Origin of the sequence: Luteibacter yeojuensis, assembly GCF_000964085.1 — a bacterium.
Taxonomy (GTDB): Bacteria; Pseudomonadota; Gammaproteobacteria; order Xanthomonadales; family Rhodanobacteraceae; genus Luteibacter; species Luteibacter yeojuensis_A.
In genome coordinates, this window is record NZ_JZRB01000034.1 from 1 (window position 1) to 56,353 (window position 56,353).

Annotated in this window: 54 protein-coding genes, 1 pseudogene and 1 riboswitch (1 of these 56 cut by a window edge); of the genes and pseudogenes, 28 read left to right on the forward strand and 27 right to left on the reverse strand. The window is 62.9% G+C overall.

From position 1 onward, the window contains the following. Positions 1 to 145: 145 nt before the first annotated feature. The gene (locus tag VI08_RS15240; RefSeq protein ID WP_045830469.1) at positions 146 to 865 is read left to right on the forward strand and encodes a hypothetical protein; all 720 of its coding nucleotides are present in this window, start codon (positions 146 to 148) and stop codon (positions 863 to 865) included. 55 nt (positions 866 to 920) lie between these two features. Here the strand turns inward: VI08_RS15240 and VI08_RS15245 are convergent, their stop codons facing one another. Both VI08_RS15245 and VI08_RS15250 read right to left on the reverse strand, forming a co-directional pair. Further along, positions 921 to 1,661 carry an SDR family NAD(P)-dependent oxidoreductase gene (locus tag VI08_RS15245; RefSeq protein ID WP_045830470.1) on the reverse strand — a complete coding sequence of 247 codons (741 nt, stop codon included), beginning with the start codon at positions 1,659 to 1,661 and terminating at the stop codon, positions 921 to 923. Then, a complete protein-coding gene (locus VI08_RS15250) occupies positions 1,648 to 2,586 on the reverse strand; it encodes an NAD-dependent epimerase/dehydratase family protein (RefSeq protein WP_045830471.1) in 939 nt (312 codons plus the stop codon). The genes VI08_RS15245 and VI08_RS15250 overlap by 14 nt, the downstream gene beginning before the upstream one ends. A gap of 64 nt (positions 2,587 to 2,650) precedes the next feature. Between VI08_RS15250 and VI08_RS15255 the strand changes: the two genes are divergently transcribed. Continuing rightward, on the forward strand, positions 2,651 to 3,583 hold the full coding sequence (locus VI08_RS15255) for a LysR family transcriptional regulator (RefSeq protein ID WP_198148968.1): 933 nt from the start codon (positions 2,651 to 2,653) through the stop codon (positions 3,581 to 3,583). Positions 3,584 to 3,836: 253 nt separating this feature from the next. Here the strand turns inward: VI08_RS15255 and VI08_RS15260 are convergent. Beyond that, positions 3,837 to 4,718, reverse strand: a pseudogene (locus tag VI08_RS15260) (glutathione-independent formaldehyde dehydrogenase); the annotation flags it as partial. A 181-nt stretch (positions 4,719 to 4,899) separates the two neighbouring features. Between VI08_RS15260 and VI08_RS15265 the strand changes: the two are divergent. The 4 genes from VI08_RS15265 to VI08_RS15280 all read left to right on the forward strand — a co-directional run bounded on the left by VI08_RS15265 (position 4,900) and on the right by VI08_RS15280 (position 9,281). After that, the gene (locus tag VI08_RS15265) at positions 4,900 to 5,802 is read left to right on the forward strand and encodes an SDR family oxidoreductase (RefSeq protein WP_045830473.1); all 903 of its coding nucleotides are present in this window, start codon (positions 4,900 to 4,902) and stop codon (positions 5,800 to 5,802) included. Between the two features lie 58 nt (positions 5,803 to 5,860). Then, complete coding sequence (locus VI08_RS15270) at positions 5,861 to 7,549, forward strand: hybrid sensor histidine kinase/response regulator (RefSeq protein WP_045830474.1); 1,689 nt, start codon at positions 5,861 to 5,863, stop codon at positions 7,547 to 7,549. 71 nt (positions 7,550 to 7,620) lie between these two features. Then, on the forward strand, positions 7,621 to 7,827 hold the full coding sequence (locus VI08_RS15275; RefSeq protein WP_157006824.1) for a DUF3606 domain-containing protein: 207 nt from the start codon (positions 7,621 to 7,623) through the stop codon (positions 7,825 to 7,827). Between the two features lie 113 nt (positions 7,828 to 7,940). Continuing rightward, entirely contained in the window at positions 7,941 to 9,281 is a 1,341-nt protein-coding gene (locus VI08_RS15280; protein WP_052697994.1) for a serine hydrolase domain-containing protein, read from the forward strand. Between the two features lie 9 nt (positions 9,282 to 9,290). Here the strand turns inward: VI08_RS15280 and VI08_RS15285 are convergent, their stop codons facing one another. Both VI08_RS15285 and VI08_RS15290 read right to left on the reverse strand, forming a co-directional pair. Further along, on the reverse strand, positions 9,291 to 10,064 hold the full coding sequence (locus VI08_RS15285; protein ID WP_157006827.1) for a hypothetical protein: 774 nt from the start codon (positions 10,062 to 10,064) through the stop codon (positions 9,291 to 9,293). A gap of 3 nt (positions 10,065 to 10,067) precedes the next feature. Beyond that, positions 10,068 to 10,856 carry a hypothetical protein gene (locus VI08_RS15290; protein ID WP_045830477.1) on the reverse strand — a complete coding sequence of 263 codons (789 nt, stop codon included), beginning with the start codon at positions 10,854 to 10,856 and terminating at the stop codon, positions 10,068 to 10,070. A 247-nt stretch (positions 10,857 to 11,103) separates the two neighbouring features. Between VI08_RS15290 and VI08_RS15295 the strand changes: the two genes are divergently transcribed. The 16 genes from VI08_RS15295 (at position 11,104) to VI08_RS21845 (ending at position 24,761) form a co-directional block, all read left to right on the forward strand. Beyond that, the gene (locus tag VI08_RS15295; RefSeq protein WP_052697995.1) at positions 11,104 to 11,508 is read left to right on the forward strand and encodes a Mor transcription activator family protein; all 405 of its coding nucleotides are present in this window, start codon (positions 11,104 to 11,106) and stop codon (positions 11,506 to 11,508) included. Positions 11,509 to 12,222: 714 nt separating this feature from the next. Further along, the gene (locus VI08_RS15305) at positions 12,223 to 13,365 is read left to right on the forward strand and encodes a phage tail sheath subtilisin-like domain-containing protein (RefSeq protein WP_198148970.1); all 1,143 of its coding nucleotides are present in this window, start codon (positions 12,223 to 12,225) and stop codon (positions 13,363 to 13,365) included. 10 nt (positions 13,366 to 13,375) lie between these two features. Next, positions 13,376 to 13,747: a hypothetical protein gene (locus VI08_RS15310; protein WP_045830479.1), complete on the forward strand. Its 372-nt coding sequence runs from the start codon at positions 13,376 to 13,378 to the stop codon at positions 13,745 to 13,747. Between the two features lie 2 nt (positions 13,748 to 13,749). Then, a complete protein-coding gene (locus VI08_RS15315; RefSeq protein WP_052697997.1) occupies positions 13,750 to 14,124 on the forward strand; it encodes a hypothetical protein in 375 nt (124 codons plus the stop codon). Between the two features lie 366 nt (positions 14,125 to 14,490). Next, the gene (locus VI08_RS21835) at positions 14,491 to 14,919 is read left to right on the forward strand and encodes a hypothetical protein (protein ID WP_157006830.1); all 429 of its coding nucleotides are present in this window, start codon (positions 14,491 to 14,493) and stop codon (positions 14,917 to 14,919) included. Positions 14,920 to 15,288: 369 nt separating this feature from the next. Next, entirely contained in the window at positions 15,289 to 15,582 is a 294-nt protein-coding gene (locus VI08_RS21840) for a hypothetical protein (protein ID WP_157006834.1), read from the forward strand. Between the two features lie 104 nt (positions 15,583 to 15,686). Continuing rightward, the gene (locus VI08_RS15320) at positions 15,687 to 17,579 is read left to right on the forward strand and encodes a phage tail tape measure protein (protein ID WP_045830481.1); all 1,893 of its coding nucleotides are present in this window, start codon (positions 15,687 to 15,689) and stop codon (positions 17,577 to 17,579) included. Then, entirely contained in the window at positions 17,579 to 18,928 is a 1,350-nt protein-coding gene (locus VI08_RS15325; RefSeq protein ID WP_045830482.1) for a DNA circularization N-terminal domain-containing protein, read from the forward strand. The genes VI08_RS15320 and VI08_RS15325 overlap by 1 nt, the downstream gene beginning before the upstream one ends. Continuing rightward, complete coding sequence (locus VI08_RS15330) at positions 18,912 to 19,973, forward strand: phage baseplate assembly protein (protein ID WP_045830483.1); 1,062 nt, start codon at positions 18,912 to 18,914, stop codon at positions 19,971 to 19,973. The genes VI08_RS15325 and VI08_RS15330 overlap by 17 nt, the downstream gene beginning before the upstream one ends. A 9-nt stretch (positions 19,974 to 19,982) precedes the next feature. Continuing rightward, on the forward strand, positions 19,983 to 20,522 hold the full coding sequence (locus tag VI08_RS15335; protein ID WP_045830484.1) for a phage baseplate assembly protein domain-containing protein: 540 nt from the start codon (positions 19,983 to 19,985) through the stop codon (positions 20,520 to 20,522). Continuing rightward, positions 20,522 to 20,872 carry a phage GP46 family protein gene (locus VI08_RS21430; protein ID WP_084621549.1) on the forward strand — a complete coding sequence of 117 codons (351 nt, stop codon included), beginning with the start codon at positions 20,522 to 20,524 and terminating at the stop codon, positions 20,870 to 20,872. The genes VI08_RS15335 and VI08_RS21430 overlap by 1 nt, the downstream gene beginning before the upstream one ends. Positions 20,873 to 20,874: 2 nt before the next feature. Beyond that, positions 20,875 to 21,945: a baseplate J/gp47 family protein gene (locus VI08_RS21435; protein WP_084621550.1), complete on the forward strand. Its 1,071-nt coding sequence runs from the start codon at positions 20,875 to 20,877 to the stop codon at positions 21,943 to 21,945. Further along, positions 21,942 to 22,457: a putative phage tail protein gene (locus VI08_RS15340; RefSeq protein WP_052697998.1), complete on the forward strand. Its 516-nt coding sequence runs from the start codon at positions 21,942 to 21,944 to the stop codon at positions 22,455 to 22,457. The genes VI08_RS21435 and VI08_RS15340 overlap by 4 nt, the downstream gene beginning before the upstream one ends. 7 nt (positions 22,458 to 22,464) lie before the next feature. Beyond that, positions 22,465 to 23,466 (forward strand): phage tail protein, encoded by a 1,002-nt coding sequence (locus tag VI08_RS21440; protein WP_084621551.1) that lies wholly within the window; start codon positions 22,465 to 22,467, stop codon positions 23,464 to 23,466. A 28-nt stretch (positions 23,467 to 23,494) separates the two neighbouring features. Further along, positions 23,495 to 24,070 carry a hypothetical protein gene (locus tag VI08_RS15345; protein WP_045830485.1) on the forward strand — a complete coding sequence of 192 codons (576 nt, stop codon included), beginning with the start codon at positions 23,495 to 23,497 and terminating at the stop codon, positions 24,068 to 24,070. A gap of 202 nt (positions 24,071 to 24,272) precedes the next feature. Beyond that, entirely contained in the window at positions 24,273 to 24,761 is a 489-nt protein-coding gene (locus VI08_RS21845) for a hypothetical protein (protein ID WP_157006837.1), read from the forward strand. A 514-nt stretch (positions 24,762 to 25,275) separates the two neighbouring features. Here VI08_RS21845 and VI08_RS15350 read toward each other — a convergent pair. The 11 genes from VI08_RS15350 to msuE form a co-directional block, all read right to left on the reverse strand. Beyond that, positions 25,276 to 26,172, reverse strand: a complete 897-nt coding sequence (locus tag VI08_RS15350) for a LysR family transcriptional regulator (RefSeq protein ID WP_045830486.1) — start codon at positions 26,170 to 26,172, stop codon at positions 25,276 to 25,278. After that, on the reverse strand, positions 26,166 to 26,378 hold the full coding sequence (locus VI08_RS15355; RefSeq protein WP_045830487.1) for a hypothetical protein: 213 nt from the start codon (positions 26,376 to 26,378) through the stop codon (positions 26,166 to 26,168). Before VI08_RS15355 ends, VI08_RS15350 begins: the two co-directional genes overlap by 7 nt. Next, positions 26,375 to 27,043 carry an epoxyqueuosine reductase QueH gene (locus VI08_RS15360; protein WP_045830488.1) on the reverse strand — a complete coding sequence of 223 codons (669 nt, stop codon included), beginning with the start codon at positions 27,041 to 27,043 and terminating at the stop codon, positions 26,375 to 26,377. The genes VI08_RS15355 and VI08_RS15360 overlap by 4 nt, the downstream gene beginning before the upstream one ends. Beyond that, the gene (gene mmsB / locus VI08_RS15365; RefSeq protein ID WP_045830489.1) at positions 27,040 to 27,930 is read right to left on the reverse strand and encodes a 3-hydroxyisobutyrate dehydrogenase; all 891 of its coding nucleotides are present in this window, start codon (positions 27,928 to 27,930) and stop codon (positions 27,040 to 27,042) included. Before mmsB ends, VI08_RS15360 begins: the two co-directional genes overlap by 4 nt. Further along, the gene (locus tag VI08_RS15370; protein ID WP_045830490.1) at positions 27,927 to 29,099 is read right to left on the reverse strand and encodes an enoyl-CoA hydratase/isomerase family protein; all 1,173 of its coding nucleotides are present in this window, start codon (positions 29,097 to 29,099) and stop codon (positions 27,927 to 27,929) included. Before VI08_RS15370 ends, mmsB begins: the two co-directional genes overlap by 4 nt. Further along, entirely contained in the window at positions 29,084 to 29,878 is a 795-nt protein-coding gene (locus VI08_RS15375; protein WP_045830491.1) for an enoyl-CoA hydratase, read from the reverse strand. The genes VI08_RS15370 and VI08_RS15375 overlap by 16 nt, the downstream gene beginning before the upstream one ends. Then, positions 29,875 to 31,050 carry an acyl-CoA dehydrogenase family protein gene (locus VI08_RS15380; RefSeq protein WP_428992160.1) on the reverse strand — a complete coding sequence of 392 codons (1,176 nt, stop codon included), beginning with the start codon at positions 31,048 to 31,050 and terminating at the stop codon, positions 29,875 to 29,877. Before VI08_RS15380 ends, VI08_RS15375 begins: the two co-directional genes overlap by 4 nt. A gap of 11 nt (positions 31,051 to 31,061) precedes the next feature. Beyond that, on the reverse strand, positions 31,062 to 32,585 hold the full coding sequence (locus VI08_RS15385) for a CoA-acylating methylmalonate-semialdehyde dehydrogenase (protein WP_045830493.1): 1,524 nt from the start codon (positions 32,583 to 32,585) through the stop codon (positions 31,062 to 31,064). A 125-nt stretch (positions 32,586 to 32,710) separates the two neighbouring features. Next, a riboswitch (cobalamin riboswitch) is annotated at positions 32,711 to 32,927 on the reverse strand. A gap of 52 nt (positions 32,928 to 32,979) precedes the next feature. Beyond that, a complete protein-coding gene (locus tag VI08_RS15390; RefSeq protein ID WP_045830494.1) occupies positions 32,980 to 34,008 on the reverse strand; it encodes a methionine synthase in 1,029 nt (342 codons plus the stop codon). A 27-nt stretch (positions 34,009 to 34,035) separates the two neighbouring features. After that, entirely contained in the window at positions 34,036 to 35,019 is a 984-nt protein-coding gene (locus tag VI08_RS15395) for a DUF1852 domain-containing protein (RefSeq protein WP_045830495.1), read from the reverse strand. 79 nt (positions 35,020 to 35,098) lie between these two features. After that, positions 35,099 to 35,680: an FMN reductase gene (msuE, locus tag VI08_RS15400; protein ID WP_045830496.1), complete on the reverse strand. Its 582-nt coding sequence runs from the start codon at positions 35,678 to 35,680 to the stop codon at positions 35,099 to 35,101. Positions 35,681 to 35,760: 80 nt separating this feature from the next. On the opposite strand from msuE, the gene VI08_RS15405 reads away from it, so the two are divergent. Continuing rightward, complete coding sequence (locus VI08_RS15405) at positions 35,761 to 36,669, forward strand: methylenetetrahydrofolate reductase (RefSeq protein ID WP_232309566.1); 909 nt, start codon at positions 35,761 to 35,763, stop codon at positions 36,667 to 36,669. Here VI08_RS15405 and VI08_RS15410 read toward each other — a convergent pair. Together VI08_RS15410 and VI08_RS15415 are read right to left on the reverse strand one after the other, a co-directional pair. After that, the gene (locus VI08_RS15410; protein WP_045830497.1) at positions 36,644 to 37,723 is read right to left on the reverse strand and encodes an alpha/beta hydrolase family protein; all 1,080 of its coding nucleotides are present in this window, start codon (positions 37,721 to 37,723) and stop codon (positions 36,644 to 36,646) included. The genes VI08_RS15405 and VI08_RS15410 overlap by 26 nt on opposite strands. Before the next feature lie 11 nt (positions 37,724 to 37,734). Continuing rightward, on the reverse strand, positions 37,735 to 38,556 hold the full coding sequence (locus VI08_RS15415) for an AraC family transcriptional regulator (RefSeq protein WP_045830498.1): 822 nt from the start codon (positions 38,554 to 38,556) through the stop codon (positions 37,735 to 37,737). A gap of 506 nt (positions 38,557 to 39,062) precedes the next feature. Between VI08_RS15415 and VI08_RS21445 the strand changes: the two genes are divergently transcribed. Further along, positions 39,063 to 39,989, forward strand: a complete 927-nt coding sequence (locus tag VI08_RS21445) for an HNH endonuclease (RefSeq protein WP_045830499.1) — start codon at positions 39,063 to 39,065, stop codon at positions 39,987 to 39,989. A 276-nt stretch (positions 39,990 to 40,265) separates the two neighbouring features. Here VI08_RS21445 and VI08_RS15425 read toward each other — a convergent pair whose 3' ends face one another. The 9 genes from VI08_RS15425 to VI08_RS15465 form a co-directional block, all read right to left on the reverse strand. Further along, entirely contained in the window at positions 40,266 to 41,015 is a 750-nt protein-coding gene (locus tag VI08_RS15425) for a hypothetical protein (protein WP_045830500.1), read from the reverse strand. 1 nt (position 41,016) lies between these two features. Beyond that, complete coding sequence (locus VI08_RS15430; RefSeq protein WP_084621553.1) at positions 41,017 to 41,727, reverse strand: DUF3883 domain-containing protein; 711 nt, start codon at positions 41,725 to 41,727, stop codon at positions 41,017 to 41,019. 116 nt (positions 41,728 to 41,843) lie between these two features. Next, positions 41,844 to 43,667, reverse strand: coding sequence for a DEAD/DEAH box helicase (locus VI08_RS15435; protein WP_045830502.1), 1,824 nt, complete (start codon positions 43,665 to 43,667; stop codon positions 41,844 to 41,846). Beyond that, on the reverse strand, positions 43,654 to 44,961 hold the full coding sequence (locus VI08_RS15440) for a hypothetical protein (protein ID WP_045830503.1): 1,308 nt from the start codon (positions 44,959 to 44,961) through the stop codon (positions 43,654 to 43,656). Before VI08_RS15440 ends, VI08_RS15435 begins: the two co-directional genes overlap by 14 nt. Then, entirely contained in the window at positions 44,958 to 45,422 is a 465-nt protein-coding gene (locus VI08_RS15445) for a hypothetical protein (protein ID WP_045830504.1), read from the reverse strand. The genes VI08_RS15440 and VI08_RS15445 overlap by 4 nt, the downstream gene beginning before the upstream one ends. Before the next feature lie 29 nt (positions 45,423 to 45,451). Further along, a complete protein-coding gene (locus VI08_RS21450; RefSeq protein ID WP_198148971.1) occupies positions 45,452 to 46,450 on the reverse strand; it encodes a DNA-methyltransferase in 999 nt (332 codons plus the stop codon). Positions 46,451 to 46,529: 79 nt separating this feature from the next. Continuing rightward, positions 46,530 to 47,309: an NrdJb gene (locus tag VI08_RS15455; protein WP_045830506.1), complete on the reverse strand. Its 780-nt coding sequence runs from the start codon at positions 47,307 to 47,309 to the stop codon at positions 46,530 to 46,532. Positions 47,310 to 47,372: 63 nt separating this feature from the next. Continuing rightward, a complete protein-coding gene (locus VI08_RS22090) occupies positions 47,373 to 48,437 on the reverse strand; it encodes a histone H1-like repetitive region-containing protein (protein ID WP_198148972.1) in 1,065 nt (354 codons plus the stop codon). 23 nt (positions 48,438 to 48,460) lie between these two features. After that, positions 48,461 to 50,605, reverse strand: coding sequence for an adenosylcobalamin-dependent ribonucleoside-diphosphate reductase (locus VI08_RS15465; RefSeq protein WP_045830507.1), 2,145 nt, complete (start codon positions 50,603 to 50,605; stop codon positions 48,461 to 48,463). Between the two features lie 434 nt (positions 50,606 to 51,039). Between VI08_RS15465 and VI08_RS15470 the strand changes: the two genes are divergently transcribed. The 4 genes from VI08_RS15470 to VI08_RS15485 all read left to right on the forward strand — a co-directional run. After that, positions 51,040 to 52,383, forward strand: coding sequence for a Do family serine endopeptidase (locus VI08_RS15470; protein ID WP_045830508.1), 1,344 nt, complete (start codon positions 51,040 to 51,042; stop codon positions 52,381 to 52,383). A 265-nt stretch (positions 52,384 to 52,648) separates the two neighbouring features. After that, positions 52,649 to 54,157: a LysM peptidoglycan-binding domain-containing protein gene (locus VI08_RS15475; protein WP_045830509.1), complete on the forward strand. Its 1,509-nt coding sequence runs from the start codon at positions 52,649 to 52,651 to the stop codon at positions 54,155 to 54,157. A gap of 92 nt (positions 54,158 to 54,249) precedes the next feature. Next, positions 54,250 to 54,948 carry an HAD family hydrolase gene (locus VI08_RS15480; RefSeq protein ID WP_045830510.1) on the forward strand — a complete coding sequence of 233 codons (699 nt, stop codon included), beginning with the start codon at positions 54,250 to 54,252 and terminating at the stop codon, positions 54,946 to 54,948. Between the two features lie 65 nt (positions 54,949 to 55,013). After that, positions 55,014 to 56,353, forward strand: partial view of a leucyl aminopeptidase family protein gene (locus VI08_RS15485; RefSeq protein WP_052698000.1) — the 5' portion only. The gene runs 37 nt beyond the window's last position; the window shows 1,340 of its 1,377 coding nt (coding positions 1–1,340); it begins with the start codon at positions 55,014 to 55,016; its stop codon lies beyond the right edge, outside the window.

The following is a 56,353-nucleotide window of genomic DNA, read 5'->3' on the forward strand; positions in this document are numbered from 1 at the left end:
CTCCTGTGGGAGCGCGCTCGCGCGCGATAGCCCCCAAATGTGAAGACGTAGGATTTCTCCTACAGCGCCAACCCCGCCGAATCGGTATAGTCGCCCGCGGCGGGGTGCGTCAGGGGACCACCGGCCACCAACCAGGGGACGGTACATGACGACGTCATCGGTCGCGCTCGACCACGACGCCCAGGTGGGCGAGCCTACGCTTGCCCTCGTGGGCGAGCCTGTCATTGCGCCGTTGAGCTTCACGGAGCTTAACCGGCGGCTGAGTGCCGTCCCTGATTACGACGCACCCCTGGTGAAAAAGAGCCGCGTTTCGCGCGTGGCCACACTTGCCGTTCTCATCTCGTGGCTGGGCGTGCTGCTGGTACCCCGCCTCAGCCTTTCCGCGACGGCGGAAATCGTCGTGCTGCTTTGCCTCGTCGTGGTGGAGCTTCTTGGCCTCGGCATCGGGCTTTGGTTCTCGCGAAGCGAATATGTCTCGTTGTTCAAACCGCTGGAAGATTTCGCAAAGCAGCTTGATCACGACCTGCCATTCCACGTCGAGATCCGCGACTGGCTCGCCGCACAACCGATCACGGTGCTCGAGAAATTCGCGAGCGTGGCCCGGTATCGGCGGGACCGCTTCGCCGGGAAGCTTCCGATCCTTGCTGGCAACATCTCTACGCTCGGCGCTGTTCCGGTCATTGCCGTGGTCTATTACCAGGTGAAGCACATCCTCGACGATCAGGCGCTATCCTGGCTCGACGGTGTGTTTGGCTTCGCAATGATCCTCTTCTATTGGCTGTCGATGACCATGACCTTCTCGAAGGCACGCCTCGAAGCCATTGACGCGCACCTGCAGGCCGCACTGGAAAAAGTCCGCGCCTGAGGCACCTGACTCGCCGACGTCGGCCATGGCAGCGCCCTGATCGCGATGTGGCACCTCACACCCGCATCAACCCACCATCAACCACCAACGTCTGCCCGGTGACGAACCGCGCATCGTCACTGGTCAGGAAGGCCACCGGCCCAGCGACATCCGCGGGCGTGCCCAACCGCTTGATCGCTTGCATCATGTATACCTGCGCCTTCTGCTCGTTCGGCATGCCACTCGCGCCCTCCGTATCGGTGATGCCCGGGTGCACCGCGTTGACGATGATGTTGTCCGCGGCCAGTTCATTCGCCAGGGCGCGCACGAGGCCCACGACGCCCATCTTCGATGCGACGTAATGCGAGAAGCCCATGCCCGGCGGCGTCACCATGCCGACCGCGTCGGAGCCGACTGCCACGATGGCGCCGCCGCCGGCCTTGCGCATGAGCGGTACGATGGCTCGCGCACCCATCACGTGGGCATCGAGGTTGATGGCCATCACGCGGCGCCATGCCTCGGGCGTCATCTCGTCGAGCGTGGCCAGCGGGTAGATGCCGGCCGCGTGGATGAGGATGTCGACGCGCCCATGCGCCTCGTCGACATGGCGCGCAACCGTTGCCCAGCCTTCTTCTGTCGCCACGTCGGCGGCGACCGAGGTGGCGCCCTGGCCGATCGCCCTGGCAACCGCGGAGGCATCTTCGCGGTTCACGAGGACAACCTTCGCCCCGCGCGCCGCCAGCAGTTCCGCGATACCGCGCCCAATGCCTTGCTTGCCACCCGTGACGATGGCGATCTTGCCTTCATGCGTTGTCATGCGTTGTCTCCAGGGGGGAATGCGCGGCGAGCGCGCGCAGCCGCGGCTCGCCGATCTGTGAAAGGAGGTCGGTGTGTTCCGGGCGCCAGCCCAGTTCCATGCGCGTGCGCGGATCGCGCGAGCGGCTGTTCGCGGATTGCAACAAGGCGCCAAAGGGTCCGAACACCTCGCCCGCCTCGTCCATTGAAAGGCTCCGCGTCGGCACGCCAAGATCGCCGGCCACCGCCTGCGCGATCCATCGATAAGGGATCTCGCCGCCCGCGGCGTGGTACACGGCGCCCGGCGTGCCCTTCTCGATCGCCAGCGCGAACAGCCTGCACAGGTCGTCGACGTGCACGTTGGAATAAGCCGCCAGGCCTTCGCCGATATAACAGGCGCTGCCGGTCAGCCCCACGGAGCGATAAATGCTGGCCACGGGGCCGTTGTCGCCGGGGCCCCAGATGACGGGCGGGCGAATCACCATGGCGCGCAGGCCCTTGTCTCCTGCCGCGCGAACAATGTTCTCGGCGACGACGCGGTGCAGGGCCAACGGCTCGGGAACGAAAGCGTCGTGCTCCGCAAAGGTGTCGGAGCTCCACGCGCCCTGCGTGCGTTGCATGAAGACCCCGCTGCCCGAAAGGAAGATAAGCGCCTTGCCGCTCCCCGCCAACGCTTCGCACAGGGCCTGCAGTACGAACGGCTCGCGCTCAAAGGCCACCTGCGCGGCATGGATCGTGACGTCCGCCTGGAGGGCGGCCTCGATCACGGGCGCGAGGTCGGCCTCGAGGTCGCCGCGGACCGGGCGCAGGCCAAGGCGTTCTAGCGACGCGGCAGCATGGTCGGATCGGGCAAGGCCGCGGACCGACGCGCCCTCGGCACTGAAGTGCCGGGCTAGCGCGCCACCGACAAAGCCGGACGCGCCGGTGATGAGCAGGGATCGGGACATGACTGGCTCCTTTTGCCTTGCAGGCTAGGAGCACCGCGGCCCTCGCGGAAGCCTATATGATTCGATGGAACCTATCGGCGAGGGTGATACATTGCTGGATGGCGTCTCTCTTGATCACCTGCGTACCTTCGTCGCGGCTGCCGATACAGGCAGCTTCTCGGCGGCTGGGCGTGCGCTCGGCCGCGCCCAATCCGTCGTCAGCCAGACGATGGCCAACCTTGAAGCGCAGCTCGGCGTTTCGCTATTCGAACGCGTAGGCCGCTACCCCCGCCTCACCATGCAGGGCGAAAACCTGTTGGCCGACGCACGGCGCATCGTCGCGGCGGCGGACGCCCTCAAGGCCAAGGCCCGCAGCTTCTCCGCAGGCCTGGAAGCGGAACTCGCCATCGTCGTCGACGTGATGTTCCCGCAGCCATGCCTCACCGCGGCACTGCGCAACTTCAAACAGCAGTTCCCCTCCACGCCGCTCCGCCTGCACGTGGAAGCGCTCGGTCGCGTGGCAGAACTCGTGCTCTCCGGCGCCTGCACGCTCGGCATCAGCGGCACCTTGCCTTTCGTGCCGCCAGGCCTCGCCGCCGAACGGCTGTTCGCCGAAGAAATCGTGACGGTCGTGGCGCCCGGCTCGCGCCTTGCCGATGGCCGCACGCCCGTGGCCCTGCGCGATGTACTCGACGAAACCCAACTCGTTCTCACCGATCGCTCGGCCCTGACAGACGGCACGGACTACGGCGTACAGGCAAAAAACGTATGGCGCCTTGCGGACATGGGCGCAAAGCATGCGCTGCTACGCGGTGGCCTCGGGTGGGGCCACATGCCGATGTGGATGGTGCGGCAGGATCTCGACGAAGGCCGGCTGGTACGCGTCTCGCTCGAAGGGCCTGCCGCGGGGCTGATGCCGTTCCAGGCCGTCTACCCCGCGGACAAGCTGCCCGGGCCCGCCGGACGGTGGTTGCTGGATCACTTCATCAACGCTGGCCCGGATGCAGCACCACCTTAGTCCAGCCATCCTTGCGATCATCAAAGTTGCGATAGGCGTTCGGCGCTTCGTCGAGCCCCAGTTCGTGGGAGATGATCTCCGACGGCTTCGCCCTGCCCTTGTGGATCAGCTCACGTAGCCGCCGATTGTAGTGCTTCACGTTGGCCTGCCCCGTGCGCATGAACTGGCCCTTGAACCAGAAGCTACCCATGTCGAAGGCGATCTTTCCCTCTTTGGCGAGGCCATCTTCGGCGCCCGGGTCCTGGGGTACGAACACACCGACCACGCCGAGTCCACCGGTGGGCCGTACCGAAGCCACCAGGTCGTTCATGGTGGCATTGGGGCGCTCGTGGCCGTGATGGTCGTGGCACTGGTAGCCCACGCATTCGCAGCCGCGATCGGCACCGCCCTTGGTGAGCTCAAGGATCTGTTGCACGTGATCGCCCTTGGAATCATCGACCACAGTGGCGCCGAGCTTCTGGGCGAGCTTCAGGCGATCAGGATGGCGGTCGACGACGATGACTCCCGCGGCACCCTGGATGCGCGCCGATAGCGCGGCCATGAGGCCAACCGGGCCCGCGCCGTAGATAACGATGTTCTCGCCAGGCTGCAGGCCCGAGAGCACGGTGGCATGCCAGCCGGTGGGGAAGATGTCGGAGAGGAGAACGTAGTCGAGTTCCTTCTCGCTGGCGTCCTCCGGCAGCACGAGGCAATTGAAGTCGGCATACGGTACACGCAGCAACTCCGCCTGGCCGCCACTGTAGGGCCCCATCTCAGCGAAGCCGTAGGCCGCACCAGCACTGCCGGGGTTGGTGGTCAGGCAGAAACCGGTGAGCCCTGCTTCGCAGTTGCGGCAAAAGCCACAGCCGATGTTGAACGGCAGCACCACCCGGTCGCCGACCTTTACGCGATCCACCGCGTCACCAACCTCGATCACCTCGCCCATGTTCTCGTGGCCGAGGATCTTGCCCTTCTCCACGCTGGTGCGGCCTTCATACATATGGAGGTCGGAACCGCAGATGTTGGTGGTGGTGATGCGCACAAGGACGTCGGTCGGCTTTTCAATGACGGCATCAGGGACGGTCTTGATGGCGACATCCTTGGGGCCGTTGTATACGAGAGCTTTCATGGCATGTCCGGGCGGGGGAATGAACATGCACGATGGCGAGCCACATGGGAGCGAGGTGTCCGCGCCGGGTGAAACGCCGTGCACTTGGGTGAAGGCGTACCGGTGACCTGCCGAGTTCGCCACGATGGGGTGAACGCAACGAGCGCTGGCGTGGACATCCTCGGGACACCGCGCGACCTAGGGTTGGGTTTTACTCGCGGAGACCCCCATGACCGAGCCCTTCGACACCTCCAAGCTCACCGACCCCACCACCCGCTATCCCGGCCCGCCGTTCGACACACCGAAGCAATCCGCGCCTGGCACGGTGCACAAGCTGCAGCCGCCGGCCGACCACGGTGAAGCCAGCTACAAGGGCCACGGCCGGCTCAAGGGCCGTCGTGCCCTGGTGACCGGCGGCGATAGCGGCATCGGCCGCGCGGCGGCCATCGCGTTCGCGCGGGAAGGTGCTCATGTGGTCATCAACTACTTGCCCGAGGAAGAGCAGGACGCCAAGGAAGTCATCGCGCTGCTGGAGAAGGAAGGCGTCACGGCCAAGGGCATCCCGGGTGACCTGAAGGATGAATCCTTCTGCCGCTCCCTCGTGAAGCAGGCGGCCGACGTGATGGGTGGCCTCGACATCCTCGCCAACGTGGCCGGCAAGCAGACGCATCAGTCGACGATCGAGGACATCACCTCCGAGCAGTTCGACGCCACGTACAAGACCAACGTCTACGCGCTGTTCTGGCTGTGCAAGCACGCGCTGGAGATCATGCCGAAGGGCAGCACCATCGTGAACACGGCTTCGATCCAGTCGTACGACCCCTCGGCCATCCTGCTCGACTACGCCTCGACGAAGGCCGCCATCGTGGCCTTCACGAAGGCACTGGCCGGCCAGGTGGCGGAGCGCGGCATCCGCGTGAACGCCGTCGCGCCGGGCCCGGTCTGGACCGCGCTGCAGCCGTCGGGTGGCCAGCCGATGGACAAGATCAAGGAGTTTGGCTCGTCGGTGCCGTTGAAACGCCCTGGCCAGCCGGTGGAGTGCGCGCCGCTCTACGTGCTGCTCGCCTCCAACGAATCCAGCTTCACCACCGGTGAAACCTATGGCGTGACAGGCGGCAACCCCCTGCCCTGATCACCCCGGCGCGGGCGATGGTGCGTTACCCTGTGCCGTCGCCCCGCGCCAGGCACCCATGCTCCCCTTCCCCCTGCCCGTCACCTCACCCGCGCAACTGGCGTACCAGCTCCTGCAGGATAGTGACTGGGCCCATGCGCACCGCGACCTCGACCTGCCGGTGGAACTGCGCACCGTGCTGTCGATGATCATGGATTCGCCGGAGCCGCTGTGGATCGCCTGGGGCGCCGAGGAAAAGGCGTTTTTCTTCAACGACGCCTACCTGCCCTTCCTCGGCGGCAAGCTGCATGGCGCCATGGGCAACCGCCTGGACGTGGTGTGGGCGGATGTCTGGGCCGACGTGGCCGAGGCCATCGACGATGCGTTCGCGGGGCGCCACCGCAGCTTCAAGAACCTGCGCCTGATGATGGATCGCGACGGCACGCCGCGCGAAACCTTCTGGACATTCTCGTATTCGCCCCTGCGCATGGCGCACGGCGGCGTCGCGGGCATCATCTGCGCCGTAACGGAACAAACCGAACAAGTGGCCGAGCGTGACCTGCACGTGCGGCAGGTGGCCGCGATTACGCAGGAAGCGCGCGAGGCCCACCTCGAGCTGGTGCGGGCGCGCGAGCAGCTGCGCCAGTCGCAGAAGCTCGAGGCCATGGGCCAGCTCACCGGTGGCGTGGCGCACGACTTCAACAACCTGCTGCAGGTGATCACCGGCTCGGTGGACATGCTGCTGCCCGCGTGGCCGGCCGGCGACCCGAAGGTGAAGTTCCTCCACGCCATCAGCGGTGCGTCGGAACGCGCCGCCAGGCTCACCGCGCAGCTGCTGGCCTTCTCGCGGCGGCAGAGCCTTTCCCCGGAAGTGTTCGATGCCGGCGACGGCGTGCGCGCGCTCACCACCATCCTCGCCACCGTGCTCGGCGAGCGCGTGGCGCTGCGCATGGCCCTGCCGGAGCGCCGCCTGCCCGTGCTGCTCGACCGCAGCCAGTTCGATACGGCACTGATCAACATCGCCGCCAACGCGCGCGATGCCACGAACGGCACCGGTGAAGTCACCATCACCCTCGAGCCCGTGGCCGGCGTGCCGGCCGTGCGCATGGCCGGGCCGCTGAAGGGGCCCTTCCTGGCCATCCATATCCGCGACTCCGGTGCCGGCATCGAGGCCGACGTGCTGGGCCGCATCTTCGAACCCTTCTTCACCACCAAGGCCGTGGGTGCCGGCACCGGCCTGGGCCTGAGCCAGGTGTTTGGCTTCGTGAAGCAATCCGAAGGCGAAGTGGACGTGACCAGCGTGCCCGGATACGGCACCACCTTCACGCTTTATCTGCCGCTGACCGACCAGCCGACGGAGCACAGCGTGGACATGACCGGCCACCCGCCCACCGACGGGGCCGGCCGGACCATCCTCGTGGTGGAAGACAACGCCGACGTGGCCGACTTCGCGGTGGGCGCCGTCGCCAGCCTCGGCTACGGCGTGGTGCTGGCCCGCAACGCCGAAAGTGCCCTCGACGAGCTGCGCAAGGACGCCGCCCGCTTCCACGCGGTGTTTTCCGACGTGGTGATGCCCGGCGTGAGCGGGCTGGACCTTGGCCTCGCCATCCGCGTGAACTACCCCAGGCTGCCCGTGATCCTGACCAGCGGGTACAGCGAGCTGTTGTCGAAGAACCCCGGCCACGGCTTTCGGTTGCTGAAGAAACCGTATTCGCTGAAGCAGCTGGCCGATGCACTGGCCAGCGTGGAGACGTCGACAGGCGTGTAGACGCCGTTGGTGGCGCCTTTACCGTACTTCTACGTAGCAAAAGGCCCACTGGAGGCGTACCGGCTACCCACGTGCGCGCTGTGAAAGACGACATCGATTCAGGCCTGCCCAACCAGGTGCATACCGTCGACGCCGCCGATGAAGGTGGGCTGCAGTTGTGGAGCCTTGTGCTTGGGGTTTCGGTCGAGGCAGTGCGCGATGCCGCGCGCGTGGCCGGGCCCGACGCCGAAGCGGTGCAGCGGGAGATCGTGGCGCACCCGGAGCGGTACCGCCGTTAGGTCTAAATACGTAAGCCCATCCCAGGCGCCTGTGATATAGCGTTCCCCACGCCTCGACGGCCCTGCGCCGGCGTTGGCGCGCCCGATCGCAGGGGATAGAGGGAGAACGATCCATGAAGCTCGCTGGCCCGGGTTTTTCGCGCTGGGTTGTATCGGGGGCGCTCGCCGCGCTTGTCGCCTCAGGCGGCGTTAGCGCGCAGGAGGGCAAGGCACCCCCGGCGCGCAGCCCCATCGCACGTTTCGCGAACGGCTTCACCCTCGACGAGTCAAAGGCAGCCGTGGCGGAACGCAACCTCTCGGCCTGGCTGGCGGGCGGTGATGTGTCGGTCTGGCTGAACCTGCGCACGTCGGAGAGCCTGCCCACGGCGGTGGTTCCCAACCGCCAGCCACCCCGTGCGCTGCCGTTGGCGATCAACCCGGCGATCGGCAGGATCAAGGCCGATACCGGCCGCCTGGGCACCCTGACGCTCGACCAGTTCATGGTCCACCCCGAGGGCTACGCGCAAGCGTTCATCGTCGTCCACCATGGGCAGGTGGTGTACGAGAAATACGTGGGGATGCAGCCGACCGATAACCATCTGTGGATGTCCGTGGCCAAGACGCTACCCGGCCTCGTCATCGAGCAGCTGGTCAGCGCCGGCAAGATCGACCAGGACAAAACCATCGGATCGTACCTGCCGGCGTTGCGCGGCTCGGGCTGGGAGAACGTGAAGGTACGCGACGTGATGGACATGACGCCGGGCCTTGATTCCGAAGAAAACAAGGACACCCGGGCCAACCCGGACTCCATCGCCGTCCGCGTCTTCCGCGCCGAGTTCGGCATGCCCTACAAGGACAAGCCCGAGAACCTGCTCGATGTACTGAAGGATGCGAAGAAGCAACGCGAACCTGGCTTGACGTTCGACTACGGCTCGCCGTGCACCGAGGTGCTGGTCTACCTCGCCGAAGCCGTGACGGGCGAACGCTGGTCGCAGTATGTCGACCACCACATCTGGTCGAAGCTAGGCACCGAGGCACCCTTGCTGGTCAGCACCACGCCCGACGGCGTGGCGATCGCGCACGGCATCGTCTCGAGCCGGCTGCGCGACGTCGCCCGCTTCGGCATGCTCTACACCCCAAGCTGGAACAAGGTGGCATCGGAGCAGGTCGTCACGCCCGAGATCCTCGAGCGCATCCGCAAGGGGGTCCGCTCCAGGGAATTCTTCCGAAAAGGATTCGACGGCCCCATTTTCGTGGATTGGCTACGCGACGACGCGATGACCAGCAACAGCCAGCAATGGGACGCTATCTGGCCCGACGGCGACATGTGGAAAAGCGGCCTGATGGCACAGGGCCTGTATGTATCACCGAAGCGCGACCTGGTCATCGCATACTTCTCGGTCAACACCGATGCCAGCATGATCAACCGGTTCGTGCGGCCGATCGTTACATCGGGAATGTTCGGGGGCAAGTGAGGGAGGCCGTCAGATCATGTCCCTGCCCAGGACGGCTACGACGTGCCATCCGTTGGCGTCGTGGGTTACGCGCAAATCGTTGCCCACGCCGCCCATTCTCCCCGAGCCCATCGTCCATACCCCATAGCTCACGTCGTAATCGCCGTCCTGGCGCCGCAGGGGCTGCCCGATATTCAAGCGGGTGGCGAATACGGTGCCCTTGACCTCTGGCATCGCGCTGATCGGAAGCAGCGTGATCGTGGCGGAACTCGCCCTTGCGAGGAAACCCTGCGATGGGTCGACGTCTTTGCCATCGGTATCCTTCAGCGAGAGGTACCAGGTCTCGGGGCGAGTGGCACCACCTTCCTGCGCGCGATGGATCAACATGAGGCGCAAATCGTCGATATCGGGCGCCGGGTTGAGACGGGCATCTTCCCTGCGGGCGAAGTCTGCCTTCGCGTCATCGATGGCCTGCTTCACGCTGCTCATGCCACCGCAGTAACCCTGGTCCGGATAGCGCGCACAGACATCGCCGGTGTTCTCGTCGATGGTGACGTCGAACCAGGGGCCTTTCAGCGGAATGACCGAAAACGACCAGTGCTGCGTCTTGCTGTCGTAGATGGCCGGCGTGGCATTGAACTGCCCCTCGACATGCATCGCGTCGATCGCGCCCCATACCTGGGAGGGCACCCTTTCGGCTTTCAGCCAGGGCGGGGGATTTGCCATGGCTTGTGACGTGGCGAGTGCGGCGATGAGGCAGATTGCTGTGGTGCTGAGAGAACGGGGGCGCTTGCTATCGGACATGGTCTACTCCACGGCGCTCGGTATGTAGGAGACGTAGTGCCAGCCGGTCTTGTCGTGCGACATGACAAGTGACGTATAGATCGCGCACGCGCCGCCGCAGTACGCCGTAAACGAGAGCGCGTACATCCCGTCCTCGCGCCGGTACGCATCGCCGATGCCGTAGATCAGATAGGTCATCATCGCGCTGGGTGGCGGCAGGTTCTTCGGCGCCTGCGTCATGCGCATGAGCTGGATACGCGCCATGTGGGCCCGCGCCATGACGGCGATCGGCAGGTCGACGGCCCTGCCTTCTTTGTCATGGACACTCACGTACCAGGTCTGGGGACCCCGGATATCGCTGTGCGCTTCCATGGATTCGAGGGCGGCGACCCACAAGCCTTCGACATCGGGCGGCGGGTTACGCCGGGCGGCCTCTTGGGCGAGGCGCAGCCTTTCGGCCGAGGCGAGCTGATCCGCGGCGCTACCTGACGCAACGCACGCATCACGGCCGGGATAACGCGCGCAGATGTCCCCCGTCGTCTCGTCGATCGTGGTGACGACGTGCTGACCCTCGGGATTCACCATGTCCACCGTCCATCGGCGGGTCGCCAGGTCGTACACCGGCGCGTCACCCTTCAGCTCGCCAATGCCGGGGATGCCGTAAGCGACGCTGCCAGCTGCCCCGTAGGCATCCGGTGAGGCGAGCTTGGAATCGGGTGGGTCGGCTAAAGCTGGAGTAGCCGTGGCGGCGGCAAAGATCGCCAACGCGGCCGCGACGGCAGAGACACGGAAGGGGCGCTTGCTGTCCGGCATGGCCTGGTTCCTTGGACCTTGTGCTTGGTCCGGTAGGGCATCCTAGCGCCCTTTTTCCTCAGAGGCTCGTGCCCCCGGTTTGGACTATCGATGAAAGCCGACGAACGGAAATACCCTACGGCCATGTCCGGCGAAGGACGACGCTAGCGTAGGGGAAACCCTACTCCCTTATCCGCTCACGGATGAGAAGATCGGCAACGCGCTGAGACAGCGCCGATATCCAAGGACAACGCCACGGAGGATACGCATGGTGCACGGAACGACCCCCGAAGCCGACGACACAATCTCACCCATCACACCCACCCGTAACAGCAAGGCCTGGCACGGCACCGTTGGCGACATGCACGCCGCCATCACCGCGGTGCTTCGCGATAGCGGCTACGTCGGCGAACAATCGGCCCGACTCGCTAGCGACATCGCCATGAGCGTATGCACGGCCCTCGGCGGTCGCGTCGTATACCTCCCTCGCGGAGACAGCGTGCGACGCGCAACGCGTGACCTGCGCATCTTCTCAGACTGGAGCGAGCTCGGCCTCAACCCCATCGCCCTCGCAAAGAAGTATCGCCTCTCCATGCAGACGATCTACGACATCATCGGCAGGCAACGAAAGCACCATAGCGCCCTGAACGAAGGTGCCATCGAATCGACCTGACGAAGTGTCCATCAACCTTACATCGACACGAAACGCCCGAAAGATAGGCCGCACTCATCATTCGTCGTCACGGGCTGAGGACGTCGGCGACGGATCAACTTTCACGGACAGCGAGGCAACGCAATGCTCAGGGAGCTAGAAGACTTACTGCTGGTTCGACTTGGCCTGCTCCGTGACATTGCGCCGCTCATTACGATCCGAACGTACCGAGGCGAGCTCGATACCAAGGACGGTGTCGATGAATTCCTAAGGACGGGACACGCCGCCTTCCTCCACTGCCAGAGATCCGTCTTTCGGCAAGCCACCATGAACCGGATGCACATCGATGCGACGATGCGAGTAGTTCTAGGAGCCATCACTGCCGTGCCTCACCCCAGCAGCATGCCTCCACTACCCCACCCCGGAACACCTGAGCTCCTGAAAGCATGCCTGAACGCGCTGACAGGGTATACGAACGAAGAAAACGGCCTCGTTCGCATGGTGCCAACCAAGTACACCGAACTGCTGAATGTCTCAGACAGCAGGTACGCGCGACACGCCGCCTCGCAGTCCTTCCGAACGACAATCACCTGGACAAGGCCCGCGAAGGAGGATGGTCCCGTGAGTGCAATCGACCTTCACTACCTTCTCGGTGGCGGCAAAGGCCGAGAGGCTGCCCGAGACAAGGTGCAGACGTCGAACAAGCCGATCTAAAGGTCGGAACCGCAACAACCCGTGTCGCCATCAACGCAAGACATCAAGGAAGACTTAATTTTGGATACCAGAATCATCCCCCAGAACACGCGCAAGCCGGGCGTCTACATGGGCTTCAATACCACCCTTGCCTTGAGCGGTCTCCCGGCAAACAGCCAGCGGATCTGCTTCATCACCCCGATCACCTCCAAGTCGCTGTCGGCAGCAAAGCCACTGGACCTCGTGAGGGTCTTCTCCGAGGCCGAGGCCCTTGACGCATTCGGTCCGGCCGCCGCGGAGATGGTGAGCCATGCGTTGCAAACCAGTCGATCGGCCAGTATCCATATCATCGGCGTCGCCACTGAGCCTGAGAAAACGCCCTCGATCGCCGCTGCACTCGAGGTGCTCCTCGGGGTCGACATGGAGATTGTGGTTTCATCATGGATGGACGAAGCCTCGCTGTCGGACCTCCGGAAGCACATCGACATCGCGACCGATGCAACCCACCAGCGATCCAGGATTGGCGTTGCGGCATCCGTCAGCAGCCAATCTGCCGCATCGGCGACTGCCGCGAAACTCAATTCCGGAGCGATTACGCTTGCCTGCCTTCCTCGTGCCGGCAATGCCGCGATCGCGGTGGCGGCGGCCTACGCGGCGGCGTTGGCAGCCGAGGACGACCCTTCCCGGCCGATGAACACGGTAACACTCCCCTCCCTGGCTGCTCCCGCCGTCGCCTTTCGAATGAGCCGATCGGAACAAGAGGCCGCGCTTGCGAATGGTGTCACGCCGCTTGAGGTCGGCCCGGGAGAAACGGTCCAGATCGTCAGGGCAATCTCCACGTATACCAAATCCCCGACCAATACGTCGGACACCTCGCTGCTCGATATCACCACGATCCGCTCGCTCTACTATGTTCGCGAGGCATGCCGAAGCCGCCTTCGCCTGCGCTTTCCTCGCGCCAAGCTGTCGTCCTCGACGGCTACCAAGGTGCGAAGTGAAATCCTCGATGTGCTGAGGAAGTGCGCCGACGACAAGGTCGCCATTCTGAAGAACGTTGATGCCCACGCGGAACACCTGATCGTCGAGAGCGCCAACGACGGAACCGGTCGCCTTCGGGCCACGATCCCCGCGGATATCGTCGAAGGACTCCACGTCATCGACGCGACCATTGACCTTTATCTCTGAGGGAACAGCCATGTCCGATGCCTACGTAGGCCTTATCGTTCTCGAAATCGACGGCGTCGAGTACGACGTGAAACGCTTCGAGGAGACCGTCAACACCAATCGCAAGACGATCAAGACCATGAACCGAACGGGCCGCTCGCGAGGGCACGCCAAGGGTGTCGTCGACTACACGATCAGTTGTAGCGTGGCGATCCCCAAGCGCGGTGAGCCCAACTGGGTATCCATGGTCGATGCGAAGATCTCGCTCGAGCCACAGGATGGTGGCGGCAAACGAGAGACGTTCACGGGCGTTTTCTTGCAAACCATGGGCAGCAAGTACGACGTCGATGGCGAAGCGGTCCGCGACCTCACCCTGGGCGCGCTGGACCGGTACGAGGAATGAACATGGAAGCCACCAAGCTTGATATGGAAATCACGGGCCAGTTGGCCGTCGGCCTGCCCCACAACGGCATGCGGCATCGTGAGTTCGTGCTCCGCGCCGCGCTCGCGGGCGACACGATCGGCGCCCAGCTCGCCTACCCCGATGGCCCCTACTCCCTCATCGCCGTGGACCAGCTCCGCCGCCAGCTTGTCCGGGTCGGAACCATCCCCCTGGAGCAGATCACCACCGACTACCTCAGTCGCGAGCTCCTCGACCTCGACTACAAGGTGATCCAGGCAGCCGAGAGGCGACTCGAAAAAAAGTTGATGCAGGCGAGCGCCGAATCGTCGACTGGCGACGCGTCGAACACGTCCTCGTCCGTCACGGCTACCGACTAGACGAGATCCGATCCATGACTCATCCGGAGCTTGTGGCGCGCCTCAAGCTCATGGAGCCCGCGGGGCCGTCGACCAAGTCGCGATCGCTGCATGTGAACCGGGACGTACGGCGTCGCCCGCTCAAGGGTCAGACATGACTGTCTTACGAACCGGGAAACGCCTGAGAACACCGGCCATCGAAAGCAATCACTTTTGCCACTGTGAACAATGCACATATGGACTACACGAGTGTAGGGGCACGCTGACTTACAAAGACTGAAGAACGTGAAAGCATCTCGCGCCTCTCAAATCACAAGTCATCGGCTCGGAATGAAATTTCACCAACTATCGTTGAACTATGGCACGGCCAACATAACGAAGTCGTGCGTGAAGTCAGTTGCCTTTGTTGCAGTACTAACAATGACTTCAGAGACATGTGCGAAAGCCTCGGAAGAAGGACTCCATGACGCTGTCCATATAATTAGCGTCGCTCAAACTGAAGAATTTCTCAAGGCTGTGGAGCGCATGTGGGAAGTCGGGAACAGATACTGTGAGGCATCGGGCAAGGTAAATCATCGAGACCTTAGTTATAGGGCCGCAGACATAGCTGGTTCAATCGCCGCAATGGGTGATGAATTGGGACGAAAAGCACCTTACCAGCGTTGCGCAGTTGCGGCCATGGACGTAGCCGTTCAAATGCTTAATTGTGGGTCCCGGCGCAGCAAGCAGGCAACCATGAAGCTGCAAACGGCATGGAAAGCCGACAAAGAACGCTGCCTGGCCGAGATCCGTGCTTCCGATTCCACATCGAAGTAGACCTGAAATCCGTCGGCTTGGCCTAGCGAGTTGAGTGCAAGCCATGCGATCGGCACGACCCTGCTTCTCTCATCCTTGGCAATGTTCGCACGGAACACATCGTGCGAGGTCACACTGCCTTACATCTCTCGAAGCGTGTGAAATCATCCAACACGTCTCTCTACCGGTACACGCGACGGAATGAGTTCTTCAAAGATATCGCCCAATCAAGATGCCAGATGGAAAATCAAGAGGATCGGTCCAACGGCCTCCCTCCTTCTCGCATCCACGATCATCTCGTTTTCAGCACGAGCGGAGCCACCTACTAGTGAGTATTCAAAACACTACCATCTAAACGATCATACCGATGCCAAACATGCACTGAGGACCATGAAGCGCATCTGGGAAGAAGGCACTAAATATTGCTATGCGGAGCATCGCTTGGATTATGGCGCGCTAAGAGACGAAGCTGTTCGATTGCGACGCTCACTACTGGCGATCGGCGATGACAAGGATTCGACAAGGCCCTATCGGGGGTGTGCAGCCGCAGCCCTCGCTGTCTCACTTCAAATGCATAACTGCGGAGCCAACCGAAGCGCCACCTTCATGGTGCATATGGATGACACATGGAAGCATCACTCGGAGCTATGCAAGAAGGAAATCGACGAAAATGATGACATCTAGCCAATAAGGAAGTTGCTTTCGTCAGCCTCTCTTAGGCGCCATCACATCTCACGTCGAACTTCAAACACTGACCATCGCATAAACGGATGCATTAAGGAACGAACATGATTGATGCGCAGGGAAGCGCTTCAGCGCAAGGCACGGGCGGGCTAAGGCGTCTCGTAGAGGACGAGCTTGATGCGTCGCGGCAGACCGCCGCCTTGAATACCGATGTCAGGCGCCTTATGGATTCTCTTCGCTCCGCAAAGAGGCGGTTTTCCGAGTTTGGCGATGCCGCTGTATCGGAGTTTGGGCGTGTTGGCGCCGCCATGGCTGGGCTGGGAAAGACCATTGCCACCATGGATCTCGGCCGCATCGCGACGCGCGAGCTTCACGCCAGTGCGTCGCTGGATCGAGAGTTGATACGCGCCGGAATGGCGCACAACATGTCCAGAGAAGAGAGATCGGCGACCAGGCAAGATCTGTGGGAAATTGCTCGAAGCAGCGGAAACAACGTCCACGAGACCGCCTCATCTTACAGAGCGCTTTCCGACGCGGGATGGAGTCCCAAGGATGCCATCAGGGGTGCGATGGCTGCTGACTCCATCGCGACGATTACGGGAAATAGCGTCACGTCGTCGATTGATGGCCTGAAGGCTGCCAAGGTCGTCATGGACGCTTCCTGGGATCTTCCTGGAGACATCGCTTTTGTCGCGGAGAAGTTGGTTGTCGCCTCGACCGCTATCGATGTATCAGTTAATGATCTAGCAGTATCGCTCAATAAGTTCGGTCCCAAGGTGATTGAACGGCTAGGCATCGACCGCACGCTATCGCTCGCTGCGGTAACGTACAGCTCCACCACGGATCCGCAGGTACGCGACTCGATGCTTCGTTCATCGGCAAGCCTGCTCAACAGTCAAGACGATCTCGTCGAAATTGCGCGATCGACCGGAGTGTCTTATCAAGAAAAAAGTGGTGCCCGACGAGATCCTCTTCGATTCTTGAATGAGGTATCCGCGTACCTCGGTAAACTCGAATCCAGGAAACAACGCGAGGAGGCGATCACTTCCATATCGTCGCGTATCGGCCCCGAAAGCAGGACATTCTTCGAGTTCGCGATGAAGAAGAACCGCGTTGAAGAGCTTTCGGCAACGGAGGCGAAGGTTCGCACGTCGTCCGCGCTTGCCAGCAGCTATCTCGCCCAAAATCAAGAATCGTCCAGCGCGGTTGCCGGTCGCGTTAGCAACACGGTAAGTGAGCTCGTTGACCGGGCCTCAGTGCCGATCAATAAGCTGTTAGCTACTGCTGGCAAGGAACTTCTCGAGATGAATCCATCTGGAGAGACCTCGCTTGGCGTTGGTCTCGCCGGGGCTGCGCTTGGCGGCATGGCGTCCCTCAAGGGCAACGCTGGCGGGAACGCCGTCGGGTCTCTTCTCGGAGTCAGTGGCATTGTCGCGAACGTCACGTTGGGCAAGGCACTGGAATCATCTCTCGGGATCACACCCGTCTTTGTCACCAACTGGCCTCAGTCCGCACGGTCCGGTGAAAGCCGCTCGCCTGGTGTAGTTATGATCCCGGGAGGTGGACTTAAACGCGGACCTAAAGGCCGTGGCCGGGGCCTGGACTTGGGATCTCTGCTTATGCAAGTGGTGATGCTCTTCTCTCGCGGCCGCTTCAGCCTTTTACCCATGCCGGTTGATGAGAATGGCGATGTTGTCGAGAGCCTCGACTTCTCGTGGCTTGGCCATAAGCAAGAGGTGCCCGGTGCGGCTGTCACTGGCAAGGACGCATCGCGTTTGGCCGCGTTGCCCACCCTTACCTCCCTATCGGAGGCGCCCTCCCCTGCGCCACTGGCCGATCCTGTGCCACTGGATGCGGTCGTGACAAAGCTTGACGCCATTCTTTCGAGCCTTGCCGCCTTCGTCGCACACCCGCTGCAAGTCACCGTCAACGCCGACATCCCTTGGCTCCACGCGGAGCTCGCAGACGCCGCCAGGCGAGAAGAGAGACGTAACTGATGAGCTGGAGTGAGACATTGCTGGATGCGTCGTTCCGTGGCGTACCCATTGATATCGCCGCGGATCAAATGAATGCCGCGCGCATGGTGACCAACAATGCCATCCCTTACCGGGATGGTGAGGAAGGCGAGGACATGGGGCGCGAGGCCCGCGTTGTTTCGCTGCGGATCGCTGTGCTGGGCGATGATTATGAGCAACGCCTGCAAGCGCTTATCGCAGCGCTCGACCAAGGTGGGCCGGGCGAACTGATCCACCCGGTGTATGGCCCCCTTCGGGTACTCGTCAGCCGGTACACCGTCGAACATGCTGCAGAGACGCCGGACTACGCGGAAGTGTCCGCAGTCTTCGTGGAACATGCGTTGGACCAGCCCTTCTTCATCCGCTCATTCGAGGGCATCGATAGCGCCGCGGCGACGCTCGGCCGGCCTGATGGCGACTGGCGCCGGCATGTGCGCGACCTCCTGGGTCGCAGCCATAGCCTGATCGGTGAGTCCCGAGGCAGGCTGATGGGTGGCTGGGAAGGCCTCGTGCACGAGCTTCTCGGCCGGCCGGGCATCGGGCTCAGGTTGGCGCAGATGCGCGCTCAGTCGCGGGCCGTGCTCGCCGACCTCGAGTCCATTGCGGGGGCGCCGATGCCGGCCTTCGACGTCATGGCCCTGCCCAACAGGGTTGCGGCGGAAGTGGTCGACCTGCATAAGCGGATGGCATTGACTCTTCCGCCGACGCGCGGGCCTATGACGTCCCGGGGAGCGGTTGACACCATCATGCCTGGCGTACCCGGCCGTGACACCCTCCCGGGCCCAGTGGTACGGGTGTGGTCGGAACTCCTCACCGCGGCTCGCGACGGGCAGGTACCCGAGGCGAGCAGGCTGGTGATGCCGGGCCTGCACTCCGACGCAGCGGCCCTGCACGCGGCGGGGCTGCTCATGGTCGTGCACACAAGCCAGGCCCTGGCCATCGCGGCGGCGACCGCCATGGCGCTCGACCAGCAACGTGCCGAGCCCACGCTCCTGCCGTCGGATATCGACCGCCTCGTGATGCATGCGCGCGCGATGCTCCAGGGTGGGATTGCCCTGCGCCGCCTGGTTCGACCCGACCACGAACTGGCTCGTGCCGTCGACCCGATGAAGAACACGGCCGCACTCATCCTGGAGGCCGGGCGCCAGATCGTCCTGACCCGCCCCCCGCTCACGCGGCGGACCGTCGGCGCGACGACGTGCCTGCGTGCCCTTGCGCACCTGTGGTATGGCGAGCACGAGCGCGCGGTCGAACTGCAGCGACTCAACCCTACCCTCCGGCGCCCATACGCCATACCTGCCGGGACGGTGCTCCATGCCTACGCACGATGAGTCGATCCGCCTGAGTGTCGGCGGGTGCGTCAACTCGCACTGGATGGAGTGGAGTGTCAGCAGCGACATCATGATTCCGGCCGATGCGTTTGACCTCGCTCTATACGCCACCCGGTCGTCTCCGTTTCCGCCCGAGATCGAACCAGGCTCGCCGTGTACCTTGCACCTCGGTGATGATCTCGTCCTGACGGGGCATATCGACGATATCGATGAAAGTGTGAGCAAGGATCGCCATGCCATCCTGATCAATGGGCGGGACCTTGCGGGGCCATTGACTGATTGCGCAGCACCGCTGTACCACGCGACACAAGGCACCCTCTCTGAACTGATCGATCGCGTCACGCGCCCTTTCGGGATACGGACGACACGGATTGCCGAGCACGCCCTTCGCCAGCGCATCCAGGGCGAGCCCGGGCGGTCGGCCTGGGATGTGGTGCGAGAGGCGGCCGACGCGGCCGGCCTCTGGCCGTGGGTAGAGCCCGATGGCACCCTGGTGATATCCCGCCCCGACTACCAGCGCGCGCCCGTCGGCCATCTCATCCTGAGATACGACGGTGCCCAGAATAATCTCCTGCAGCTTCGTATCCGACGAACTGCGGCGATGCGATACACCGATGTCACCGTACTCGGCCAGCACGCTGCCTTCGACCCTGATGCGTGGCAAGCCAACCGCGTCTCGCTACGTGGCCACGCCGTCGACCGGCAGGCTATGGAACGGGGTATTTACCGCCCCTACGTCATCGTGGACCCCACGTGCGAGAGCCAACGGCAAGCGGATAAGCGCGCTGAAGCCATTCTTACTGACTCCACCTTTGGGTCGTTCGAGGGCGTCGCGGTGGTGCGTGGCTGGCGTGCGCCGGATGGTTCGGTCTGGGCAGCTGGCCGGCGCATTGATCTAACCAGCGAGCCGCATGGCATCAGCGGCACTTTCTTCATCCGGGGGCGGAGGCTCAGCTTGAGCCGCACCCGCGGAAAGCAGACTGAGCTACGGCTCTGCATGGACAACACCTGGCTGGCCGGGACGCCAGCGGGGACGCAATCGTGAAGGACGCACATGACATTCACACGCCAATTTTTCAGCGCCGGCCGCCGCGGGGCGCATAGCGCACGCCAGGCATTCCGCGCGGTACTCACCCGGCTGGACGCGACGCGGGCCATCCCACCCGCACAGGCGACGGGCGTTTCGGGCGAGACGCTCGCATGCGAACTCATCCAGCAATACGGCATGGCCTCGGCGCCGCCTGAAGGGGCGGAGGTCGTCATCCTGCCGCTGGGCGGCAGCTCGACACACGGGGTCATCGTCGCGTCGATCCACGGCGAGCACCGTATTGAGCTCAAGCCGGGCGAGGTCGCCTTGCACACCACCGAGGGCGACTTCCTGCATTTCAAGCAGGGACGCGTGGTTGAACTGGTCACGGAGACGTTGCGGGTGACGGCCTCGAAGGAGGTCTTGTTCGACACGCCTGAGCTCAGATGCACCGGTGATATCGCCGACAAGGCCCGAAGCATGGCCGCCGACCGAGAGATCTACAACGGGCACGATCACATCGTGCCGAATGCAGGGAAGTCCGAACCGCCGGGAGCGCAACAGTAATGGACCACGAAATCGACCCGGTGACCGGAGACCTTACAGGCAGGCGAATCACTGACCTGCGCAACGCGGTCTATCTTCGACTTCAGGTGCCGCGAGGTAGCTGGTTTGGCGACAAGGACCTTGGCAGCCACATGCATCTTCTACGGCGCGCCAAGGCAACACCACGGACGCTTAAGCTGGCTATTCACTACGCGAATGATGCTTTAGCGCCGCTCTTGGCGGATGGCCGAGCTCAGTTAATCGAGGTGGACGGCTCGTTTTCACGAAAGAACCGACTGGCATTACGAATCATCGTCACTGAACCGAGTGGCGCAACCCATAACTTTAACCACGACGTTATTGTTGCCTAAGCATGCCTATACAGACGCCTACCTTCGAGTCTTTGCGAGCGCGATACCTCCGCGACTTACGCAACGAAGAGAACGATACCAGTACTGACTCCGACAACGCCGTACGGGCCGCCAGCGTGGCGGCGGTGGCCGAAGGTCTGTATGCAGAGATCCAGTGGCTTTATCGACAGATTTGGGCAACCGACGCTGACGCGGATGAGCTCGAGCGTCACGCCCGTGACCGCGGTCTAACGAGAAAACCTGCTATCGCTTCGATTGGTACGTGTCGGGTTACCGGACGGCCTGCCGCCCGCCTTCCAGAAGGCGCAGCAATTCGTCACCCTGCTGGCACGACCTTCACGACGATGGCCGACGCGGTCGTGGGGCCTGATGGAACCACGAAGGTCAGGGTCGTCGCGGTAGACGCAGGGTCCTCAACCAACGGCCTGGCTGGGCCGGCGACTGTGATCTCGCCACCCGCAGGTCTCGATTCCGATGCGCTTCTCGTCGAAGCACTAGCGGGTGGCAGCGATGAGGAATCCTCACTGGCACTTCTGAATCGATATTTGGATGTCATCCGCAGGCCCCCAGCTGGTGGAAACCAGTACGACTATCGGCGCTGGGCGAAGGACGTGCCTGGGGTCGCCGACGCATGGGTGTACCCGCTAAGGAGTGGTCTGGGCACTGTTGACGTGGCCATCGTGGCGGAGGATGGGCTTCCCACTCCCGAACTCGTACAAGCAGTTCAATTTGCCATCGATAGAAACCGTCCTGCGGGGGGCCGTGCCGGACAGGTATTTTCTCCCAAGGAACTGCTTGTCGATGTCGTAGCGAAGGTTGATATCGCAGACGGCTACACGCTGGAAGGCTTGGTTACGAGCGGCCACCCGCTGGTTGCGGCGCTGATTGATCGGATCGCGCCCGGGGAGCCTCTGCGACGAAGCCTAATCGAAGGCGTTCTTACGAATCTACCTGGGGTCAACGATCGTCACCTCGTATCGCCAGCGACAAACGTGAAGCCGGGCTCGGGCCAGGGAGAAGCCTCGCTGGAGTGGATTCGGCTAGGGCGATTTGTTCTGGAGCCGATGGAATGATCATTAACGATGTTCTCAAGAGCCTTCTTCCGCTCGGGGCGTACTCGGCTAACGGACCAAACATTTCGCGACACATACTTGCTGAGGCAGAGCTATTCGCGGAGCTTAGCGCCGTCTTAGGGCGCCTCCACGGCGCTCTTCATCCGAAGACCGCCGTTCATGACCTGGAAGAATGGGAGCGTCTCTACGCGATCACACCGTCGCCAGGCTCCTCTTTGCAACAACGTTCCCAAGCGATTAGCAGCAAACAAGCGGAGGTCGGAGGGTTGTCGAAAGACTACTTCAAGCGGCTCGCCCGTGCCGCCGGCTACGCAATAACGATTTTGGAGCCCGCTCCTTTCGAAGTCGGCCGTTGTCGGTGCGGCGACGCCCTGTACCGAGAAGAGATTCGCTTTGTTTGGCAGGTCCACATAGACGAACGCCCGATCGGATCCACCTTGGCTTCCGATGAAGCACTCGAGGCCACCTTCAAGGATCTGAAGGCGGCGCACACCTATTGTCAGTTCATCTGAGTCAACCATGTATCCCATTGACACACGTACCGCCGTCGCGAAGCGCCCCGAGATCACCGAGCAAGGCACTCCGGGATGGTTTACTCATGGAGACAGCGAGAGAGGCGAGCCACCCACTGTCGTTGATGCCGACTGGATGAATCGCGTTCAAGCCGAGCTCATGAATGCGATAACCGGCGCGAACATCGAGCTGGAAAAGAAAGATACGCACCAGCTTCTCGCTGCGATCAAGGCCCTATCTCGAACCAGCCCGTATATACCTGGCCAGATCATTGCCTTTGCCGGAGAAAGAGTGCCGGCGAATACCCTGCGTTGTGACGGTTCGCTGGTATCTAGACATGCCTATCCTGCCCTTTTCGACGCCATCGGTGAACGCTATGGCGAGGGTGATGGAACTACAACTTTCTCGATCCCGCTAGTCGGACCTGGCCACACACTGGTTCAGGCGGCGCAAGTGGATGCGATCGGAGAGGTCACGGTAGGCGATGTTCTTTCTCATACCCATGCCGCTAGCATCGCCAGCGCCCCTGATCACTCCCATGGAATTAGCATTGCCGACGGCGGCGTACACAGCCACGGAGCGGCAGCTGGTGCGGGTGGTCACCATGATCACAGTGTGTGGACCGATCAACAAGGCTGGCACGGTCACGGCGGCTCAACCGGCGCGGATGGCTCGCATGCACACTCCTATACAGCACACATCGGAGGCCCCGTCGACGGAGCTGGCAAGGGCAGCACGCCTGCCATGTCCTCCCAGAATACGTCCGTATCGGGCCACCATGCGCACGGCCTTTACATCGACGGTAACGGTACGCATGGGCACAACATTGGAATCGCCGGCGGGGGGACTCACGGGCACGCCATCGATGTAGCGGCCGCCGGTGGGCATTCGCATGCTGCCAGCAGTGCGAGCGCCGGGGCGCACTCGCATGAACTTCAGGTGGATGCATCGGGCGCCGCCTCAAATCTCGCGGCCGGGCTCTGCATTATTTACTGCATTGCATATTGACCCTCGAGCGGTCTTATCAAGGAGCTATATGGACATCTTCAGGTCAGAGGAAGGCTTGGAATTCGTCATCGGTTACTCTTACAGCGAGATCACCCGCGAATATCTTTCTGAGGTTCGCGTGTATCGGCTCGGTGACGATCAACGATTCGTTCTCCCCCGATTCTCGACGCTAGCCGTGCCCGATCTCGAAGCGAGGGTCCATAGTGCGCAGCAGTTCGACATTGAAGCCAACAAATGGCGTACGGCCCAGGACTTCCGTACCGCACGGCTATATTCGAAGGCGTCGGGCCGAGTGGAGGAAAACCGGCTGAAGCTCGGAGATAGCATTCCGCGCCACCTGACTGTTCAGGCTCCGCCGGCGCACGGGCCACATTTGCAGACTGCGGTCCACTGGGACGAGTCGAAAGACCAATGGGCGCTCGTGCCTGACTTCAGTAGTACGCCACTGTGGCAAAAAGACGGCGCGCACCTGGCTCCTTCGCTAGCGGTCGGGGAGCCGATCCCACCCGAGCTCACCCCTGTTCGGCCGCCCTTGGAGCTGCTGAACGCAGGCGGAGTGATTCATTGGCACGAGGACTCCAAGGTTTGGAGGCGCGTCCCGTGAGCTAAGCAACTGAAGCCCGTCAGATGCGAGCCCACCCAACCAAACCAAGCGCCGGCGTCGTGTGCGGTGATCTAAGGAATCACTTCTACCACTGTTAACCACGAGCATATGGACGACACGAGTGTAGGCGAACGCTGACTTACGCAGGCTGGTCGATGTGAAAGCATCTCGCGCTCATTGAATCACGAGCCATTACCTCTGCATGAAAACTAGTTACCATTCAATCATCCGAAATGCAGAGAAGCCTTTAAAATACTGGATGAAAGTGGCCGCCTTCGTCGCATTATCGATATTGTTAGTGTCGACAGGAGCCATACGATTAGAAACTTCTGAGGACATCATCAACGATGCTGCCCACCTGGCGAGCGTCTCGGTAATGGGAGATTACCTCGAGTCATTGGAACGCATATGGGAAAAGAGAAACAGAGACTGTGGCGCGCCCGGCGAGTTGAGTACTGGAAGCTACGCCGAGTCAGCCCAGCGTATAGCTGAAAGTTTTGAAGAAGCGAGCGAAGAACTCGAACGAGAGAGCCCCTACCAAGTTTGCGCAATCGCAGCGAGGGATGTAGCCCTTCAAATGGCAAACTGCAAGGGCAAGCGGAGCGTGGAGATCAGCAAGAGGCTTAAGGGGCTGTGGGAGATCGACAAAAGACGGTGCCTTCTCGAAATCAAGTTTGCTGATCCCAGATAAAAGTAGATCAAAGCAATTGAAACCCGGTGACGCACGCACTGAGCTCGACCACAAAGTGATCCAGGCAGCTGAGAGGCGACCACCGTGACTGCCGTCGGGCACCGTGCGGGCCCTGCTCCGGGTTCAGCACCCGCCGCTATCACGGCCCGTCAAACGCACCTTTGAACACCCGAACCGCCTCCCCCACCGCCACCTCATGCGCCTCCCCCTGATGCCCAGCCTTCCCACACTGCGGCACATCCTTCCTCCCCTGTGGTCGCCTGCGGCCTCCTTGAAGCGTTCCTGCATGGTGAGATCCTTCAGCCATGCGCCGATGTCGCGTGCCGTGAGCTCCGGTGCTTCAAGCTAGGGTGCGAACACGCCGTCGTCCTCAGCCACGGGGTGTGCTATCGCGGCATGCATGCGGTTGCAGGAAGTGGCGCAAGCACGCCCGACAGGCGCTGTTGCTCGCGATTGAGCCGGTCCTGCTGCGCTCGCGGCCGCCGGCTGATGCAGGAGCGGACGATCTGCGCGTTTAGCCCGCGGCGTGCCCACTTGCCCGGGCCAACGCGAAAAAGGCGGCCACATAGTCGACGCGCACATCCACCTCTCGCACCCCAAGGTGGATTTGTTTGGCGATGCCCGCTTCGCCAAGCCGGAGTGCCACCAAGGGCATCTTTGCCGCGTATTCCTCGGCGAGCCAGCGCGGAAGCGCGGCAACGCCACGGCCGCTCGCCACCATCTGCATCATGATGTCGGTCGTCTCGATCGCCTTTTGCTTCCTGGGGCTGATACCTGCCGGCTGCAGAAACTGGCTGTAGATATCCAACCGGTCGAGCGTCACCGGATAGGTGATGAGCACCTCGTTGGATAAGTCCTCAGGTTTCAACCATGCGTGCCCCGCCAGGGCGTGCGATTGACTGACGACGAGCACCTGCTCGTAATCGAACACAGGCTCGTAGTGAAGCCCCGCCTTGTACAGCGGATCGGGCGTGACAAGGAGGTCGATCTCATGCCCGAACAGTGCGCCGATCCCGCCGAACTGAAACTTCTGCTTCACATCGACATCGACCTCGGGCCACGCTTTCAAGTACGGCGAGACGATCTTCAGCAGCCATTGGTAGCAAGGATGGCATTCCATGCCAATCCGCAAAGTACCGCGTTCACCCTGCGCAAACTGACGCAGCCTGGCCTCGGCCAGCTCGAACTGAGGGATGAGCCGGTTGGCGGCCGCGAGAAGGTATTCGCCCGCCTGGGTCAGGCGCATGGAACGCCCCTGGCGTAGCCACAATTCCACGCCCAGTTCCCGCTCGAGCTTGCGCATGGTGTGGCTCAGTGCCGACTGGGTCAGGCACAGGAACTCGGCGGCTTTGGTCAGCGAGCCTTGCTGCTCAACGGCGCGCAGGATGGTGAGATGTCCGCGCTCTAGCATGGTGCGCGCACCACCTTTTCGTAGACCTGGCATTGGGGATAGAGGCGTCGCGTGAGCACCAAAGCTTCCCGCCGGTTGCTGGCACGGATCCGCTCGACGAACACGCGTTCGCCGGATGCCGTCGGCGGCTCAAGCAGGGCCGTGGCCGTCGGCAAGGCGATGGCAGCGGGGGCGACGACGGTAACGAGGAAGACCGGCTTGGTCATGCGCCCGCCTTCCCCTCGGCATCATCGCCGTAGAACTGAACCCCCAACTGGATACGGTCGCGCCCCTGGGCCTTGCGGTGGCGATTGGTGTCCCGCAGCGAGTACACGCAGCCACAGTATTCTTGCTGGTAGAAGCGTTCACGCTTGCTGATCTCGATCATCCGTGAACTTCCGCCGCCCTTGCGCCAGTTGTAGTCCCAGTAGGCCACATCGTCATAAGGCGCCACGGCGCGGTGGCCCGAATCGTTGATCTGCCCCATGTTTTTCCAGCGGGAAATGCCCAGCGAGCTGGTCATGACCCGGAAGCCATGCTCGTGCGCATAGAGCGCGGTGCGCTCGAAGCGCATGTCGAAGCACATGGTGCAGCGGATGCCGCGCTCCGGTTCGTTTTCCATGCCCTTCGCCCGGGCGAACCAGTTATCCGTGTCGTAATCGGCATCGATGAACGGCACGCCGTGCTTCTCGGCAAAACGGATGTTCTCATCCTTGCGCAGGAGGTATTCCTTCTGCGGATGGATGTTGGGGTTGTAGAAGAACACGGTGTAATCGATGCCGGACTCGACGAACGCTTCCATCAGTTCACCCGAGCATGGCGCGCAGCACGAGTGCAGCAGCAGCTTGTCCGCGCCGCCGGGCAGCACGAGCTTTTCTCGATGCGTACTCATGCGTCCGGCGCCGCCAGCTTCACGATGCTGGAGAAATCCAGCCCGCCGCGGCCCGCCTTGCTGTTGAGCGCATACAGGTTGCGGGCCAGCTCGCCCAACGGGATCGCCGCGCCCACCCCCATCGCAGCCTCGGCGGCAAGGCCAAGATCCTTGAGCATGAGGTCGGTGCCGAAGCCACCGGTGTAGCCGCGTGATGCGGGCGCGTTCTCCAGTACGCCGGGCCATGGGTTGCAGACCTCGGTGGCCCAGCTGCGGCCGGTGCTCACGGCCATCATCTGTGACAGCACGGCGGGGTCCAAACCATGGGCCGCACCCAGGGCCAACGCTTCCCCAGTCACCGCCATGATGACGCCCAGCGCCATGTTGTTGCAGAGCTTGGCCACCTGGCCGGCGCCGCTGCCGCCTACGTGGAAGATGTTCTTGCCCATGGCGCCCAGCACGGGGCGCGCGCGCTCCAGCGCTTCGCTCGCGCCACCGACGATGAAGGTCAGCGTACCGGCGGCGGCACCGGCCGTGCCGCCCGAAACCGGCGCATCCAGCATGGCCAGGCCACGCGCGGCCGCGGCTTCGCTGACCTTCTTCGCGACGGCAGGTGCGATCGTGCTGCAGTCGATGACTAGCGCACCCTCCGGGATACGGGCAAGGATGCCGTCTGCCCCCAGGTACAGGCCCTCCACGTGCCGGCTGGCGGGCAGCATCGAGATGACCACCTCGGCGCCTGCCAAAGCGTCAGGCGCACTCGTCGCGGCCTGCGCGCCGTGGCCCACCGCCGTGGCCACGGCGTCGGGCAGCAGATCGAACACGCGCACCGCGTGGCCCGCCTTGAGGAGATTGGCGGCCATCGGCCCACCCATGTTGCCCAACCCGATAAAGGCGATCTGTGTCATTGGGGTGTTGCTCCTGGAACGGTTGGAGCGCCAAGGGAGGCGAGCGGATGATGCGCCGCGTCCCACGTCGCTTTGAGAAAGTCATCGGCCCACGCGCTCGATGCGTCAGCCACGGTCGCCGGGTGCCAATGCGGCTGGCGGTCCTTGTCGATAAGCAAGGCGCGAATGCCTTCCATGAAATCGCCATGGGCTGCGCAATGCAGCGCGACGACGTACTCGAGGCGGAACACATCGGCTAACGACATCCCGCCCGCGCGATGCTGTAGCTCATAGGCCAGGCGCGCCGAGCCGGGGGCCCCCGCCGCGAGGGCATCCCTGGCCGTGGCCAACCACGGGTCATCGCCTTCCATGCCGAGGATGCCGCGGGTCATATCGTCCAGGCTTCCGCTCGCCACGATGGCGGCGATGCTCGCCTGGTGGGCCTGCAGCGGGCCCGGCGCAGCGGGCGACGCGAAACTGGCCAGGAGGGCGTCCACCGTGCGCGCGTTCGCACCGGGGTCGCTGCTCCAAGGCCCGGCGGCCAACCCGTCCAGCACGGCATCGTGCCGGTCGCTGGTGATATGGATATCGGCCAGGTTCGCGTAAATGGCGTCGCCGGCGTTGAGGGTCGCGCCGGTGAGGGCGAGGAACAGGCCGGTGCGCAGGGGCACGCGATGCAGCAACCAGCTGCCGCCGACGTCCGGGAACAGCCCGATGCTGATCTCGGGAAACGCAAGCCGCGAGCGCTCGGTGACCACGCGGTGCCCCGCGCCGGCCATCAGGCCCATCCCGCCGCCCATCACGATGCCATGGCCCCAGCACACGATGGGCTTGGGGTAGGTGTGGATGCGGTAGTCCAGGCGATACTCAACGGCGAAAAATTCGCTGGCGTAGCGGTTCTCGCGGATATCGGTATGCCCGGCCTCGCGATACGCCTGCATGGATCGATAGAGCCCGTGCAGGTCACCGCCCGCGCAGAAGGCCTTTTCCCCGGCACCTTGCAGCACCACGACGGCGATGGCGTCGTCATCGGCCCACGCCGCCAGGCGCTCGTCGAGCAAGCGCGCCATGTCGAGCGACAAGCCGTTAAGCGTGCGCGGCGCATTGAGCGTGGCGATGCCGAGGCGGAACGCGCCCGCGGGCCGCTCTTCGAAAAGTACGGGGCTTTCCTCGTTCATGCGTTCGTCCATACGGGCGCGCGCTTGTCGAGGAAGGCCTGCACGCCCTCGCGCTGGTCGGCCGTGTCGAACAGGTCGACGAAGGCCTCGCGCTCGGCCACCAGCGCCGTCGACAACGGCTGGGAACGCGTGGCCTGCACGAGGCGTTTGCAGGCGGCAAGGCTCACCGGGCTCTGCTTCGTCGCCTTCTCCGCCCAGGCCAGCGCGAGCGCCTTGCCCTCGCCCTTTGGCGCCACCGCTTCCACGAGGCCGATGCGCTCGGCCGTGGTCGCGTCAACGCGTTCCCCAAGCAGGATCATCCGCTTGGCCCAGCCTTCACCAACGAGGCGAGCCAGGTTCTGCGTACCGCCAGCACAGGGCAGCAGGCCCACGCTTGCCTCCGGCAGGGCCATCTGCGCGTGGGCCTCGGCGATGCGCAGGTCGCACGCCAAAGCGCATTCGAGCCCCCCGCCCATGGCGTAGCCGTTGATGGCGGCGATGCTTACGCCCCGAAATGCCGACAGCGTCTCGAAGGCTTCGCCGAACCGCCGTGCGGCTTCACGGGCCACGGCCTTGTCGCCATCGGCGAACTGCTTCAGGTCCGCGCCGGCCGAGAAGAACTTCTCGCCGTCGCCCGTGATCACCAACGCGTAGACGGAGCGATCGGCATCCAGCGCGCGGACCAGGTCACGCAGGCCGGCGAGGCTCTCGCGCGTCCAGGTGTGCGCGGGCGGGTTGGTGAGCGTGATGACTGCCGTGTGCCCTTCGTAGGCGACATGCAGGCCCGGGTAGGCCGTCTCCGCGTGACTCATCGCAATTCCTCGTCGGTGTTGAGCAGGTGGCGCGCCACGATGACGCGCATGATTTCGTTCGTGCCTTCCAGGATCTGGTGCACGCGGCAATCGCGCAGCAGCCGTTCCACGGGGTACTCACGGATGTAGCCGTAGCCGCCGTGGATTTGCAGGGCGTCGTTGCAGATGGCAAACCCGGCGTCGGTCGCAAAGCGCTTGGCCATCGCGCACCACACGGTGGCATCGTGGCTGCGGGCGTCGAGCTTGCGGGCTGCGGTGTGCACCATCTGCCGCGCGGCGACCAGGTCCGTCGCCATGTCGGCGAGCTTGAACTGCAGCGCCTGGAATTCCGCCAGCTTCTTGCCGAACTGGCGGCGCTCGCCCATGTAGCGGCGTGCGGCATCAAGCGCACCTTGCGCTGCGCCGAGCGAGCAGGCGGCGATGTTCAGGCGGCCACCGTCGAGGCCTTTCATGGCGATACGGAAGCCCTCGCCTTCGGCACCGAGCCGGTGGTCGGCAGGGATGCGCACGCCATCGAACGTGACGCCACGCGTGGGCTGGCTGTGCCATCCCATCTTCTCTTCGTTGCGTCCGTAGCTGATGCCTTCGGCATCCGCCGGCACGGCAAAGGCCGTGATGCCCTTGGGCCCATCGCCACCGGTGCGTGCCATCACCACCAGCATGTCGGTAGCACCGGCGCCGGAGATGAAAGCCTTGCTGCCGTGGAGCACGTAGTGGTCGCCGTCGCGTTCCGCCCGTGTACGCAGGGAACCGGCATCGGAGCCCGCGCCCGGCTCGGTCAGGCAATACGATGCGAGCCGGGCACCGCTAGCGAGCGCCGGTGACCACGCGTCGCGCAACGCTGGCGAGGCATGCGCTGCCAGCATCCACGTGGCCATGTTGTGGATACTGATGAATGCGGCCGTTGACGGATCCACCGCCGCCAGTTCTTCGAACACGATGGCGGCGTCCAGGCGCGTGAGCCCCGAGCCGCCCGCTTGCTCGGGCACGTAGAGCCCGCAGAAGCCCAGTTCCCCGGCTTTGCCGATGGCGGTGCGGGGGAACTCGCTTTCGGCGTCCCAGTGCGCGGCGTGCGGGCCGAGTTCGGCGAGCGCGAACTCGCGCGCCGCCTCCCGGTACGCCGCCTGCTCGTCACTGAGCCCCACCGCGCCCGGCGTGGCATGCATATCCATGGCGGCGGCCATCAGCGCAGGTGGATCGTGGTGTTGACGCCGGCGCTGAGCGTCTCATCATCGAACCACCGCTGCGTCACCGTCTTCGTCTGCGTGTAGAACTGGATGACCTGCTTGCCGTACGGGCCCAGGTCGCCCAGCTTGGAAGCACGCGAGCCCGTGAACGAGAACAGCGGGACGGGCACCGGGATAGGCACGTTGATGCCGACCTGGCCCACGTCGATGTCCTCCTGGAAGCGCCGCGCGGCGGCACCGCTCTGGGTGAACACGGCCGTACCGTTGCCGTTCGGGTTCGCATTGACCAGCGCGATGGCGTCATCCAGCGAGTCCGCGGCCAGGATCACCAGCACGGGGCCGAAGATCTCCTCGTCGTAGATGCGCATGCCGGGCTGCACGCCCGAGAAGATCGTGGGGCCCACGAAGTTGCCGTCATCGAAGCCCGGGACGGACGGCTTGCGGCCATCGAGTTCCAGGGTCGCACCCTGTTCCACGCCGGCGGCGATCAGCGCTTCCACGCGATCGCGGGCGGCGCAGGAAATCAGCGGCCCCACATCCGTGCCCGCTTCCGTGCCAGCGTTGACCTTGAGCGTGCGCGCCTTGGCCACGAGATCGGGAATCCAGCGGCTCGCCTCGCCCACCAGCACGGCAGTGGAGGCAGCCATGCAACGCTGCCCGGCCGCGCCAAACGCCGCACCCGCCAGCGCGTTGAGCGTCTGCTCCTTGTTCGCATCAGGCAGCACCACCGCGTGGTTCTTCGCGCCCATCATGCACTGGGCGCGCTTGCCCGCCAGCGTGGCACGCTGGTAGACGTGCGTGCCCACGCGCGTGGAACCCACGAACGAGATGGCCTTGATGGTGGGGTGGTCGCACAACGCGTTCACCACGTCCTCGCCACCGTGCACCACGTTCAGAACGCCCTTGGGGATACCGGCCTCCAGCGCGAGTTCCACGAGCCGCATGGTGACCATGGGATCCTGCTCGGAGGGCTTCAGCACGAAGGTGTTGCCCGTGGCGATGGCCATCGGGAACATCCAGAGCGGAATCATGGCCGGGAAGTTGAATGGCGTGATGCCGGCACAGACGCCGAGCGGCTGCAGCAGCGTGTACGTATCGACGCCGTTGGCGACGTTGTTGGCCAGTTCGCCGAGCTGCAGGTTGCCGATGGCCGCGGCGTGTTCCACCACTTCCAGGCCACGGAACACATCGCCCTCGGCATCCGGCAGCGTCTTGCCCTGTTCCGCCGTCAGCAACGCGGCCAGCTCGCCCATGTGCTCGCGGATAAGCTGCTGGTACTTCAGGAAGATGCGGGCACGCGTGCCGATCGGCGTCTTGCGCCAGGTCTTGAACGCCTCGGCGGCGGCCGCCACGGCGGCGTCCACCTCGGCGTGGGTGGCGAAGGGCACGCGGGCCAGCACGGCCTGCGTGGCCGGATTGACCACCGGGCGCCAGTCGTTCGTGGTGGATTCCACGAAGGCGCCATCGATGAGGAGCTTTACCGTCGCGACGGTGGGGTTTGCCTGGTCGAACTTGTTCATGGTCGTGTCTCCGAATCGCACACCCGCGAAATGAGCGGGCGGAGGAGACAAGACGACACAGGGCGACGGGCAACCGCGGCCTGGATCAGCTCGCCTGGTTGCCCTCCGCAACACCCGGGAACAGCGCATACGCGCCGACACAGGCCGGTCTCCGGGCTTGCGAGCGGGGCCAAGGCCCCACCCCGGCGCCTTCCCGCGCATCTGCGCAGTGGCGTGTCGCCGGGTGTTCTCGCCTACCGTTGCGGGGGCAGCGCCGGATTGGGGTGGTGGCACCCGGACCGGCTTCCCGTTTCACCCTGCGCACTGAGGCAGCGGCAGGACACCTGTGATTCCACCAGTGTGGCCGGGGCGGCGCCCCTCGGCAAGCTGCACTGCGGAATATCGAGCCGCGGCGTCAGCTCGACAGCTCGCCACGGACGATGGCCGCGCCTGCGCTGAGCGCATGGAGCTTGTCCCGGGCCACGTCACGCGGCAACGGCGCCATGCCACAGTTGGTCGAGGGGTAGAGCTTATCGGGGTCGACGAACTGCAGCGCCTTGCGCAGCGTGCTGGCGACCTCTTCGGGCGTCTCGACAGTCTGTGAGGCAACGTCGATCGCGCCCACCATCACCTTTTTGCCCCGCACCAGCTCGACGAGGTCGATGGGGACTTTCGAGTTGTGGCACTCCAGCGAGATGATGTCGATGTTCGAGCGCTGGAGTTTGGGGAACGACTCCTCGTACTGGCGCCATTCCGAGCCAAGCGTCTTCTTCCAGTCGGTATTCGCCTTGATGCCGTAGCCATAGCAGATGTGCACCGCCGTCTCGCACTTCAGACCTTCGATGGCGCGCTCGAGCGCGGCGACGCCCCAATCGTTCACCTCGTCGAAGAAGACATTGAATGCCGGTTCGTCGAACTGGATGATGTCAACGCCAGCGGCTTCCAGCTCCCTGGCTTCCTGGTTCAGGAGTTTGGCGAATTCCCAGGCCAGCTTTTCCCGGCTTTTGTAGTGCGCGTCGTAGAGGGTGTCGATCATGGTCATGGGGCCGGGCAGCGCCCATTTGATGGGCTGCCGGGTCTGTTGCCGAAGGAACTTGGCATCCTCGACGAAGACCGGCCTGGGCCGGCTCACCGCGCCCACCACGGTCGGCACGCTCGCGTCGTAGCGGTCGCGGATCCGGACCGTCTCGCGCTTCTCGAAATCGACGCCTTCGAGGTGCTCGATGAAGGTGGTGACGAAGTGCTGGCGTGTTTGCTCACCGTCGCTAACGATGTCGATGCCTGCGACCTGCTGCTCGTGCAGGGACAGGCGCAAGGCATCCTGCTTGCCCTCGATGAGCTGCTGGTCCTGGAGTTTCCAGGGCGACCAGAGTTGTTCAGGCTGTGCAAGCCAGGAGGGCTTCGGCAGGCTGCCGGCGGTGGACGTCGGGAGAATCTTATTCATGGATGGATGGGTTTCTTATGCGTGTGATCAGGCAGCGCAGCTGGCAGCCCACTGGTCGAGGATGGCCTGGTAAGGCTTGATGAAATGCTGGTGCGTGAATTCGCCCTGCTTGATGGCCAGCTGGCTGCGCTCCTCGCGGTCGTAGACGATGCGGGTCAGCGAGTAGTCCTGGTGTTTCAGGCTCGGCTGGAACGTGTGCCCCGCCGCGGAGTTCGCGTTGTAAATCTCGGGGCGGTAGATCTTCTGGAACGTCTCCATGGTGCTGATGAGGCTGATCAGCTCGAGGTTGGAATACGCGCCGAGCAGGTCGCCACGGAAATAGAGCGCCAGGGGCGCCACCGCGCCTGGCGGCATGAAGAAGCGGACCTGCATTCCCATTTTTTCGAAGTACTGGTCGGTGGATGAGAATTCGTTCTGCTGGTACTCCAGCCCAAGGATGGGGTGGTACGTTCCCGTCCGCCGGTAGGTTTTGCTGCTGGAGGCGCTGATGCAGATGACGGGGGGCTTATGGAAGTTCGCCTTGTAAGCGTCCGAGCTGAGGAAATGCTTGAAGAGCTTGCCATGCAGCTCGCCGAAGCCCTCAGGCGCCGCAAATGTCGGCCGATCCCGGTTGTAGGCCGGCAACAGGACACTGAAGTCGTAGTCACGCACGTAAGACGAGAAGTTGTTTCCCACCATGCCGTCGATGCGTGCACCGGTTTCTTTGTCGACAATGGTCGTCTGCAGGACCTCGATCAGCGGGAAGGCGTGGTCGATATCCGCGGGATCCACCGCCATCTCCACGGAGATGATGTCCAGCTCCACCGCGTAACGATCGGACCTGGGGTTATCCCAGTGCGCCAGAGCATTGAAGCGGTTGTCGATCATCGCCAGGGTATTGCGGAGGTTTTCCTCGCGACGCTCCCCACGAGCCAGGTTCGCGAAGTTCGTGGTGATACGCGTGCTTTCCGACGGGCGGTAATCTTCGTCGAATCGCGTCTTTTTGATGCGGAAGGTGAATTCCCTGCTCATGGTTGTGTAACACCCTTGGTTCGTGGCCGGGACATGGACCTGCCTGTGGAATTTTAAGAACGACGAACGGCCCGGCGCTTCAGGCGGCCGCGGTATCGCCTGGGACGGGCGATAGGGAACGGTGGGTCAAGGCGACCAGCGGCAGGGCGCGTTCGACGGCCAACCGGGCACGCTGGATCACGGCTTCGTTGTGCAGTTGGTAATCCACGTAGTCGTGGTCGGTGGCATAGATGCCCAAGGGCAACGTGCGCGCCTGGAAAAAGCTGAAAAGCGGCCGCAACTGGTGATCGATCATCAGCGCATGGCGCTCGCTGCCGCCTGTGGCGGCCAACAGCACTGGCTTGTCGACCAGGGCATCCTGGCCGATGAAGTCGAAGAAATGTTTGAACAACCCCGTGTAGGACCCGCGATAGACCGGCGTCGCGACGATCAGCACATCCGCTTGCTCGACCGCGAGCAATTCGCGCTCGACAGGGCCTGCAAGCTGCGAACGCCAGATGGCGCCGCCCAGCTGTGGTGCGAGATGGCCCAGCTCCACCAGGTGTCGCTCGCAAGCCACCTTGCTGGCGACGAGGTCCAGCAAGTGCGCGGCTAACGCAGTGGCGCGGGAGGGGCGCTGCAGACCGCCTGAGACGGCCACGGCACGAAGGGGACGGGTCATGGATGCTTCCGCATGGAAGGGGGACGAGCGGCAGGACCGGCTACCCTTGGCATGCTATCGACGGCCATCCATGAAATAAAATGGTTAAATTTCACCAGTACATGAAAAATGCTCATGCGAACGACCTGACCGCCGGCTACTCGCTCGAGGTCGGCACCAAGAGCATGGCTGCACTCACGGAAGCTGCGCCGTGGATACCCCGCGGGACGGTCATTGCCATTCCGTACCTGCCGGGCGAGGACGACACCGCGAGGTTGAGCGCTGCGCGGGACGTGCGGCGACTGGGGTTCGAGCCGATGCTGCACATCGCGGCTCGGCATCTACATTCGCGCGCCGAGCTTGAAGCGTTCATCGAGCATGCGGCTCGCGAAGCGGGCGTTGAGCGCTTCTTCGTCATCGCGGGTGACGTGGCGCAGCCCAAGGGCCCGTTCGCCGACAGCCTTTCGCTCATCGACACGGGCTTGTTCGAGCGTTGGGGCGCCAAGGTCGTCGGTGTCGGCGGCCACCCGGAAACGCATTCGATCATGAGCATGGACGATCGGTGGGACGTGCTCCAGCGCAAATGCGCGCACATCGCAGAACGCGGCATGACGCCGCTGATCATCACTCAGTTTGCGTTCGACGCCAGCGCGGTCGTGGCGTGGTTGGAAGCCCTGCGCGGGCGTGGACTCCAGTACGAGGTCCGCATCGGCGTGCCTGGGCCGGCGGGCATCGCGACACTGGCCCGCTATGCCGCCTTGTGCGGGGTCGGGGCGAGCGTGTCCATGCTCGCGAAACACGGCACGGCGATGGGCAAGTTACTCGGGGTGAAGGGACCCGATCATTTTGTCGACCAGCTCGGTGAAGGGATCCGCGACGCCCACGAGGCCGTGACCTTGCACTTCTTTCCCTTCGGCGGCGTCGGGAAGACGGTGACCTGGATCGACCACTATGCGCGACGCGCTGAACAGGCCGGGTCGTCGCTTACGGCTTGCCGAACGCCGCCTTGAACACCCGCACCGCCTCCCCCACCGCCACCTCATGCGCCTCCCCCTGATGCCCAGCCTTCCCACACTGCGGCACAACCTTCCTCCCCGCCTCCGTGCACGTACCCAGGAAGTCGTAATGCGTAACCCCCGGAAGTCGCTTCTCCCTCGCCCCCGGTACTAACTTCGCCACGACATCCGCATTGGTCGCCGGTGGCGCGACGCTGTCCGCGTCACCGGCGAGGATCGATACCGGTACCTGCATCTTCCGAAGTGAATCCGGTGCCAGGCCCTGCACGATCGCAGGCGCCATGACGAACACCGCCCGCACGCCGGGTACGGCGTGGTCGCCTGCGGCGTCCTTGAAGCGTGCCTGCATGGTGGGATCCCTCAGCCATGCGCCGATGTCGCGTGCCGTGAGGTCCGGTGCTTCGAGCTGGGGTGCGCATACGCCGTCGTTCGGGTGCTTCTTGCAGAAATCGGCGAAGTGCTGGACATCGACGCGTGCGCCGCCGGCGACGAGTGCCGCGAAGCCACCGGCCGAGAAGCCGGCGACACCGAGGCGCGTGGCGTCGATGTGCGGGGAGAGCGCCGGGTCGGCCTGGATGGTCTTCCAGGCGGCCTTGAGGTCCTCGGCGCGCTCCCACCACCAGGCTGCGCCGTTGGCGGTGATGGGCCCACGGCCGTTGCTGCCCGGGTGGTCGACGGCGATGACGACATAGCCCGCGCGGGCGAGCGCCGTGCCGAACCACGCCATCATGCGGGCGCTGCCGCCGAAGCCGTGCGAGAGCAGCACGACGGGATAGCGGCCAGCGGCCGGGGTGGCATCGGCGGCGGCGCTGCCCGCGGTGAAGAGCGGGGCGTTGTCGGGGCCGATCACCAAGGGGGTTTCCCTGGTACCGGCCTGGGCCGGGTACCACACGGTGACGGGCACCTTGGGTGAGCCATCGGCGTTACGCAACGCGGCGGTGGGCGTCGTCGTGGTGCGGTGGGTCTCGCCCACGGTGGCCATGGCCTGCCCTGCCAGGGCAAGGAGCACGAGGGCGACGAGGCTACGGCTCAAACGCTTCTTCAGCATGGGGGTTTCCATCATTCCACGGGGACACAGATATCGACGCCGCCATAGCCGGTCCCGGGATCGAACGCGGCGTCGTAGCGCTCGAAGTCCGGCGCATCGACGGGGATGAAGCCCGCGGCAGGGAGCCATTCGCCAAGCAGGGCACGCCACGTCTGCGGGATGGAGCCGATGTGGCCTTCATGCCGGGCGATGACATAGCGCTGCCGGGGCAGGCGCAGGCGCCGGTAGCCCTGGGGCGCCTGGCCGAAGTGGTCCACTTCATAGCCGGCGAGGTAGTCGAACCGCCCTTCCCCGTCCGTGGCACTGCATACGCCATAGCTGTAGCGATGCCTGGGCAGGGATTGTTCCGTATGAAGGCGCTGCCACTGCGAGGGAATGCCTGCGGTGTCGCTGGCCAGGTAGGAGGCTTCGATGCCGGTCAGGAGCAGCGGGCCGAGCCGCTCGGTGCGCAGTTCGGGAGCCTGGCACACCGGTTCTTCGATGACGCGTATGGGGGCGAGGATCGGCAGGCCCTCGAGGCTGCCTCGTTTGCGTACGTCCTCGGGCGGGAGGCCGAAGGTGTCGCGGAAGGCGCGGGTGAAGGCTTCGTGGGAGCCGTAGCCTGAGGCGATCGCCAGGGGAAGGATTTCCGGGGCGCCGGCGGCGAGTTCGGCCGCGGCCTGGCTCAGGCGGCGGGTGCGGATGTAGCGGGCTACGGGCCAGCCGGTGGCGGCGCGGAAGAGGCGGGCTAGGTGAAAAGCGGAGATGCTTGCGGCCGTCGCTACGTCAACCAGCGATAGGTCTTCGGTTGAGTGGGTTTCGATGTACCAGAGTGCGCGTTGGACTGCTGGCATGGGTGACGTTGCCCTTTGATCAAGTGGGAGCATACGGGGATTGAGGGGCAACACATTTGATCGTTCTTGCTAAAGATTAGGTCCTAGAGGGGAGGGTGATGCGCATCGGGACAACCCGCCACGATAGCGTCGCTATTGCCCTTTACAGGAACTCCACAGACAGCGCATCACTTCACCGTAAGCCCGTATCGAGATCATCAACCAATAACCACCCTCGGCCACAAGTCAGCGTCGCTTGCCGATTTCCAATACATCGCGGCATCGCCGGCGATAAGAAGCGAGCATCCAGACCAATAGGAAAGACCTAGCCGACCGCAAAAGTCCTCCCGTCTCTCAATAGTGAGCAAGCCCGATGCGCCAGGGCGAGCGCGATGCGCGATGGTCGCCGTTCCCTCCCTTTGTGTGCCTCCGCAGCCCCCCATCTTCCCGACAAGCGCCGCTACGAATATTCTTAACACATAGGGGGCTTCGGCCACGACCAATCTTTTGACTAAACCGGGGCAACCGTGGCTTTCTGGTGGGTTAATCACAAGCAGTCTTGGATTCCGGAAACCAGCAGAGGAATTCTTTGGGCTCCGCTACGCACAGCGAACGATCGTGAGTACCCGCCATACTCCAATCTGAAGCTCGCGCTTCCAGGCGACGTGGTGTTCTCGTATGCCAACGGACTTCTTGGGCATGTTGGCACCGTCAATGCCGCAGCTGTCACATCCTTCAAGCCGGACTACGCATCAAATGCTCCATGGTCTGACGAAGGCGTACTGCTTTCGGTGGAATTCGTGAGGCTGCCCTCGCCAGTTAGGCCAAAAAACCATCTGGCAGAGATCAGGCCATTACTTCCGGAGAAGTACTCACCGATTCAGAAAAACGGAGACGGAAACCTCACATACTTTTCCGCGATCTCTGAAGATTTAGGATTACTTCTACTGCGCCTCGGGAACGCGGAGCACGGCCACCTGCAGATAGGTGAATGCGATGATGTCATCGTGGACGACATCATCAGACTTGCAAACGATCCAAAGCTTGGACCAACGGATAGGTTGCAGCTAAGCAAAGCTCGTATCGGCCAGGGAATTTATCGGAAACGAGTTCTAGCACTCGAACCAATTTGTCGAGTCACAGGCGCGACAACGCCAGCCCTCCTTCGGGCTAGCCACATCAAGCCTTGGCGCGCCTCGACAAATGCAGAGCGGCTAGACGGCGCCAATGGCTTAATGCTGTCTCCGCATATCGACGTCCTCTTCGATCGGCACCTCATCTCCTTCCAGGATGACGGATCGCTTCTTCTATCTCAGCGACTCGACAAGGACGTTCGATCGAAGTGGCATGTCTCCAGAGCCATTATCGAAAAGACTTTCAATCGTCAGCAGTGCGCATATCTGGCAATGCATCGTGATCGCCTTCTCGAACTAGACAACAATTCCACCCAATAAATTGCTGCCTTCGAAAACGTCGCCACCTCTGGAGCGGACTACATTCCCGCCGGTCTTTCGAAGCGTTCTCAGTACATTGGGTATGCACATCCTGACCTTCCCTCGTTCGGACCACTCAGATATCGCTCACCCCGCGCCGCTCGATGCAGCGCCTCGTGCAGCCCCCTCCAAATCTGTAGTTGACAACTGTAAATAACGTGAAGTGAGCGAAAATAATGCCTTACGACATCGTCTTCTAAGAAGCTAGCGATCACTAGAACATTTGCCCAGATACTCCTAGTTCCCGTCAGGAGGAGGAGCTTCGATAACTTCACGGATTTGCTCGCCCAGCGCGAGCGCCTCTTCTGCCTGTGCCGGGGTGATTTGCTGTGCATGTATCACCGCGCCACATATCTCCATGAAGTAGCCCATCGGCCGCTTCAAATAAGCCGCATCTGGACGAAGGCTCAAAAATTCGTTGAATAGCTTAGTGACTGACGAATAACGCGTACCCCCGTTAGGATCCGCACGAGCCGCCGGGCGCTTCAGTACCCGACGCAACGCTCCCTCAACGTCAATCCGTGCCTTAACCAGTGCGAAGACGCGCTCATCACTGCCCGCAAGGTCGCGATCTCCGGGAGAGGGCTCCTTTGCTTCAACGCGCGACTCTTCTGCGATCATATCCTGCGCTTCACGAAGCGTTTGCACACCAGGAATGTTGACCGTCAGGCTATTGCTGACCGTACTGATCGTGTTGACGCTAGTCGAAAGGACGGACAACTGCGAAGCCACTTGGCTCTTGAACTCGGAAAGGTCCTTCTCAGCACGCTCAACCGATCGCTCCAACTCGAGAAGAGCGCCAACTTTAATCTTCGAAAGAAACGGTACTGTGTATAACAGCACGAGAAGCCCCAGTAGTAGCGAATGCTTCTCTAAAAAATCGACATTCGGCGGAAAGCCAGCTTCGCTAGCCATTCCCGTGAACAGATAAGTTGCCAGTATCCAGACGAATAATGGGAGAGCCCACACAGGCACGTGCTTCTCCATCTTAAGGGAACCTATCAAACGGGATGCACACGGACTCCCACAGACCAGCACCGAAATTTTTCGGTACGTGTGGCTTAATGTCATCTACATTGACGACCCTCAGAATGGGATTCTCTCCCGACAACACCCAAAGATGAAAAATGTACGGTTGACCGGATACTGCCTGCGCCCATTCGTTCGCGGTAACATGGAAACTACCGCGCTCGCGATCGGTCGTTGCCTTCACTTCTATTCTAAGCCGCGATAGATCGGTCGCATCTACGACTGACAAAACGTCGAAACCGTCTGCATCACTGTAGATCGATTTCCATTCCGGCGCCTGCCCCGTGCGCTCACGCTCGCGCTCGATTGTAAGTCGCTCGCCAACTCGGCCCGTACGGAGCTTGAGATCATCACGCAAGCCACGCGCTTTGGCGCTAAGCGCATCCCAGAACGCTACAGCCTCAGCATCCTCGCCATCTATCAATCCGGCCTCATGCAACGTCTGCCTAAGCGCAGGCTCCACATACATAGTGATATTCAACCTGCCTCGATGTGCACTGCTTAACCAAGGCGGCTTAACTAGCTCGATGTAATCGAATATGGTACGCCGCATCCGCGCGACCGGATCCGCTAACGACAAGATACTGCGACCGGACGCCGTCAGCACCAGCGTTCCATCATTACTTGCCCGCGTCCAATCAAGCGACGTAATGGCGAACGTGACATCCATCACCGGAACTCGACCGATTCTAGAAAACGCCCTATGAATATCCGTTGTAGTTTGAGGGTGCTTCGAAATTCGATCTAAAAGTTCGAAGCAACCGTGCGCCAGTCCCGGAGACAAGATCACGGCTCGCCCCCATTAGTTGCGGCAGAGAGAAACGCACGGATGTCCTCTTCCGACATCACAGATGCCTCATACCCCTCGTCGTCGCTAGCGTCGGCCGATTGCCACTCGATTCGAAGGCCAGGATCATTAAGCACCTCTGCCATCCTTCCAATCTTCGCGCGAAGCCGTATATCGACTGTCTCATCAATTGAGCTTTCGCACTCCACAATCTCCACCGTCGTCAGCTGATCTTTTGGAAGACCAAATCGGTGGATTCGGTCTTCAGACTGAAGATAGTGCGCGGCGTTAAACGATCGATCTAGATAGATTGCATGGTGGCAAACTGAGTGAAGGCTGATTCCTTCGCTTGCAGCCGCTGGATTGGCAACGAGAACCATGGTATTGCCGTCTTCTTTAAAGCGTCGAATCTTCCCCTCTCGCGTATCATCATCCTCGTCATCGCCTGTCCCGACGCCGCCGTGAATGTAGACCGCACCTAGATCGTCGAGACGTGCGGCCAGATATTCCACATTTCGCACAAACGACGACCAAATAAGAACCTTGCTTCCCGAGTGCACAAGCTCTCGAGCCCGCCGTAGCACGTACTCAACTTTCGGCCCATCACCGCTGTGCAGAGTGTCAGCAAGTAAATCGCCGTGAGAGAAGCTTAGATCGCTCGAAAGAAGCGCGGGATTGGAGACGAACTGGAGAAGCTTCGCGACTGACCTACCAATTGCACGAAGCGTCTGCTTCCCACCGATGCTCAGTGCTTGATACGCATCCCGCGCCACCTCGGACCGCATTAGTTCATACAGCCGCTTCTGGGCGCTCGGCATCATTAGTCGAATGCGGACATGCCGTAGCTCCGGAAGGTCGAGCTCCGCTTTTGTGGTTCGAACGTACACCCTACGAATAAAATCTACGACCGAATCCGAATTGACTTTTACTTCTGGATACAAGAACTGAAACTGTGGCACTAAGTCTTCAACCGATTGAGGCATCGGCGTACCCGAGAGAATCAGCTTCCCTTCGGGAATATGAGCTAGCCCAAGGACGGAGCGAGCGGTTTGCTTCGCTGCACCACTCTTGATTCTGTGACTTTCGTCCAGAAACACGAAACTACGCTCGTCGACAGCGGCATTGGCAATTAGATCAGGAACGCGCATCAACTGTTGGTAGCTGACAAGCATAAATTTGGGGGAAGCGTCGAGCAGCTCAGCAATCCGGTCGCGCCCACCCTCGAGACGCACGAACCCGAGACCCCCATCGTTAAAACACTCCGCGAGCTGCTCATCCCACGCCGCGAATGCGTTCTTCGGTGCAATTACTAGTAGGCGGCTCTTTTCAGAGCGCCGCACCAGATAGTATGCAAGTGCCTCCGTAGTCTTCCCTGCCCCCGGAACCGAAAAGGTGGCTGCTGCAGGCATGAACGCCATTCGCCCAACATTTCGACGCTGATGGGCTGACAAAATGCGCTTGAAGCCGGCCGCCCTCAGCTTGTCCGCAACCTCAGCATCGCTTACTCGACACTCCACTGAGCTCGCTGCAAAAGATGAAGCCGCGCCCGTGCTTCGCTTAAGCAGATTAGCTGCGTTCGGTGAAACCTGAAAATGTTCACCGATCCGGAGCTGATAGCCTTTCGCAACGGCTAGGAAGGCCCCTCGTGCCGCGGAAAAAGACCACCATGGCAACCGCACTTCGCGAAGACCTTCGAAGGTCGGAGGCTCCGCCTCATCAGCAAGCGCTCGTAAGAGTGCGAGACGCCATGGAGCATCGTCATCCGACTCACCCCAGGTAATGACTGCCTCTCGCGTACCTGACCCGTAGTCAATGTTGAGCATGGTCTTTCAGGTAACCCTTGATCTCACTGATGTAGTTCTCAAGCTCCGCCAACTGAGCATCCACACCGTCGAGTCGCGCCTCCGGGCGTAGTCCGTGCATAATCGCAGCGCTTAGCTGTGACGAAGCCCGTGCACAACAGTCGAGGAGAAAGTTTGCACTCTTCTCATTCTTCTTAAGCTGCCGCTGACTTTCGATCACGTCAACGATCAATTCTCGGGCTCGAATGGCGTTCTCAGGCTTCTGCAGGGTGGCGGCGAGTGTCACGTCGGTAGCCGCGTCCTCTGAAATTCCGCCAAACAATGCGTCGATCGACTCATCAACCGCGCCCTCACCACGTCCAAATTCCGAGGAGAGCTTCTCGCGTACGGAATCAAGGTATTCTGCAATAGCGGGGATAGCGTCGTAGAGTCGACCGCCCGCCTCTTCTGGTCGATCCATCAATACAAAGGCAGCTTCTTTAAAAAGCTCTTTTGCACCTGCATCATTGATTTTAGCCCGAGATGAAAGGAGACGTCGGAAAGCAAAATCCTTGTCCGAGACTAGCGACCAAAAATGTTCCTTCCCGCGCGATCGCAAGTATTCGACTGCGTACGCACGCATCTCCAGGATGGCGGAGACTTCCGACGCTTTCATCTCATATAGCTCGGCAAGCTCCGCAACCGAGAATCCGTCGCGCTGCTGCTTAAGATGCATCATGTTAGCGAACGAATCCCAGCTGTAGCTGGCCCGAATATCTTTTGCGATCTGCAGCCGGGCCTCTAAGCGATCGATCTCCCGTTCGTCGCCATGAGGAAGGATGGCCACATCAATCGCGCGGAAATGAGAATAGACGGAAGCATCCTTGGCGAGAAGGTCTCGCCATGTCGACAATCTACGATTGCCATTGACCACAAAACCAAGCTCATCTAGAAGAATAGGCTGATCCTGCTTAACGGAGGGATCTTCGAAAGTTCCTTTTAAGTTCGATTCACTGGCAAGAGAAATCAGTAAGTTATGCTGCGCCTCTTGAGCATCCCAGAGCTCAGCATCGCCCGAAAACAGATCTCGACGAACCTGGGGCTCCTTCGCAAGGTACTCTTCCTGCAGGGATACAGTTCGGCCATTTTCCATGCGATATTTCGGCAGGTCGATAGGTACTCGAATCACCGGGACGTAAACATTCTGCCCCTGAAACATCACGGGAAAAGACTTGCCGGTCGGCTGTTTCGCGAGAGCCTCGAACTCTGCAATCCTCGCAGGACGCGGCCAGCCGAAGCGTGTCCTCCCCGCTCCGCCGTGGTCGTGGCTCGTCATGCTTCAGTCTCCAAGGAGTAGATTGCTAAAGGTACGTGCAAGCTTTTTCGAAAGATCAGAAGCTCACGCCGCAGGCGCTCCGATGAGGCGATATTGCTCCCTAGCTGTGCGGCTACGGCGGACCCAGCCAAAATGATCACGCCGCTCTCGATGGCGCCATTTAGGTAGAGCGTCTGCAGCTTAATAAGGTCGGCGTACATGCGACTCATGTTGCCAGTCTGAAGGCAGAGGCCAACCTTAGACTTTGACGAAACGATGGTCATGTCGGAATTTGGCGAAACAGGGACGGCTTTCGACCAGCCCAATCCATGTAACGACGACATTACCGCGTTTCGAATTCGTGTAGCCGCCTTTGCCTCCACGGGCACGGCGACCTTATGAATTGAGAGCTCTATCTCAGCCTTGCGATCCTCTTGGAGACGCTCGAGGCCCTCGCAGTGCGAGTACTTAGAAAATTTCATTCGCCCTCCCTGTTAGCGAACTTCAAGCCTTACGTTGCGTAACGGAATCCCGCCGGAGCGATGGCGAGTGCACCCTTTGTGTGGTCATGAAGCTCTTTGTCGTGGGGACGATAACGAGCTCTACCACCGAGCGCATCATTAATCCTCTCAACGCCAGAAGATGCGTAACCACTATCAAGTTCGCAGCCCCAAAATCGACGATTGTGAATAGCAGCCGCGACCCCACTAGATCCCACACCAGCGAATGGATCAAAAACAAGATCACCTTCGTTGGTGAGAGCGAGCACCAGTCTCTCGATGAGCCCAACGGGGAACTGGCACGGGTGATCAGTCTTCTCAACGTGATTATTTTTCACATTGGGAATGTTCCACACATCCTCAGGGTTCTTTCCGAGAGGATTTCCGGAGTACTTGCCTGCGTTGGGCCCCTTGAAGTGCTTCTTTCCGGGATATTTTGCAGGCACGCGGACAGCATCGAGATTAAACGTGTACGTTTCATCCCTAGGATTGCTCTTGGTGTACCACATGACGACTTCGTAGCGACCGGAGAATCTACGACGCGTGTGCAGCCCGTGTCCAAATTGCCACACTATTCGATTGCGCAACCGAAGACCGAGCCGCCGGAAGATCGGCGCAAATTCGATATCCAAGGGAAAGACTTCATTGTGCTCGACGAAATTTCCGACCTGCCAGCAAAGGCTGCCGCCGTATCGAAGTCGAGGAACAATTTCTTCGATAATGCGCTGCTGCCATTCGAGATAGGAGGTCAGATCCGTCTTCTTCTCGTAGGACTTGCCGATATTGTAGGGAGGCGAAGTGACGACCAGATCGAATAGGGGCTCGTTGGGCAGGGACTTGAGGAATGCCTCGGAGTCCACAGTCCAAAGTCCAAAATTCGCTGTGGGGCTGAGTCTCTTTCGCGCAGTCCAGCGCCCAGATGCGCAGACAGGCACTTCGTTCATCGGCTCACAAGACAAATCCGTCTCGACCGCAGTTCGCTGGGTGTCCTCATTTTGAAAGTCATTCATTTGACCGCCTAGCGAGTGCCTACATTTCTTCCGCTAAAGTCCGACGTCGAGCAAAAGCGTGCGTTAACAGTGCGATCAATCACCCGCACTTCGAATACCCACAATTCAAACAAGTCTGGCACCCATCCATCAGCACCAGCGCCTGGGTATTGCACTTGGCGCACAGGGTGGCGCCGGCGGGGAAGCCGGAGGCGTTTGTGTGGCTGTCGGCTTCGGTTGAAGAGCTCGCCGGCGAGCCGGCTCCCACAGGAGCGGGGGCGGCGGTAGCGGCCGGGGCGGGCTTGGCGGTCGACTTTTCGTACGCGGCGCGCTTTTCGGCGATGAGGCGCTTGGTGGCTTCGTCCATGTCCGGGTCGTGGATGAGGCCGATCGACTTCATGTGCTGCTCGATGACGGCGCCGATTTCGGCCACGATGCTGGGCATGTAGACGCCGCCGGCCTTGAAGTAGCCGCCGCGGGGGTCGAAGACGGCCTTGAGCTCTTCGACGATGAACGTAACGTCGCCACCCTTGCGGAAGACGGCGGAGAGGATTCGGGTGAGCGCCACGATCCACTGGAAGTGGTCCATGTTCTTCGAGTTGATGAACAGCTCAAAGGGGCGGCGCTGCTCGTGCTGGGTGCCGGCGTTGAGCACGATATCGTTGATGGTGACGTACAGCGCGTGCTCGAAGAGCGGCGACTTGATCTTGTACGTGTTGCCCACCAGGGTTTCCGGACGCTCGAGGCTCTCGTGCATCTGGATGACTTCGGCGACGGGCGCGGCCTCTTTCACCGGCGCGGGTGCGGCGGCTGCGGGGGCTTTATCCTCGGGCTTTACGACCTGGTAGCCCTTGATCTTCTTTTCGATCTTGATCGCCATGGTTTCTTACTCTTTCAGGTGGAAATCCGGCCCGGCGCGTACGCCGGGCCGGAGGGTTACTTCTTACTTGCGACGGCCACGGCCGGCGGTCTTGCGCGCCGACGTACGGCCGGTCTTGCTGGCAGTGGACCTCTTGGCAACCTTGGCGGCTGCCTTTTTCGGAGCGGCCTTGCGGACCGTCTTCTTGGGGGCCGTGCGGCCGGCGACCTTGCGGGTCACCTTGGCGACGGCCTTCTTCACTGCCTTGCGGGCAGTGGAAGCCTTCTTGGCGACGCGGGCGATGACCTTCTTGACGGCCTTCTTCGCGGCGACCTTGCGAGCGGGGGTTTTCTTGGTGGTTACCTTGCGGGCCGAGGCCTTTTTGGTAGCGACCTTCTTTGAGGTGACCTTCTTGGCCGGGGCCTTCTTCGCCGGGGCCTTCTTGGTGGCTACCTTCTTTGCGGCAACCTTCTTCGAAGCGACCTTCTTGGTGGCTGCCTTCTTGACTGCGGCCTTCTTGAATGCCGTTTTCTTTACGGCGGTCTTTTTGGCGGCGGCCTTCTTCACTGCTGCCTTTTTGGCCGGGGCCTTCTTGACGGCGGCTTTCTTGGCTGCGGCTTTCTTTACCGCGGCCTTCTTGGCCGGGGCCTTTTTGGCTGCTGCTTTTTTCGGGGCGGCTTTCTTTGCTGCGGGCTTCTTCTTGGGCTTGGGGGTGGCTTTCGCCGGCGAGCCGGCTCCCACAGAAGAGGGGGGTTCCACAGAAGCGGTAGCGACCGACTTGCTGGGGGCGTTGGCTTCGTCGGCCTGGTGGGCGGCGATTTCGTCGCCGGCTATGTCTTTTTGGCTTTCGAGCTTGGGGGCGGCCGGCTTGCGGGCGCGCTTGGGCTTGTCGGCTTCGATCTTGGGGCCGTCGAGCTCGGCGATGTAATCCGGTTCGCTGGTGGCGACCGCGCTGGTGGCTTCGGCGGTGGGGTTCGGCTCGATGACCTTCTTGGCCACGGGCTTCTTCTTCACCACCTTCTTGGCGACGAGCGGCGGGTGGCCGGGCGTGGCGGATTCGGTCGACGACACCTCGGTTCCGGTGCTGTCGGTGGTCTCCGCGTCGGCCTTCGGCAGCTCTGCCTCGTCGATCTGGTGTTCGTTCGTCATCTTGTTAATCCCTCTCCGCGGGGTCAGAACTTGCCGTAATAACCTTCTTTAAGGGCGTCGAAGAGGTTGGCGGCGGTGTGCATTTCACCGTCGTATTCCACTTCGTCGTTGCCCTTAAGTTCGACAACGCTACCGTCTTCCAATTCGAAGCGGTAGAGGGTGTTCTCAAGATCGGTTTCTTTGACAAGCACGCCCTGGAACGCGGCGGGGTTGAAGCGGAAGGTGGTGCAGCCCTTCAGGCCCTGCTTGTAGGCGTAGAAGTAGATGTCCTTGAAGTCCTCGTACGGGTAATCCGTGGGGACGTTGGCGGTCTTGGAAATGGAGCTGTCGATCCACTTCTGCGAGGCGGCCTGGATATCCACGTGCTCCTTGGGGCTGATGTCGTCGGCGGCCACGAAGTACTCGGGCAGGCGGTTCTTGGCATCGTCGGTGAAGGGCATGGCATCGCCATTGATGAGGGCGCGGTAGGCCAGCAGCTCGTAGCTGTAGACCTCCACCTTCTCCTTGCTCTTCTTGCCCTCGCGGATCACGTTGCGCGAGTAATGGTGGGCGAAGCTGGGCTCGATGCCGTTGGAGGCATTGTTGGCCAGGCTCAAGCTGATGGTGCCGGTGGGCGCGATGGACGAGTGGTGGGTGAAGCGGGCGCCGGTCTCGGCCAGCTGGGCCACGAGGTTGGGGGCCACCGTGGCCACGCGCTGCATGTAGCGCGAGTACCTGGCGTGCAGCACCGAACCCTTGATGGCGTCGCCGACCTTCCAGCCGTCCTTCACCATCTCGGGGCGCTTGCGCAGCATGTCGCCGGTGACGTCGAAGGTCTGGGCCAGCACCGGGGCCGGGCCTTTTTCCTTCGCCAGCTCCAGGGCCACTTCCCAGCCGGCCACGGCCATGTCGCGGCTCACTTCTTCGGTGAACTGCACGGCGTCGGCGGAGCCGTAGCGCATCTTCAGCATGGTGAGCGTGCTGCCCAGGCCGAGGAAGCCCATGCCGTGGCGGCGCTTGCTGAGGATCTCGTGCTGCTGCTGCGGCAGCGGCAGGCCGTTGATTTCCACCACGTTATCGAGCATGCGGGTGAACACGCGGACCACTTCGCGGTATTCCTCCCAGTCGAAGCGGGCCTTGGGGCCGAACGGGTCGCGCACGAAGGTGGTGAGGTTCACCGAGCCGAGCAGGCACGAGCCGTACGGCGGCAGGGGCTGCTCGCCGCAGGGGTTGGTGGCGCGGATGTGCTCGCACCACCAGTTGTTGTTCATCTCGTTGACGCGGTCGATGAGGATGAAGCCTGGCTCGGCGTAGTCGTACGTCGAGACCATGATCATGTCCCACAGGTGGCGGGCGCGGATGTGGCCGTAGATTTTGCAGGCCACCAGGCCGTCGTCACGGGTGACGTAGTGTTCCTTGGTGGGCCACTCGCGCCACACGACCTTGGCGGCGTCGGTGAGGTCGATCTCGTGCTGTTCCTTCACGTGCACCGGGAACACGGTGGGCCAGTCCTGGTCGTTCTCCACCGCGTCCATGAAGCCGTCGGTGATGAGCAGCGAGAGGTTGAACTGGCGCAGGCGGCCATCCTCGCGCTTGGCGCGGATGAATTCCTTGGCATCGGGGTGGCTGATGTCGAAGGTGCCCATCTGCGCGCCGCGGCGGCCGCCGGCGGACGAGACGGTGAAGCACATCTTGTCGTAGATATCCATGAACGACAGCGGGCCCGAGGTATGGGCGCCCGCGCCGCTCACGTACGCGCCGCGCGGGCGCAGCGTGCTGAATTCGTAACCGATGCCGCAGCCCGCCTTGAGGGTGAGGCCGGCTTCGTGGACCTTCTCCAGGATGTCATCCATGGAATCGTGGATGGTGCCCGAGACGGTGCAGTTGATGGTGGAGGTGGCGGGCTTGTGCTCCAGCGCGCCAGCGTTGGAGGTGATGCGGCCGGCGGGGATGGCGCCGCGGCGCAGGGCCCACAGGAAACGCTCGTACCAATGGGCGCGCAGCTCGTCGGTGGCTTCCACCTCGGAGAGGGCGCGGGCCACGCGCTGGTAGGTGCCGTCCACCGAGGCGTCGACGGGCTCGCCCGACTTGGCCTTCAGGCGGTACTTCTTGTCCCAGATGTCGTAGGACGCCGGCTGCAACGGGATGGCCGATTCAAGGCCGATGGCCTGGGCGCGTGCGGTGCTCATTGTGTGTGTCGTCCTCGGTGCTCGGCCTGTCGTGGGCCGTTCTTATAGGTATGCGTGGGCGCAACCCGTCGATTCCCTCCCCCCGGACGAAATCGACCATCCCTTGTACCCCGCCGCCGGCTGCCGAAAAGCCTTTCCAGACGTAGGGTTGAAGCTTGAACCTGAGTATCCGCAGCACCAGCACTTGGTAACTATCGAACGAAGGAACACAAGATGTTGTGGTTGCGGCCGGGGTGAACCTTACGCCCGGAGGGGGCCGATGTAAAGTGTCGGATACAGCTGTCTCAGGGGTTGAAACTGATCGTTGTTGTGGTGGTCTTAGGGGGCGGGAGCATCGCGCACGGGGTGCGCTCCTACAGGGGGCTTGGCGGCTCTTGTAGGAGCGCACCCCGTGCGCGATCCCCTCGACCTGCACCCGCCAAGGAGCTCCACCCATGCCCTACCGCCGCACCCTCGGCGCCCTCGTCGCCATGGTCCTGGCGACCCCAGCCTTCGCCTCCATTCCCCCCGCCGTCGACGGCCAGCCCGTACCCTCGCTGGCCCCCATGCTGGCCAAGGTGACACCCGCGGTGGTGAACATCAGCACCAAGACCCGCGTGAAGTCGCGCGCCTACGTCGATGATCCGTTGTTCGCGCAGCTGTTCGGCCAGGGCATACCGCGTGAGCGCGTGGAGCAGAGCCTGGGGTCGGGCGTGGTGGTGGATGCGGCCAAGGGCTATGTGCTGACCAACAACCATGTGGTGGGGGGCGCGGACGATATCACCGTCACCCTGCAGGATGGCCGCGACTTCAAGGCCAGGCTGATCGGCACCGACCCGGATACCGACGTGGCCGTGCTGCAGATCCCCGCCGAGCGGCTGCAGGCGTTGCCGGTGGCGGATTCGGCGCAGCTGCGTGTCGGCGATTTCGTGGTGGCCGTGGGCGATCCCTTCGGCCTGGGCCAGACCGCCACCTCGGGCATGGTCTCGGCGTTGAACCGCACGGGCCTGGGCAAGGGCATCCAGAACTTCATCCAGACCGATGCCTCGATCAACCCCGGCAACTCCGGCGGCGCGCTGGTGAACCTGCGCGGCGAGCTGGTGGGCATCAACTCCATGATCTTCACGCCCTCGGGCGGCAACGTGGGCATCGGCTTCGCCATCCCCACCGACCTGGCCAGCTCGGTGATGAAGCAGTTGCTCGCTTACGGCAAGGTCCGCCGCGGGAACCTGGGCGTGGAGGTGCAGGACATCACCCCGCGCATCGCCAAGGCGCTGGGCCTGAAGGACACCAACGGCGCGGTGGTCACGGGTGTCACCAGCGGCTCGCCGGCCGATGGCGCGGGCCTGCAGACGGGCGATGTGCTCACCGCCATCGACGGCAAGCCGGTGCGCTCGGCGCAGGATGTGCGCAATACCGAAGGCCTGCTGCCGGTGGGCGCACAGGTGAAGCTGGGCGTGCAGCGCGAAGGCGCGGCGCGCGAGGTCACGGCCGCCATCGAGGCGACGAAGCTGGCCACGCTTGACGGCGGCAAGGTGGACAAGCGCCTGGCCGGCGTGACGCTCGGCGACCTCACGCAGGAGCAGAAGGCGCAGGGGCTGTACGGCGTGGTGCTATCGGGCGTGAAGCCGGGCTCGGCGGCGTACCAGGCTGGGTTGCGCGACGGGGATGTGCTGGCGGCGATAGGCCAGCGGCGGGTGCCGGGGTTGAAGGCGTTGCCCACCACGGGGACGTTGGGTGGGCGGCAGTTGTTGTTGACGATTGTTCGTGACGACGCGATCTACTACGCCGTCCTATAAACCCACCAACACCCATGTAGGAGCCCACCCCTGTGGGCGACAGCCTTTAGCCATATCGCGAAAAGATGTCGCCCACGGGGGTGGGCTCCTACCATGGCGGTGTGGGTTGTCTGCCCTTCTCATGAGATTTTTCTACCCCGACAGGTTACGTTCGGGTTTGTCCCGGCAGGATGCTGAATGACGTCGATGGTGCGCTTGGGGCCCTTATGGCCCACAATTGCGGCCCAAATCAGCCACCCCGTTCTGTTCGGAGTTCTTGCCGTCCATGTCTCTTCGTCTCGCGCGACTGTTTACCGCCACGCTGATCGGCCTTAGTGCCTCTGCCACCGCCCTGGCTGCCGGCCCCCAACTCATCTGGCGTGGCGACGTCACCACCGCGCGCGGCGTGGTCACCGATGTCGCCAAGGCTTACGAAAAGGCCGGCAAGGGCAAGTTCGAACTGCAGCCGTTCAACACCGCCTCGGGCATTGACGCCGTGGCCGCGGGCACGGCGGATCTCGCCGGCTCGGCCCGCCCCGGCATCGGCGGCAAGGAGCAGTCACTTACCTTCACGCCCGTGGCGTGGGATGGCCTGGTCATGGTCACCTACCCGTCCAACCCGGTCAGCAACATCACCCTGATGCAGCTGCACGAGATCTACATGGGCCACATCACCAACTGGAAGGAGCTGGGTGGCGATGACGCGCCCATCAACCTCTACGCGGTGGCCAGCCCGGGCGATGGCGTGGAGTGGAGCCTGCGCAAGCTGCTGTTCGGCCGCGGCAACCAGCCGGTGGCCGCGCCGCGCCTGTACGTGAACCAGTCGAAGCTGGAAGAAGGCGTCACGCTCGATCGCCGCGGCCTGGGTGCCACCACCCTCGCCGGCATGGGCAACAACGCCAAGCTGAAGGCCCTGTCGATCGATGGCGTGAAGCCCACCGCCTCGTCCATCGCCAGCGGCGCCTACCCGCTGTACACCGAGCTTTACCTGGTCAGCAACGATGCCAGCCCGAAGGCGGCCGACGTGAAGGAGTTCCTCGCGTTCGTCACCTCCAGCGCCGGCAGCTCGCTGCTGCGTGCGCATAGCCTGGTGCCGTACGCCGATGGCACGGCCCTGGCCTCGGGCGATGCCGCCCGCCGCGCCAAGATCGCCTCCACCGTGGGCACGCGCGCCACGGTGGGCCAGCCGATGACCACGCCGACCGTCGCCGCCGCGGCCGCCCCCGCCGCCGCCGCCGAGGCCGCGAAGGAATCCGCCGTGGCCAAGGCCACCCCGGGCAAGGGCAAGGCGCCGAAGACGGCCGCTGCCGCTGCGGCCGCCGCCGAGGCCTCGCCGTTCGCGCATGTCATCGCCAGCGTCACCACCACCGCGCACCAGGCCTTCCGTGGCGTGCGCGTGGAAGCCTTCACGGCATCGGATAACGCGAAGATCGGCGGCAAGTTCGCCAAGGTGACGGGCGATGCCGTCACCGTCGCGGGCAAGCCCACGGCCAAGCCGGCCGCCGCGCCCAGCGCGGTCGAGAAGGCCAACACGGTGGAAACGCCGAAGGTCTCGTCGGCACCGGTGAAGGCCGAGCCGAAGAAGGCGGAAGCGCCGAAGGCCGTGGCCAAGGCTGCCGCCGCCGAGAAGAAGCCGGCCGCCACCGGTGGCAAGACCTACAAGGTGGCCTCGGGCGATACGCTGTATTCCATCGCCAAGCGCAACAACGTGGACGTGAACCAGCTGCGCGCCATGAATGGGCTGAAGGATAACAACGTGAAGCTGGGGCAGGTTTTGAAGGTTTCGGCTCGTTGATTGGAAGAGCATCGCCCACGGGTGTGGGCTCCTACCACCGCCGCCCGGCCGTACTGTAGGAGCCCACCCCCGTGGGCGATGCTCTAAACCCCATGCCCATCCGCGCCCTAACCCTCGACCTCGACGACACCCTATGGCCCGTGCTCCCGGCCCTCATCGAGGCCGAGCACTGCGTGGATCGCTGGCTGCAGGCGCACCACCCTGACGTCGCCACTAAGTGGCCCATCGACGCCATGCGCGAGCTGCGCGAGAAAGTGGCGCGTGAGCACACGCACCTGGCGCATGATTTCAGCGAGCAGCGCCGCATCACCATCCGCGAGGCCTTCGCGGCCTGCGGCATCGACGATGCGCCGGTGGATGCCTTGTGGGGCATCTACTACGCGGCACGCAACAACGTCGAGCTCTACCCCGATTCCCTCGATGCGCTGGGCCGCATCGCCGCGAAGCTGCCCATCGCCAGCATTTCCAACGGCAATGCCGACCTGGAAGTGATTGGCCTGCACCACTTCTTCCACACGCGCATCAGCGCGGCCGGCGCGGGCGTGGCCAAGCCCGACCCGAAGATCTTCCTCGCCGCGGCCGAGGCCCTGGGCGTGGCGCCGGGCGAAATCCTGCACGTCGGCGACGACCCACTGCTCGACGTGGTGGGCGCCCACGAGGCCGGTTTGAGAACTGTCTGGCTCAACCGCACGGGCGCGGCGTGGTCCCACGGGCCCGCGCCAGACCTTGAATTCAGCGATATGACGGCCCTGGCGGACTGGATTGACGCGTCCGTGCCCATGGGTGGCTAGAATACGGGGCGAACACAACCAGTCATTGACGCGGCACCCAACTGCCGCGAGGCACGGGAGGCCTGATGTCACCACTGATCGACCGGAAATCCGGAAAGCGCGCTGTCACCACCCTTGAGCTCGTGGACGTGGCCTCCATGCCCGCCACCGAGCAGAAACTGGGCGCGATGCATCGTCAGTGGCTGGCTTCGCTGGGTTTCCGCCCTACGCCGGGTTCCGTCGCCGTCCTGCCCAACAACGCGGGCGGCATCGCGCGCGTGCTGGTCGGTGTCGATCGCAAGGATCCCATCGCCGCCCTGGGCGCGCTGCCGCAGCGCCTGCCCGAGGGCATCTACGAGCTCACCGAAGACACCATCGTCGACGACCGCGACCTGCTCGCGCTGGGCTGGGCCCTGGGCGCGTACCGTTTCGAGCGTTACCGCAAGGCCGCGCGCCCGGCGGCGCAGCTGCTGGTCGAGCCAGCCACGCTGCGCACGGTGCAGCCGCTGGTCGATGCGGTGTACGAAGTGCGCGACCTCGTGAACACGCCCACCGAAGACATGGGCCCGGCGGAGCTTTCCGCCGCCGTTCACGCGCATGCCGCCGAGCACAAGGCGAAGGTGCGCGAGTGGGTGGGCGATGAGCTGCTCACGGGCAACTTCCCGACCATCCACGCCGTGGGCCGCGCCAGCCACCGTCCCTCGCGCCTTATCGAGCTCACCTGGGGCAAGAACTCCAACCCGAAGCTGGTGATCGTCGGCAAGGGCGTGTGCTTCGATACCGGCGGCCTGGACATCAAGCCCTCCGACGGCATGCGCTGGATGAAGAAGGACATGGGCGGCGCCGCCCACGCCATCGCGCTTGCGGGCCTGGTGATGAAGGCGCGCCTGCCGGTGCGCCTGACGCTGCTGGTGCCGGCCGTGGAGAACGCCATCGCCGGCAACGCCATGCGCCCGGGCGAAGTCATCCGCACCCGCGCGGGCCATACGGTGGAAGTGGACAACACCGACGCCGAAGGCCGCCTGGTGCTGTGCGATGCGCTGGCGTTCGCCGTGGAGCAATCGCCCGACCTCATCGTGGATTTCGCCACGCTCACCGGCGCCGCGCGCGTGGCGCTGGGCCCGGAGATCCCGGCGCTGTTCACCAACCGCGACCAGCTGGCCGACGAGGTCATCGGCGCGGCGGAAAGCGTGGACGACCCGATGTGGCGCCTGCCGCTGTGGCGCCCGTACCGCCGCATGCTCGATTCGTACATCGCCGATTTCGCCAACGGTGGCCCCTCGCGCCAGGCCGGCGCCATCACCGCCGCGCTGTACCTCGAGCGCTTCGTGCCCGATAGCCAGAACTGGATGCACCTGGATACGTACGCGTGGAACGACGGCGAGCGCCCCGGGCACCCGCGGGGCGGCGAAGCGCAGGGCCTGCG

Excerpts from the sequence above, each read along its gene's own strand:
- VI08_RS21840 (WP_157006834.1), top strand. The coding sequence starts at position 15,289 with ATGAAGCGCATCTGGGAAGAAGGCACTAAATATTGCTATGCGGAGCAT.
- VI08_RS15270 (WP_045830474.1), top strand. The coding sequence starts at position 5,861 with ATGCTCCCCTTCCCCCTGCCCGTCACCTCACCCGCGCAACTGGCGTAC.
- VI08_RS15475 (WP_045830509.1), top strand. The coding sequence starts at position 52,649 with ATGTCTCTTCGTCTCGCGCGACTGTTTACCGCCACGCTGATCGGCCTT.
- VI08_RS21450 (WP_198148971.1), bottom strand. The coding sequence starts at position 46,450 with ATGAATGACTTTCAAAATGAGGACACCCAGCGAACTGCGGTCGAGACG.
- VI08_RS15250 (WP_045830471.1), bottom strand. The coding sequence starts at position 2,586 with ATGTCCCGATCCCTGCTCATCACCGGCGCGTCCGGCTTTGTCGGTGGC.
- VI08_RS15295 (WP_052697995.1), top strand. The coding sequence starts at position 11,104 with ATGGTGCACGGAACGACCCCCGAAGCCGACGACACAATCTCACCCATC.
- VI08_RS15370 (WP_045830490.1), bottom strand. The coding sequence starts at position 29,099 with ATGGACGAACGCATGAACGAGGAAAGCCCCGTACTTTTCGAAGAGCGG.
- VI08_RS22090 (WP_198148972.1), bottom strand. The coding sequence starts at position 48,437 with ATGACGAACGAACACCAGATCGACGAGGCAGAGCTGCCGAAGGCCGAC.
- VI08_RS15285 (WP_157006827.1), bottom strand. The coding sequence starts at position 10,064 with ATGTCCGATAGCAAGCGCCCCCGTTCTCTCAGCACCACAGCAATCTGC.
- VI08_RS15465 (WP_045830507.1), bottom strand. The coding sequence starts at position 50,605 with ATGAGCACCGCACGCGCCCAGGCCATCGGCCTTGAATCGGCCATCCCG.
- VI08_RS15435 (WP_045830502.1), bottom strand. The coding sequence starts at position 43,667 with ATGCTCAACATTGACTACGGGTCAGGTACGCGAGAGGCAGTCATTACC.
- VI08_RS15335 (WP_045830484.1), top strand. The coding sequence starts at position 19,983 with ATGACATTCACACGCCAATTTTTCAGCGCCGGCCGCCGCGGGGCGCAT.
- VI08_RS15410 (WP_045830497.1), bottom strand. The coding sequence starts at position 37,723 with ATGCTGAAGAAGCGTTTGAGCCGTAGCCTCGTCGCCCTCGTGCTCCTT.
- VI08_RS15445 (WP_045830504.1), bottom strand. The coding sequence starts at position 45,422 with ATGAAATTTTCTAAGTACTCGCACTGCGAGGGCCTCGAGCGTCTCCAA.
- VI08_RS15345 (WP_045830485.1), top strand. The coding sequence starts at position 23,495 with ATGGACATCTTCAGGTCAGAGGAAGGCTTGGAATTCGTCATCGGTTAC.
- VI08_RS15390 (WP_045830494.1), bottom strand. The coding sequence starts at position 34,008 with ATGAATAAGATTCTCCCGACGTCCACCGCCGGCAGCCTGCCGAAGCCC.
- VI08_RS15280 (WP_052697994.1), top strand. The coding sequence starts at position 7,941 with ATGAAGCTCGCTGGCCCGGGTTTTTCGCGCTGGGTTGTATCGGGGGCG.
- VI08_RS15265 (WP_045830473.1), top strand. The coding sequence starts at position 4,900 with ATGACCGAGCCCTTCGACACCTCCAAGCTCACCGACCCCACCACCCGC.
- VI08_RS15395 (WP_045830495.1), bottom strand. The coding sequence starts at position 35,019 with ATGAGCAGGGAATTCACCTTCCGCATCAAAAAGACGCGATTCGACGAA.
- VI08_RS15340 (WP_052697998.1), top strand. The coding sequence starts at position 21,942 with ATGATCATTAACGATGTTCTCAAGAGCCTTCTTCCGCTCGGGGCGTAC.
- VI08_RS15355 (WP_045830487.1), bottom strand. The coding sequence starts at position 26,378 with ATGACCAAGCCGGTCTTCCTCGTTACCGTCGTCGCCCCCGCTGCCATC.
- VI08_RS21435 (WP_084621550.1), top strand. The coding sequence starts at position 20,875 with ATGCCTATACAGACGCCTACCTTCGAGTCTTTGCGAGCGCGATACCTC.
- VI08_RS15415 (WP_045830498.1), bottom strand. The coding sequence starts at position 38,556 with ATGCCAGCAGTCCAACGCGCACTCTGGTACATCGAAACCCACTCAACC.
- VI08_RS15325 (WP_045830482.1), top strand. The coding sequence starts at position 17,579 with ATGAGCTGGAGTGAGACATTGCTGGATGCGTCGTTCCGTGGCGTACCC.
- VI08_RS15310 (WP_045830479.1), top strand. The coding sequence starts at position 13,376 with ATGTCCGATGCCTACGTAGGCCTTATCGTTCTCGAAATCGACGGCGTC.
- VI08_RS21440 (WP_084621551.1), top strand. The coding sequence starts at position 22,465 with ATGTATCCCATTGACACACGTACCGCCGTCGCGAAGCGCCCCGAGATC.
- VI08_RS15380 (WP_428992160.1), bottom strand. The coding sequence starts at position 31,050 with ATGGATATGCATGCCACGCCGGGCGCGGTGGGGCTCAGTGACGAGCAG.
- VI08_RS15320 (WP_045830481.1), top strand. The coding sequence starts at position 15,687 with ATGATTGATGCGCAGGGAAGCGCTTCAGCGCAAGGCACGGGCGGGCTA.
- VI08_RS15245 (WP_045830470.1), bottom strand. The coding sequence starts at position 1,661 with ATGACAACGCATGAAGGCAAGATCGCCATCGTCACGGGTGGCAAGCAA.
- VI08_RS15455 (WP_045830506.1), bottom strand. The coding sequence starts at position 47,309 with ATGGCGATCAAGATCGAAAAGAAGATCAAGGGCTACCAGGTCGTAAAG.
- VI08_RS15330 (WP_045830483.1), top strand. The coding sequence starts at position 18,912 with ATGCCTACGCACGATGAGTCGATCCGCCTGAGTGTCGGCGGGTGCGTC.
- VI08_RS15440 (WP_045830503.1), bottom strand. The coding sequence starts at position 44,961 with ATGACGAGCCACGACCACGGCGGAGCGGGGAGGACACGCTTCGGCTGG.
- VI08_RS15290 (WP_045830477.1), bottom strand. The coding sequence starts at position 10,856 with ATGCCGGACAGCAAGCGCCCCTTCCGTGTCTCTGCCGTCGCGGCCGCG.
- VI08_RS15470 (WP_045830508.1), top strand. The coding sequence starts at position 51,040 with ATGCCCTACCGCCGCACCCTCGGCGCCCTCGTCGCCATGGTCCTGGCG.
- VI08_RS15405 (WP_232309566.1), top strand. The coding sequence starts at position 35,761 with ATGGTTAAATTTCACCAGTACATGAAAAATGCTCATGCGAACGACCTG.
- VI08_RS15375 (WP_045830491.1), bottom strand. The coding sequence starts at position 29,878 with ATGAGTCACGCGGAGACGGCCTACCCGGGCCTGCATGTCGCCTACGAA.
- VI08_RS21845 (WP_157006837.1), top strand. The coding sequence starts at position 24,273 with ATGAAAACTAGTTACCATTCAATCATCCGAAATGCAGAGAAGCCTTTA.
- VI08_RS15430 (WP_084621553.1), bottom strand. The coding sequence starts at position 41,727 with ATGGATGTCACGTTCGCCATTACGTCGCTTGATTGGACGCGGGCAAGT.
- VI08_RS15350 (WP_045830486.1), bottom strand. The coding sequence starts at position 26,172 with ATGCTAGAGCGCGGACATCTCACCATCCTGCGCGCCGTTGAGCAGCAA.
- VI08_RS15385 (WP_045830493.1), bottom strand. The coding sequence starts at position 32,585 with ATGAACAAGTTCGACCAGGCAAACCCCACCGTCGCGACGGTAAAGCTC.
- msuE (WP_045830496.1), bottom strand. The coding sequence starts at position 35,680 with ATGACCCGTCCCCTTCGTGCCGTGGCCGTCTCAGGCGGTCTGCAGCGC.
- mmsB (WP_045830489.1), bottom strand. The coding sequence starts at position 27,930 with ATGACACAGATCGCCTTTATCGGGTTGGGCAACATGGGTGGGCCGATG.
- VI08_RS15480 (WP_045830510.1), top strand. The coding sequence starts at position 54,250 with ATGCCCATCCGCGCCCTAACCCTCGACCTCGACGACACCCTATGGCCC.
- VI08_RS15240 (WP_045830469.1), top strand. The coding sequence starts at position 146 with ATGACGACGTCATCGGTCGCGCTCGACCACGACGCCCAGGTGGGCGAG.
- VI08_RS15255 (WP_198148968.1), top strand. The coding sequence starts at position 2,651 with ATGGAACCTATCGGCGAGGGTGATACATTGCTGGATGGCGTCTCTCTT.
- VI08_RS15360 (WP_045830488.1), bottom strand. The coding sequence starts at position 27,043 with ATGAGTACGCATCGAGAAAAGCTCGTGCTGCCCGGCGGCGCGGACAAG.
- VI08_RS15425 (WP_045830500.1), bottom strand. The coding sequence starts at position 41,015 with ATGGAGAAGCACGTGCCTGTGTGGGCTCTCCCATTATTCGTCTGGATA.
- VI08_RS21430 (WP_084621549.1), top strand. The coding sequence starts at position 20,522 with ATGGACCACGAAATCGACCCGGTGACCGGAGACCTTACAGGCAGGCGA.
- VI08_RS15315 (WP_052697997.1), top strand. The coding sequence starts at position 13,750 with ATGGAAGCCACCAAGCTTGATATGGAAATCACGGGCCAGTTGGCCGTC.